This window comes from Pseudoalteromonas sp. 31A1 (assembly GCF_011378815.1).
Lineage (GTDB): Bacteria > Pseudomonadota > Gammaproteobacteria > Enterobacterales > Alteromonadaceae > Pseudoalteromonas > Pseudoalteromonas arctica.
This window is the reverse complement of sequence record NZ_WTKY01000001.1, coordinates 461,374-519,044: the sequence shown is the minus strand read 5'-3', so window position 1 is coordinate 519,044 and position 57,671 is coordinate 461,374. Positions and strand designations below refer to the sequence as shown.

The following is a 57,671-nucleotide window of genomic DNA, read 5'->3' as shown; positions in this document are numbered from 1 at the left end:
TGATGTAAAATCAGACATGCTTATTATTTTAAATGATAACGAAATGTCGATTTCTGAAAATGTTGGCGCATTAACAAATCACTTTGCCCGTATTTTATCGGGTAGCTTTTATACTAACATTCGTGAAGGTAGTAAAAAGTTACTCTCAGGTGTACCTCCTGTAAAGCAACTTGCCAGTAAAATGGAAGAGCACATTAAAGGCATGATGATCCCGGGTACCTTCTTTGAAGAATTAGGCCTAAATTATATTGGTCCAATTGATGGTCACGATGTAAACATGCTTGTTGATACGCTACGTAATATGCGTAATTTAAAAGGCCCACAGCTTCTACATATAAAAACACAAAAAGGTAAGGGCTATAAACCAGCTGAAGCCGATCCTATTGGCTACCATGGTGTACCAAAATTCGATCCGAGCACAACTAGTCTGCCTAAATCTAAACCTAGTGCTGCTACTTTTTCAAAAGTATTCGGTGATTGGTTATGCGATATGGCCGAGCAAGATAGCAAGTTAATGGCTATCACGCCTGCAATGCGCGAAGGCTCAGGCATGGTACGCTTTTCTAAAGAACATCCAGATCAATACTTTGATGTCGCCATTGCTGAGCAACATGCTGTTACTTTAGCTGCTGGTTTTGCCTGTGAAGGTTTAAAACCTGTTGTTGCTATTTACTCAAGCTTTTTACAACGTGCGTATGACCAATTAATACATGATGTTGCACTGCAAAACTTACCTGTATTATTTGCCATTGACCGCGCTGGTATTGTTGGAGCCGATGGTGAAACTCACCAAGGTGCGTACGATTTAAGCTTTATGCGCTGCATTCCAAATATGGTAATTATGGCACCAAGCGATACCAACGAATGCCGCCAAATGCTATACACCGGTTATAAAGCAAACTGCCCTGTTGCAGTTCGTTATCCTCGAGGTAGTGCAGGTACTGCAGACATTGAAAGCACTATGCAACTGCTTGAAATAGGTAAGGCAGATACAATTAAGAAAGGCAGTAAAATTGCCATTTTATCGTTCGGTACATTACTTGAAAATGCACAGCTTGCTGCAGATGAATTAGATGCAACGCTTGTTAATATGCGTTTTATTAAACCACTTGATACCGCACTTTTAAATGAGCTTGCAACTAGCCACGATGTAATTGTTACGCTTGAAGATAATGCGATTGCTGGCGGTGCCGGCTCTGCAGTTAACGAATTCTTAGCAACGCAAAAAGCTGATATTAATATCCTTAACTTAGGTATTCCTGATGAGTTTATTAAACACGGCACCCAAGATGAAATGCACGATGAAATGGGATTAGGCGAGCAAGGAATATTAACCGCTATTAAAGCGTTTATTAATTAACTTCCTATACATCTAAAGTTGAGCATATTAAAAAAGGAGCCTAGGCTCCTTTTTTAATATCAAATATTGCTGATCAGCGCATCCACACTTTAATATCAGCTAGGCCATTGCTTTGTAAAATACCTAATTGTTGATCAACGTTAGAATTTTGTTCAAACTCAAATGCATCAAGCTGATCATCAAACGTAATATTTGCAACACCATCACCACCGCGCTTTTTAACTTGGTGCAATGAAATATCAGCTAGGTTAATAGATGTTTCCCAGCTAATTACCTGCCCACCCAAAAGTGGTAATGGATAAAATGACCAACCAATTGATGCCGTGATATTAGTTGTTTTTCCATTTGGTAATTGGAATAAATTAGCCGCTATTACTTTACAAAGATCTGAAGCATAGCTGTCTATTTTATTGCATTTAAAATCACGTAATAATAGTAAAAACTCATCACCACTCCAACGTGCCACATAGTCAGAGCCCTGCGTACGCGAATTTAATAATGCAGCCATTTGCTGTAAGCAGCTATCACCTGCAATTGGGCCATAGGCATCATTGATACGGCTGAAATTATCAAAGTTAATAATTACCAGCACCAATGACTTGCCTTGTGCCTGCAGCGATTGCGAATTACGTTGAAAGTGTTCAATATCTTTTGGAAGTTGATCAAACAAAAAGCGGCGGCTACGCAGCCCCGTTAGCTCATCTGAGTGACTAACTAATTTAAGCTGTGAATTCACTTGCCCTAATTTATCATTAGCTTGACGAAGCTCTAAGGTACGCTCGGTGATCAAGCCCTCTAATGCTTCTTGTTTTCTACGCTCTTGCGCTCTAAATACCCAAAAAATGAGATAAAAAAGCAAAATAAAGCCACTGGTAATTAAAAGCCTAAAGTAAATAGTTTCGTCAAAGCGCTCAGGCACTACAAAACCGTATTCTACTTCTTGCGCTTTAGTCCAGTCTTCACCTTGGCGCTTCGCTTCTAATTGAAACAAAAACGAGCCTGGAGGCAAGTTAGTATAAATAGCTTCACGTCGCGTATTAGCATAGCGCCAGTCACTATCTAAGCCACTTAGTTTATATCTAAATTCAATACTGTTTGGTGCATAATAATCAATAGCTGTGTAAGTTAGCGTTATATCACGCTCGTCTGTTTCTAATGATGGTTTTTTACCAAGCGCAGCGGTGGTTAAATGACGAAGTGGTGTTGTTATTGTTTCTATTGTTGGCTTTAATGCAAGCACACCAAATAGCTCTACATTTTTAGGTATTTCAACAACACCTTGTAAGCTTGGGTACCAAATAGAATTACCGGTGTCTGCTACCGCATCATGCCCAAGTCCACTACAACATTGATTCGCTTTACCATCGAGTTGACGGTCAAAAGATGAAATTACTTCTTCAACTTTTAGGCTTTTTATCTCTGTCTTAAATTGCTCTACAGGCATTCTGTAAACACCTTTCATGGTGCTTACCCAAACATGCTTTAATTTTTCATCATATTCTAGGCTAAATATAGAACCATACGGTAAACCATTAGCTGCATCGAGTTGACGCCATTGCCCTTGCGTACTTCTGTAAAAAAGCCCGTCGTTAAGAGAGCCGATTAAAATACCCACACCATCTATATGGAGCACGCTAGTTACGTATGCGCTTTCAAGTGTTGTTTGGTCACCAATTTTTTCAATGCCACGGTCTGTAAAGTAATATGCGCCTTTACTAGTACCAATCACACCAAAGTTTGTTTTATCCAATACGTAGGTAATAAACTTACTACCTAAAAAAGCGTTATATGCAAAAGGCGTTAAACCAGCATAATTTAATCGATATAAACCGCGTCCGGTACCAATCCAAAAACCGCCTTTACTAGAGCGACTTATTGCAAATACCGGGTTATCGCGAAGCGCTCGACCAGGGACGGTATAAAGTGTCTTGTTTTCAAAAACAAATAAGCCGCGCCCCGTGGCTATATATAATCGCTCACCATCGAATTGTAGATCGTGTACTGACGCGTATCCATATTTACTACTTGGAACTAAATTAATAAAACTTTTATCTAAATCGAAATAACCAATGCCGCTTTTGTTAGCAACCCACAGTTTTCCATCTGGAGCTTGGCTAATAGCCATAACAGACTCGGTCATATCTGAAACTGCTGAATGCCTTTCTACCCGCCCTTCATGGGCAAGCCATAAGCCTTCACTAAAACTTGCTAACCAAACGTTATTTTTATCATCTCTAAAAATATCAGCAAACCATATGCTTTGATCAAGTTGGCTTGGTTCTACCCATTGCCACTCACCGGTTTTATCTCTAAATAATAAACGTCCATAAGTCGAAACCCATAAGCCACCATCGGTATCACTCATAAACTTATAAACGGCTGAGTTATTTGCATTTGGTAAAGGAAAAGGTCTTAGTTCGTCATCTAAATCTAAAAAGTATGCACCTAGCTCAGAGGCTATATACAAATTACCGTTTAAGAATGATAAATCGTGCACTATGGTTTGCGCTAAGCGCTCTGGTAACGATATTTTAGCGGTAAGCTCTAAACGTAGTTTAGAGAAATCTGATGAGTTTTTAGTAAGGCGTAATAAATGACGATCATTAACTAGCCAAATACCTTCTGGAGAGAGTGCCATTTGGCTAACAGAGCCAACAATTTGGGTAATTACGGTAGCATTAACAATAGGTAGGGGGCCATTTACTTGAGTGCGTAAATCAACTTGCCCTCTATCTACATAGTATAAACCATTAGCCGCAATCCATATGCTGCCTTTGGAGTCCTCAAGAATATCTCTTACTGGACCTTTAATATTAAACTCTTGTGCTGCAAATGTGGCAGGATTAATAACTACCAAGCCACTTTTAGTACCTACCCATAATAAGCCACTAGAATCGACTAAAAGTTTATTAATACCATTACTAGGCAAGAACGGGCTATTTTGCGTGTTGTAGTTTGTAAATGTTGTGCCATCAAAACGGCTTAAGCCAAACTGAGTACCAAGCCACATATAGCCTTGCTGGTCTTGTACTACGCTTTTAAGTGATTGCGAAGGTAGACCATCTTTTATATTCCATTGCTTAACTACGTAATCACTAATTGAAGCCCAACTTGGTGTCGCGCACAACATCAGTACACAAACCAGTAAAAATCGCATCATATTGCTGCCACCTAGTTAAACAAATCAAATATAAAAAATTAAAAGGGTAGTAAACCCACTTTTATTAGCGCCTGTAAGCATATAAGCGAAAAAACGCCCGCAAGTATATCATCGGCCATAATACCTAAACCACCATGTACTCGTTTGTCTAGCATACGGATTGGGCCAGGTTTTGCTATATCAAAAAAGCGAAATAACAAAAAACCAACGAGTAATGTTTGCCAGCTAAGTGCTGCACCAATCATTGTAATGTAATAACCTGCCACTTCATCCCATACAATAGCAGGATGGTCGTGCACGCCTAAATCATCAGCCGTTTTACCGCAGGCCCATATACCAAATATACTGATCACTACGGCAAACACAATTTGCAACCATAGCGGATAATACATAGTCATAAAAATGAATGGCAGTGCAGCAAAAGTGCCAAATGTACCAGGCGCTTTAGGCGCAAGCCCAGTACCAAAACCCAAACCAAAAAACTGATGTGGGCGCTTTAAATTAAACTTTCGGTTTTTGTTCAAACCAGCTCCTTTGCAAAATGCTCAAAACCTTGCTGCTTAAAATCAAACTTTTCACCGTTGTGTAAAAGTTCAATTTGACCATCGCCACTTTTAATTTGACCTATGCATGTTGCATCTACACCATACTGGCGTAGTTTTATATCTAGCATACTTTTATTACTATCAGGTACAGTAAAAATTAATTCGTAATCATCACCGTAACTAAGAATAAATGGAAGCTGCTGATTAAAATCAAGGCTTGCTTGCATTGCATCTGAAGTCGGAATACTTTCAATATTCACAACTGCATTTACTTGCGACATATCAAGTATATGGCTTAAATCAGCGATTAAACCATCAGACACATCAATAGCCGATGATGCAAGGCCTCGTAACACCTGCCCTGCAGCAACTCGTGGTGTTGGAAAGTCAAAGCGTTTATTTAAGTACTTTAAATGCTCTGGCTCAATACTTATATCTTGTTTTCGAGACTCAATTGCAAGTCCAGCGTCACCAAGCGGACCCGTAACATAAATCCAATCACCCACTTTTGCGCCACTACGACGAAGTGCAGTACCTTCGGGAACAGTCCCTTTTGCACAAATAGTGATGGTTAATGGACCCTGAGTAGTATCGCCACCTATAATCTGCACATTAAAGTATTCTGCAATTTCATGCATGCCTTCAGTAAACTCTTCAATCCACTGTGGGTCAATACTTGGCAAGGTTAACGCAACTGAAACCCATGTTGGCTCAGCGCCCATTGCCGCTAAATCACTTAAATTAACAGCAAGCGCTCTGTGACCTAATGCACGAGGGGAAATATCATCAAAAAAGTGTACGCCAGCAACAAGAGTGTCTGTTGTAACGGCAAGTTGGCAGTTTTGTGGAACAGTTACTAAAGCGCAATCATCCCCTATACCTAGGTTTACATCACGGCGGGTGATCCCGCGACCTTTAAAGTAGCGGTTAATTAATTCAAATTCCTTCATACACAAAAAAGCCGGCCTATGCCGGCTCCCCTCTTTAACGGTTACTTACTTGCGTAAATGCTTAACAGCTTTATCAAGTACACCGTTTACAAATTTATGGCTGTCTTCAGCGCCAAATATTTTGGCCAGCTCAATACCTTCGTTGATAGCAACTTTATAAGGTACATCGTCGCGGAACTTAAGTTCATAGCTGCTTAAACGTAAAATTGCGCGCTCAACCATATCTAAGTCATTAAACGGACGTGTTAAATGTGGCGATACAGCTTCATCTAGTTGCTTGTAATTTACAGCAACACCTGTCGCTAGGTCTTTAAAGTATTCAACATCAATTTTAGTAACGTCTGTTTCGATCAACATTTGTTGTTCGATATCGGCAATTAAATTGCCACTTATTTGCCAAGAATAAACGGCTTGGAGTGCTAAGATACGTGCTTTACGTCTTGCTGCTGGTTTCACAAAAATTCCTTAAACTTAAATTTTATCTAACACATTAACCATTTCAAGCGCGCCTAAAGCAGCTTCGCCGCCTTTATTGCCCATTTTGGTGCCAGCACGCTCAATTGCTTGTTCAATGCTTTCTGTGGTTAATACGCCAAATGCAACCGGGATATCATACTCAAGTGATACTTGCGCAAGACCTTTGTTTGATTCGCCAGCAACTAGGTCAAAGTGTGGTGTACCACCTCTGATCACTACGCCTAATGCGATGATTGCATCATACTCTTTTTTTGCCGCAACGCGTTTAGCCGCTAAAGGTAATTCTACCGCGCCTGGTACATAAATAACGGTAATGTCGTCATCAGATACGCCGCCAGTGCGTTTTAGCTCATCAACAGCACCTGCAAGGAGGCTGCTGCCAATAAAGTCATTAAAACGAGAAATGACAATGGCAAATTTCTTACCTGGAGCGTACTTATTACCTTCAATAATTTTCATTTGATAACCCTAAAAATAAGTTCAAGCGGTTGCGATTGCGCAAAAATTGCTGCGCATCATACCATAAAAATAAAATAATAGCCTAGTTTAAGCGTGATGCTTATTGTGGCTCAATGTAATCAACAACTTCTAAATGAAAGCCCGAAAGTGCATGATACTTTTTAGGACGACTCATTAAACGCATCTGTTTAATTCCCAGATCTGCAAGTATTTGCGAACCTACGCCAACAGTACGAGATGTACCTTTGAATTTACGTGGCGTAACGCTTTCGCCCGCATCAGCTGCTGCAAATGCTTTTACAGTTGCCTCTAACTCTTCAGTGCTTTCTTGCTTACCTAAAATAACTAAAGCACCTTCATTTTTAGCAATATAAGCCATTGCCTCAGAAAGGCCCCAGCTGCGGTCAGCACTTCTGTCTGAAAGTAGGATATCGTTAAAAGTGCTTTGCAAATGTACACGTACATTTGTCGGTTCTTGCTCTTTTATGTCGCCATTAAGCAATACGTAATGTAATTGGCCGTCAATTGTGTCTTTATAAGTCACTAAATCAAACTCACCGTGAACAGTAGGCAACTTACATTTTGCAACTTGCTCAATTGTCGTTTCATTTAAGTTACGGTATTCAATTAAATCAGCAATAGTACCAATTTTAATATCGTGCTCTTTCGCAAACACTTCTAAATCAGGGCGACGCGCCATGGTGCCGTCAGCATTGAGTATTTCAACAATAACTGATGATGCTTCAAGCCCAGCTAAACGTGCTAAATCACAGCCAGCTTCAGTGTGTCCTGCGCGAGTTAATACGCCGCCAGGTTGTGCCATGATAGGAAAAATATGACCAGGCTGAACAATATCAGTTGGCACTGCGCCTTTTGCTATAGCCGCTTGCACTGTGCGCGCTCTATCAGCAGCAGAAATACCGGTTGTAACACCTTTAGATGCTTCTATCGACATTGTAAAGTTAGTCGAAAATGCAGCACCATTGTTTTTAACCATTAACGGTAAATCAAGTTGCTCGCAACGATCTTGCGTCATAGTTAAACAAATTAAACCACGGCCATGAGTCGCCATGAAGTTAATCGCTTGTGCGCTAATATGCTCAGCAGCTATTATTAAATCGCCTTCATTTTCTCTATCTTCATCATCCATTAAAATAACCATTTTACCGGCTTTAATATCATCGATGATTTCTTGTGCGCTGTGTAAATTCATAAATTTGCTCGTGTAAGTTATCAGTTTCGTTATTTAATAAAACCCGCTTTTGCGAGTAAGCTCATCGAAATATCAGAGCCCGTTGGTTGCTCTGCACCTTTTATAAGGCGCTCTAAATAACGTGCAATTTGATCGACTTCTAAATTAACTTGAGTACCTACTTTAAAATGAGCAATTGTAGTCTGCTCACTCGTGTGTGGGACAATTGTTAATTTGAATTTATTGCCCTCTACAGCGTTTACTGTCAGGCTTATACCATCAATACATACCGAACCTTTGTACGGAATGTATTTCATTAAATTTTCGTCGGTTGTAAGCCAATATTCTGTTGCTCTAGCGTTTGCTGTAATACTTGTGATAGTCGCAATGCCATCAACATGGCCAGATACTAAATGACCGCCCAAACGCGAAACCGGTTGCATGGCTTTTTCAAGATTAACCGTTTGCCCTAAAGCATAGTGAGCAAAACCGGTTAAACCAATCGTCTCGTTAGATAAATCAGCACTAAAACCGTCAATATGTTTATCAACTACGGTTAAGCAAACGCCATTGGTTGCAATGCTGTCGCCTAGCTTTACATCTTTCATATCAAGATCAGCACTTTGAATGCGAATAGCTAAGTCGCCTTGTTTTTTTTGTAATAAAGCAATTTTGCCTGTGGCTTCTATTATTCCAGTAAACATAGCGCTACTCTTTTTTATTAAGTGGTTTTAATGAGCTTTTAACGCGGTGATACGTAAATCGTCACCAATGCGCGCACATTCATTAAATGTTAAATTAACGGTGTTTTGCATACTCGTCAATTCAGGAAAATTAACTAAACTTTTTGCATCATGGCCCATTAATTTAGGCGCCAAATAAAAAACAAACTCGTCAACTAAATCAAGCTCTGTCATTTTACCAGCAAGTGTTGCTCCGCTCTCAAGCCAAACATTATTAAACTGCAGTTGCCCAAGCTTTTCTAAAACAGCCTGTAAATCAACTTTACCGTTACTTTCACTTACTTCAATATGCTTTACAAAATGCGGCCATTGCAGGGATTTATCAACCTTAGTCGTAAATATAATTACATCACTTTGGATTTTAAATAAAGCAAGGTCAGGTGTTAAGCGATTTTGAGAGTCAATTATAACACGCACGGGCTGGCGAAGCGGTAAATCGGTAGGTAACGTGCAAGGCAACTCGCTTAGTCGCACATTAAGTTTAGCATCGTCTACTAACACGGTATCGGCACCGGTTAAAATAGCGCAGCTTTGCGCTCGGTATAACTGTACATCTTGGCGAGCTGCGGAACTTGTGATCCACTTACTTTGCCCATTTTTAAGCGCTGTTTTACCATCTATGCTTGCTGCCATTTTACAGGTCACATAAGGTAAGCCTTGTTCCATTCGCTTAAAAAAGCCAACGTTAAGTGCGCGAGCTTGTGATTCAAGTAATCCATAAGCAACGTCAATACCGGCGTCGCTCAGTATTTTAAGGCCTTTGCCTGCAACTTGTGGATTTGTATCAACCATAGCAGCAATTACTTTTACTACGCCTGCCTTTTTTAAGCCTTCAGCACACGGTGGCGTACGCCCATAATGACTACAAGGTTCGAGCGTTACATAAGCGGTAGCGCCTTGTGCACTGTTGCCCCCCATAGCTAACGCGTTTACTTCAGCGTGCCCTTGGCCTGCTAATTGATGAAAACCCTCACCAATTATTTGATTGTTTTTAACTAATACACAGCCAACATTAGGATTAGGCGTTGTAGTAAACCGCCCTTTTTTGGCAAGTTCTATGGCGCGTGCCATATACATTTCGTCTTGTTCGGTAAAAATAGTTTGGCTTTGCATTGTTACTCCCCTAAACGGGCAATTTCTTCGCCAAATTCGCGTATGTCTTCAAACGAGCGATAAACAGAAGCAAATCTTACGTACGCAACTTTATCGAGTTTTTTAAGTGCTTCCATAATACATTCGCCCACCAAATGGCTTGAAATTTCTCGCTCACCCGTTGCGCGTAGTTGTGATTTTATTATATTTACAACTTCATCTACTTGCTCTGTACTCACTGGGCGTTTTTCGAGTGCGCGATTTAAGCCATTTAAAAGCTTATCCTCGTTAAACGGTTCCCGGCTGCCATCTTGCTTAACAACGCGAGGCATAACCAGTTCAGCGCCTTCAAATGTAGTAAAGCGCTCGTGGCAATCATTACATTCACGACGTCTGCGAACTTGATGGCCTCCGCCTACAAGGCGTGAGTCAATTACTTTAGTATCTTTTGCGGTACAAAATGGACAATGCATAACTCGGTACTTCCGTTTTAAAACAAAAAAGACCGCTAAATAGCGGCCTTTTATCTTAGCAAAAAACTAAACAGTTGTGATCTAAATTACTACTGCTTATGCAATTAAGCGTATACAGGTAATTTTGCACAAATAGCTTTTACTTTTTCTTTAACTTGCGCCTGTACAGATTCATCAGTGATGTTATCTAGTACGTCACAAATCCAGCCAGCAAGCTCTTTTGACTCTACTTCTGTAAAACCACGACGAGTGATTGCAGGAGAACCAATACGCAAACCAGATGTTACAAATGGTGAGCGTGGATCGTTTGGCACTGAGTTTTTATTAACTGTGATGTTAGCGTTGCCTAGGGCAGCGTCCGCATCTTTACCAGTGATATCTTTATCGATTAAATCAAGTAAAAATAAGTGGTTTTCAGTTTTGTCAGAAACGATTTTGTAGCCACGTTCTTGCATAACTGCAACCATTGCTTTTGCGTTTTTAACAACTTGTGTTTGGTATACTTTAAACTCTGGTTGAAGTGCTTCTTTAAATGCCACTGCTTTTGCTGCAATAACATGACATAAAGGACCGCCTTGGCCACCAGGGAAAACAGCGCTATTAAGCTTTTTGTAAATAGCTTCGTCGCCACATGCAGAAATAATTAAACCACCACGAGGGCCTGCAAGTGTTTTATGCGTAGTTGTTGTTACAACGTGTGCATGAGGAACTGGGCTTGGGTAAACGCCTGCCGCAATTAAGCCGGCAACGTGAGCCATATCAACAAACAGGTAAGCACCTACTTTATCAGCAATTTCACGGAACTTAGCCCAATCAACAATACCTGAGTACGCTGAGAAACCACCAATAATCATTTTTGGTTTATGCTCAAGTGCTAGCGCTTCAACTTGTGCGTAATCAATTTCGCCCGTTGCTTCATCTAGTCCGTATTGAATTGCATTGTAAAGCTTACCAGAGAAGCTTACGTGAGAACCGTGAGTTAAGTGACCACCATGAGCTAAGCTCATACCTAATACAGTATCGCCTGCATCTAACAATGCTAGAAAAACAGCCGCATTTGCTTGCGAACCAGCATGTGGCTGTACGTTAGCATAGTCAGAACCAAATAATTCGTTAGCACGGTCAATTGCTAATTGCTCAACAACATCTACATGCTCACAACCGCCATAATAACGTTTGCCTGGGTAACCTTCTGCGTATTTGTTTGTAAGCTGTGAACCCTGCGCTTCTAGTACGCGTGGGCTACAGTAGTTTTCTGAAGCGATTAGTTCGATATGCTCTTCTTGGCGAGCAGTTTCTTTGGTTATCGCGTCAAATAACTCTGGATCAAAATCCGAAATATTCATGCTACGTTCTAACATTGGGGTCTCCTAGGGCAACGTGTATGGTGTTTTTTAGAGGCTTTATTGTACGCTTTAAACGACTCTTTGCCTACGCTCTTAAGTTGAGGATATTTAAACAGGGATTGAAACTATTTCACAGCTCTTTTAAGATGATATTTTTTTATAAAGCCATAATAATTTTAAATGAATTATATTCACTACATTTAATTAGTAAATATAACTAAGTGTATTCATCCGTATAAAGTTATAAAAAAAGCGGCTCAAGCCGCTTTTCCTTTTAATTTAACTTAGCCTAATTTAGCGAGCATTTCGGTACGTAACTCGTCGTAATCGGCGTTCATATCGCTTGCTAGGCATGGTTTTGCTAGTGCATCAGCAAGTGGTTTTGGCATACCTAATTCAATATTTAGAATACCCTCTACGCTTTCTTTAAACTTAGCAGGATGAGCTGTCGCTAAAAAGATACCCGCTGCACCAGGTGCCCGATTTTCAACAAGACCTTGGTAAGCAATAGCAGTATGAGGCTCCGCAACATAGCCAGTTTGTTGAATTTTTTTCATCACGGCTTGCGTGTCTTGCTCGTTTACGCTTGTTGAATAAAAATTATCGTAGCTAAACCAGTTATTATCTAACATTGTTTGTACACGCGGCCAATTGTTTGGCTTACTTACATCCATCGCATTTGAAAGCGACTCAAGCGTTGCGTTTGGCGTCCAGTTTTTATCAAGCATAAAGCGCGGCACAGTATCATTTTGATTTGTTGTTGCACTTAATTTGCCAACAGGTAAACCAATAACCGCACCAATCATTGCGGCACACACATTACCAAAGTTACCACTAGGTACTGATATATGTGCTGTTGCGCGTTTTTCTTTTGGTAGCTGTGCGATGGCTTCAAAGTAGTAACAAACCTGAGCAACTAAACGGCTAATATTAATTGAATTAGCTGAGTTAAGCCCAAGTGTTGATTTAACTTCTTCATCTAAAAAGGCATTTTTAACTAGCTCTTGGCAATCATCAAAGCTGCCCTCAACTGCGTAACAATGAATATTGTTACCTAGCGTAGTAAATAGCTTTTGCTGAGCAAGTGAAATTTTGCCTTTAGGGTATAAAATAACAACATCGATATTTGGTTTATTGTAAAAAGCATGCGCTACAGCTGCACCGGTATCGCCCGATGTTGCTGTTAAAATAGTTACTTTCTCGTCTTTGTTAAACTGCGTTAAACACTCTGCCATAAAGCGACCACCAAAGTCTTTAAACGCAAGTGTAGGACCATGAAACAACTCTAAGCAGTATGTATTCTCTTCAACTTCCACCAGCTTAACTGGAAAGTTAAATGCATTTTTAACCATTTGTGCCACAGTGTCGCTTGGCAGCTCATCACCAATTAGGTGAGATAATATTTTACCACTGCGTGTAACAAAGTCCATATCAAGCAATGCATCAACATCGGACAGTGGGGCAAGGGATTCAGGGAAAAACACACCTTGATTACGACCCAAACCTGTTTTTACGGCTTCAACGAACGACACTTTTTGTGAGCTATCTTTTAAATTATGTAATTGCATGACTACCTATCCTATAAAACTGTTAATTGACGCGTGCCGTCGTTATCTAATTTACAAATGTGGCAAAAGCCTTGCTCGTTAATGTAATTGGTTTCTAACCACTGCGCGCATTGCTGTGCAGCTTCAAGTGTTTTACACACACTAAATAAGGTTGGTCCTGCGCCCGAAATACTGACTATTTCAGCGCCCAGCGCTGGCAAGCTTGCTTTGGCTTCACTAAAGCCTTTTATAAGCGGTGCGCGGTAAGGTTCTGCTATTTCATCTTTCATTATGCTTAGCGCATCGTCAAAACGATTAGTTAACAGCAAGCTACTAAATGCCGACAAACGCTGAGCAAACTCAACACTTGCATGCATGCTCAACTCTTTTGGTAAAACAGAGCGCGCTTTTGCAGTGTTGAGTGAAAAACCAGGAAACGCAGCAACGTAGTACCAGTTTTCATCAACAGGCAGTGCAATCGATTTATCAGGAATTAAATCACCTGTTAACTGCAAGCCACCTAAATAACATGGCGTGATGTTGTCGTAATGACGACCGCCACTTACTACAGCTTCAAAGTCAGCCATCAGTTCAATAAGCTCAACCTGACTTAAATTAGTTTTTGCAAACTTATCAAGGGCAGCAAAAGTAGCCACGACCGAACATGCACTAGAGCCAAGCCCAGAGCCAATTGGTAAGTTCTTTTTAAGCTCGAGCTTTACGCTTGGCATAGTAGGCGCAACATGCGCTCTAAAATGCACTAAGCACTGGTACGCTAAATTTTCATTAGCATCACTTGGTAACTTGTGAGCGTACTCGCCTGTGCAAATAAATTCGTCGCTTGGTGCTGCGCTTACAACGGCTACATCACCTAACAAACTGCCATCAATTGGCGCAAGCGCTGCGCCAAGTGCATCAAAACCCACTGCAAAATTACCAATAGACGCCGGAGCATATACTTCAATCATAACGAGCTCCTAGCGCGATAACGTTTTTAAAATATCAGCAAATACACCCGCGGCTGTTACTTCCGAGCCGGCGCCATAACCACGAATTACAAACGGACGTGGCTGGTAGTATTGGCTTAAAATAGCCAGTGCGTTTTCACCATCACGAATGACACTAAGCGCATGCTTTGCATCTACCGCTTCAATACCTACTTTACAGTGGCCTTCTTTAATTGTGCCTACATAGCGAAGTACCCTACCCTCGCTCGCAGCGCTTTTGATACGGTCGTTAAAATCAGCATCTAAGCTTGGTAGTTTTGCCATAAACTCATCAACGCTATCACCTTGTGCAAAACCTGGTGGTAATACTGACTCAACTTCAATATCGCTTAGCTCTAATTTCATACCGGCTTCGCGAGCGATGATCAATAACTTACGTGCTACATCGGTACCCGATAAATCATCACGAGGATCTGGCTCAGTAAAGCCACTTTCTTTGGCTTTAATAGTTGCCTCAGAAAGTGATAAACCATCTTGAAGTGCGCCAAACATATACGAAAGTGAACCTGATAAAATACCGCTAAACTCTAATAACTCATCACCGGCACCAAATAATGACTGTAAGTTGTCGATTACTGGTAAGCCTGCACCAACGTTCGTTTCGTATAAAAATTTACGATTATTCTTTTGCGTTGCTGCAATTAAATCTTGGTAATACGTGTATGAGCTTGTTGTTGCTTTTTTATTGGCAGCAACCACATGAAAACCTGCATTTAAAAAGTCTACATACTGCGCAGCAAGTGCATCCGACGACGTACAGTCAACAAGCACAGGGTTTACTAAATGATTTTGCTTAACAAACTGCTCTACTAGTTTTAAATCAAACGCCTGCTCAGATGAGGCCAATTTTTGCTGCCAATCACCAAAAGCAATACCTTCACTATCAAGGTGTAATTGGCGAGAGTTAGCAACACCATACAAGTTGAGTTTAATATTACGTTTTTCAAGCCACGCTTGTTGGCGCTCAAGCTGATTAATAAGCTCTTGCCCTACTAAGCCACAACCTAGTAAAAACACATCAATTGACGGCACATGCGTGAAAAAGTTTTCATGGCATATTTTTACGGCGTCGTTACAAAGTTCGCCATCAATTACTGCTGAAATAGCACTTTCTGTAGAATCCTGTGCAATTGCCACAATATTTACTTGCGCTTGTGCAAGCGATGCAAAAAACTTAGCCGCTAAGCCACGGTGCGCGCGCATGTTGTCGCCCACTAAAGTAACAATGGCTAAATTGCGCTGTACTTGTACAGGCTCAATAAGCCCTGCTTGTAATTCAAGTTCAAATGCAGTTTGTAGCGCATCAAGTGCAAGTGCTAGGTCTGTTTCGTGTACACAAAAGCTAATGCTGAATTCGCATGATGACTGCGTGATCAATACAATTGATACGTTATCGTGAGCAAGCGCGTTAAATACCTTAGACGCCATACCTACTTTGCCTTTCATGCCTGGCCCTGAGACAGTTAGCATTGCAAGGTCTTGTAGGCTCGAAAGCGCTTTTACTGGCTCATCTGATGAATAATCGTTACCAATTAATGAGCCTTGTGCGTCTGGGTTATGCGTATTTTTAATTTCGCACGGCACGCCTGCTTTAGCACACGGTAAAATTGTTTTAGGGTGAAGTACTTTTGCACCAAAATAAGAAAGCTCCATCGCTTCTTTATAAGATAAAAAATCTACTTTAGTCGCTTTTTTAATATAACGAGGATCAGCACTGTATACACCATCAACGTCAGTCCAAATTTGGCAAATCTCAGCTTCTAAACATGCTGCTGCAATGGCTGCTGAGTAATCTGAGCCATTACGGCCAAGCGTTGTAAGCTCACCTTTATCATTACTCGCCGTAAAACCAGGCATGATATAGATAGTTGCAGGGCTTTCTTTAAGCACAGCTTGAAAGCGCGCTTTACTTGTTACTAAATCAGCCTCGGCGTCGATATAACCGCCAGTTGAAGCGATACAGCTTGTTGCTTCTAAGTATCTTGCATCGTGCGAGTTCAATAAAGCCTGCATTAAAGAAACACTAACGCGCTCTCCGAAGCTAATTACAAATGCGCGAACTTGATCAGGGCAACATTGTATAAGTGATACGCCATCTAGTTTATTTTTAAGCTCGCCTAAGTTTGGCCAACTTGTAACTACTACACCACTTTTTTCAACGTCAGCTTTCAAACCTTCACAGCGGCTAACTAATGCTTGCCATTGCTGCGAAAAGTCAGAGCCTTGTTCTGCAGCACTTGCAAGTGCAACTAGCGAATCGGTCATTCCACCTGGAGCAGAAAGTACCAAAAGCATTTCATCTTTTAATTGTGCTTTAACTAGCTGAGCTACCTGTTGTAAGCATGCATAGTCGGCAAGCGAAGACCCACCAAATTTTAAAACTCGCATTGTTTATGTTCCTCATCCCATAAAACGAAAAAAGGCCTGTGTTCTAAGTGAACACAGGCCTTTAAATTTGTTGCACCGACCTATGCCACTATCCAGTAAGAATGATGGTTGTAATAATAATGGTCAGTACGCGATTAATTGTTTTCATATGTTAAGACTGCCTTAACAAAGGCTATGCTGTCAACCCTAAATTAAAAGATAAAACAGCCTTTTTTAACATGAAAAAACCTAATGAATGCCAAATTTATGCAATATTTCGTTTAAGTTAGATTTGTTGATAGGTTTATCGATAAAGTCTATTGCGCCAAGTTGTGCGACTCGTTGCTTCATTTTTTCTTGTATATCGGCAGAAATAACTAAAACAAAGCACTCTATTTTTTCTATTTTTATAGTCTCGAGTACTTGTATACCATCAACTTCGGGCATGGTGAGATCTAAGCACAATAAATCAAAGCTTTGTGCTCGTAAAAGTTCTAGAGCGTGCGCTCCATTTGTAGCTTGTTGTATTTGAGCGTCTATACATTCATTTAAACACCGCACGACTTGTTTACGGGCAACTGCAGAATCGTCACAGACTAATATCGAAAATTTCATCATGTTTACTACTACACAACCATCAAAGTTATTAAAAGGTTATTAAACTAATGCCTTCCATTGCATTTTAGACACTTTAACACGCCTCCAAGCACTCAGCGCATTAATAATTTAATACAATGATAAATATAGAATAAATCCGTTTAAGATATAATTAACCAAAGCAAATACTAATTAAGCCTACAATACATAACAGATAACGAATTTATTAATTTATACCTTGGTTTAAATACTTTGATACTACACGCTCACTTTTTGGATTTATCTTATTAAATTTTAACTTTTTTATTTATTTTTAGAGGTTTATTGACTAACTTTTAAATTACTATCGTAACGTTACAAAAATAATAAAGGATGAACAAGTCACTCATGTTACAAAAAAGTCTTTCTAAGAAGCTACTGACTAGCGTTTTATCCGTCTATTTTTTGCTTACCTTTGTAGTGACCTGTGGACAAGTGCTTGCTGAATACGTCAATACTAAAGACTATATTCGCGATGAACTTAGTACCTTACAAAAAACCTTTAGTCGCAGCTTAACACGTGCAATTTGGGAGCTTAATACCAAGCAAACAATTACAACAGCAGAAGGTTTACTCGCCATCCCCATGATTGAAGGGATTATTGTTCGAGACGACAGCGGCGAAATTATTTCACAGCTAGGGCGCTCTCTTGATATACATAAGCTATATAACCAACAGTTAGTACAAGAAGAGGTTATTTTAGAAGACGCAAAATCGGGTTTATTTGGTTATACCTTTCCACTTATTTTTGAATTTTCAGGTCGTGCTACTCAAGTTGGTGACGTTACCTTATTCTCAAGTCGAGAAGTTGTTTTTAGCCGCATTATGGTATCAATCTACTTTTTGATTGGTAATGCGATGATTAAAACCACCTTTTTGATCATCTTATTTTTAATGGCATTTAGAAAACTTCTTACAGACCCTTTAGCAGAACTCACTGAGCAACTAGAAAATTTAGAACTAGACGAGCTAGAAGGTCAACATATAGAAATAGAAACAGAAGAACATAATGAACTAAAAGTGATGGAGCAGTCATTTAACAAACTAATAGATAAAGTGGTTCAGTATAGAAAAGAGCTTGAACACACCCAAAAAGAACTCATTATAAGTAACGAAAAGCTTGATCAACACAACATACAACTTGAACAAGACGTAGCCCGTAAAACATCCAACTTAAGCCAAGCAATGATGGATTTACAGCAGCAAAAATACGAACTCGAAAAGCAAAAAATTGTCCTCACCGAAGAAGTAGACTTACGCCGCAGCACAGAGCTAGAGTTAATTACAAAGCAAACTGAATCTCAGCGCTATATAGAAGAGTTAAGCCTTGCACAGGAACGTTTACTAGGCACAGAAAAAATGGCTGCGCTAGGCGGACTTGTAGCAGGTATTACACACGATATAAACACCCCTATTGGGATAGGTGTAACGGCAATATCATTTTTACAAGAACGCTTAAATAAACTCGAAAATGCTTATACCGAAAAAACACTTTCGCCAAAAGCACTAGAAGAATTTATTAACGAAGCAAAGCAAAGCACAAGCTTACTAACCACTAACTTAGATAGAGCTTCGGAGCTTATAGCTAGCTTTAAACAAATAGCGGTCGATCAAGCCAGTGAAGCAGTAAGAACCATTAACTTTAAAGATTACACTAACGAAGTAATACGCTCACTGCACCCAAAACTAAAAAAGACATCCCATACTATAAAATTAGAATGTCCTGATGATTTAGTTTTAAATCTCCCTGCAGGGGCTATAAGCCAAATTTTTACTAACCTAATTATGAACTCACTTATTCATGGCTTTGAAGGTAAAAGCAACGGTGTAATGGATATTAAAATAAGCGCTGATGACACTAACTTAACTATTGATTACAAAGATGACGGTAACGGTGTTACTAACGAGCAATTAAAAAAATTATTTGACCCATTTTTTACTACCAAACGCGATGAAGGCGGTAGCGGATTAGGCACCCATATAATGCTTAATTTGGTCAAGCAAACCCTTAGTGGCTCTATTGATGCAACGAGTGAACCGGGCAAAGGTCTGCGTTACTATATTCAATTTCCGAAGAACATGGCTAAGCCACTGCCTATTTTTGATAAATATGAATAAATAAAAGTATATGCATTAAATTTGTTCATATTCAACAGTAACAAATCAGTCATTTCGAGATACTGTTTTTATTGCTATGATTGTACAAATTTTTCAAATGGATCAATTCCCCTATGTGGTTTAGTAACCTTATTTGTTACCGCTTTAAGCAAGACGTTTCATATACTCAAGAAGACTTTGATAAAGCATTAGAGCAAGATTTATTTCGCCCATGTACTGGTCAAGAGCTTGCAACATTTGGTTGGACAAAAGCGTTTGGAAAACATGGCGATACGCTATCGCATTTTTCTCAGAAAAGTATTCTAGTTTGCGCTAAACGCGAAGAAAAAGTACTCCCTGCTTCTGTTATTAATGAACTAGTTGCTGAGAAAATTGATCTGATAGAAGCTGAAGAAAACCGCCCAGTTAAAAAGAAAGAAAAAGACGAATTAAAAGAAAACATTCTTCATACTCTTCTACCTCAAGCATTTAAAAAGTCGAGCTTACAATTTGCCTTTATTGACCAAGAAAACGGTTGGGTTGTTGTAAACAGTGGCAGCTTTAATAAAGCAGAAGAGCTACTAGCACTACTTCGTAAATCGTTAGGAACGCTTCCGGTTGTACCTGCGTTTGCTAACTACGACCTAGATGTATTTTTAACTGATTGGTTAACTAACTTTAGTACACCAGAAGGTTTTGCTATTGGCTCAGACGCTGAACTTGAAGAAGCAGACGACAGCGGCGCACAAGTAAAGCTTAAAGGTCATGATCTATCGTGTGATGAAGTTAAATCGCATTTAGAAAGTGGTAAACGCGTAACTAAACTTGCGCTTGACTGGCAAGAGCGTCTTAAGTTTATGCTGCAAAACGATGGCTCTATCAAACGTTTAAGCTACTCTGAAACTCTAAAAGAAGAAAACGCAGATATTCCTAAAGAAGATATGGCTTTAAAACTTGATGCTGACTTTATTTTAGCTTCTGAAGAAATAAAGCAATTACTTGAAGAGCTAACTGCAGGTTTAGGTGACGTTGAAGATTTAGAAAAAGCGTAAATACCATAGTGCCTACCTGCATAAATATTTAAGCAATTTAATGAATTAAATAACATATGTAAGCAGGTTGGTATAACAGATAAAAATCCGATAGCAGTTTACTGCTATCGGATTTTTTTATGAAATTTAGAAGCACTTATTTATATCTTAACCGCGAACAGTATTTAGCTAACGATCGACGTATTAAAACCTAAGATAATCATCTTTTAAGTAGGAGATTACAGCATGGTTCAAAGGTTCATCAAGGTAAGTTATGTAGAGTGATATGAGATTATCTATATACGCTTTAAGCTGGACTGCACAAAAGCTGAAGTTTTTGATTTTAATTAAAACCATTAACTTACTTTGTGCAGATAACTTATTTTAGCTTTTAGCGTCTTCAACTTTAGGTTGGCGATATATTTTTATAATGTGGTATAAATTTACAAGCGACAATAAGCCGTTGGTAAAAATAACAGGCACTGCGCCAATGGCAACACCGTATGCAGTAAATACAATACAACCAAACATGTTGTACCAACGCAGTTTTACTACATCTGTCATTGTTAACGATGCAACCAATAAAGCTGATGCAATATAACCTAAATATTCCCAACTCAATTGTTCTCTCCTAGCCTTTAGGTTAGCATTACATGTACTGCTATCTTATGGCACTTGTAAGTATTGCAAAGTTACAACAAAATAAAAAAGCTAACCTGCTTAAAAAACCTGAAAAAGTTTGCCGGAAAATACCAGCAAATTCTTAAATCATTACACGGGAAATGAAGGTAAAATAATACTCTTAGCAAAGCTAATAATATTAGTAGCAAGTTAGCGTAAATTCTTAGTGTCTTAATGCTATCGTCATTAAGATGTAATAAATAGGACAAATGTCCGAAGAGCACATTGATGTTTCAATACCATTTTTCTAGTTACCTTGTTGATCAGCTTTTAACCTTTGCCGGTAGTAGCTATCAACAATCAAAAAAAGAAGTTCTGATCCATCAAGATCAGCCTTTAAGCAAGCTTGTGCTTGTACGCAGTGGCACTGTGTCGTTTAGTTACGACGTAGGTAATGGACGACGCCTGCTGTTAGGACAATTGGATTGTAACAACACCCTTATTGGTGAAATAGAAGCGCTAAATAATAATCCGTGTATATATACGGTAACGTGCTTTAGCGATGTCACTTATAACCTTATTGAATTAAGGCATTGGCGTGCTCTACTGCTTGAAAAACCAGAACTAAGCTTATACACCGCACAAACTATTGCGGCTAAGTTTCAGGAAAACCAAAAAATCAATTTAGATAAGTTATTACTACCACTTAGCTATAACATAGCTAAAGATTGCTTACTAAGGGCCGAGAACAACAACCCTACGCTACTTAGAGCCTACCCAACTGTAAATGCTGAAGCCGAACGTTTTGCTACCACTGAGCGAGCTTACAGACGTGTTGTTACAGAACTCGTAGAAAAAGGCTTGGTACTTAGAAGTAACGATGGCTTGCAAGCCGTCGATATACCAAAACTAAGTGAATACGTAGATAGCTTTGCTCAGCTTTAAAATAAAAAAAGGCCTTAACGGCCTTTTTTTATTTATGCAAATTACTAATTACTTCTCTAGCAAAATGTCATGAATTTTCGCAAGATCAGATTTACCAGCAATAATTTCATCCGGTGTTAAACCCGATAGTTCATGCGGGAACACTAACCACTCTTCAGATTCATGAATATAATAATCTGGAACAGTGTCTACTTTTGAGTTTTTTGGCTTGTAGTACGGGCATGCAATACGAATATCACGTGGCAAGTTTAAGCGCATAAGCTCTGAAAGCTTTTCTTTTAATGCAACAATACTACGACCTGAGTCAAATACATCATCAACAATTAATAATGAATCACCTGCATTTGCGTTCTCTACAATGTAATGTAATCCGTGTACTTTAATTTCTTTCGACTGTTTACCAATACCGTAATAAGACGATGTACGTACTGCAATGTGGTCAGTCTCAATGCCTTTGTAATCGTAATATTCTTGAACAGCAATACCGATCGGTGCACCACCTCGCCAAATACCAATAATAAAATCAGGACGAAAGCCATCTTGGTATACTTGTGCCGCTACGCGGAACGAATCTTCAAGCAGCTGTTGAGCTGTGATGTAGCACTTATCTGACATAATTAGAAACCCCAGTGGTGGATATAAGATTTGAGCGCAGCTTAGAGTTAAGCAAAAATTAAACTCAAACAGGTATTGGCGACTGATTTTACCGTAAATGAAATAAAATTGCTTGCCTGTAAATTAAAAAATAGGCACCCAAGGGTGCCTATTTTTAGCGTAAAAAGCGTAATTTAGTAAATATTATGCTTTTTCTTGTAAAGTACGAGCAACTGTACGCATACCTTGAGTTGTTGCACCCGCTGCCCATTGACTTGTACTGCCCATGTTAAATGCAGCCGCTAAATCGATGTGTACCCAGCCTTTGCCATCGTTTGGCACAAAGCGCGATAAAAAGCCTGCAGCATTCGATGCACCGCCATAACCGCCACCTTTTTGCGCACGGCTATTTGCCGTATCAGCATAAGGAGATGGGCAGTTTTGTTGATGCCATTTTTCAAGAGGAAGTGGCCAAGCAGCTTCCATTTCTTGAGATGCAAAACTCTCAACTTCACGTACAAGTTCTTTATCAAGTGCAAATAATGCATTGTACTCTTGACCAACAGCAACAAGCGCTGCGCCAGTTAGTGTTGCTGCATCAATAATAAGTGGAGCGCCAGTCTCACCTGCGGCCATTAGGCCATCTGCAAGTACTAAGCGACCTTCAGCATCGGTGTTTACAATTTCAACTGTCGTGCCATTTTTATAAGTAAGAATATCACCTAATTTGTATGCATGACCCGAAATTAAGTTCTCAGCACAACATAAAAACAGTTTAATACGTTTTTCAATACCACGGTTAATAGCCAATGCTAAACCTGCAGTTACTGTTGCAGCGCCGCCCATGTCGCACTTCATACCAAGCATACCTTCGCTTGATTTGATTGAGTAACCACCTGAGTCAAACGTAATACCTTTACCTACAAGCGCTGCACTTACTGGTGCATTTTCGTCGCCTGTTGGGTTGTAATCAAGCTCAAGCAATACTGGCGGGCGAACACTACCGCGACCAACAGCATGAATACCAATCCACTGTTGTTCTAGTAACGCATCACCTTTAATAATTTGGTAACTTACATGCTCAGGCGCTAATGATTGAATAAATTCAGCCGCTTTTTCAGCAAGGCTTTCTGGGTAAATGTCATCGGCAGTCCCGTTAACCATTTCACGTGCCCAAATTGCTGACGTTTTTAAGTGAGCAAGTTCTTTAATATCTGATTGTGCGTTATCAACAAACTCAACACCATTTAACGATTTTGGTGTTACGAAGCCTTGATAAAAAGCCCACTGGCTTTCTGTACACCAAGCATCGCCTGCTAATTCAACGTTTTTAATACCTTGGATTGCAATAGTACGACCAGCTTTTTGAACATTTTTCAATGTTTCTTGCTCAGACAAATGAACAGTTGCACCGCGCTCATTAAAAGACAATGACGCATTATCGCCCCAATGACTCGCTGCTGCTTGTTCGCTTAGTTGAACAACAAATTTTTCACTCATGTTAGAATACCCTTGCACTTAAATGTGCCACCGAGTTTACTATAGAGCGCTTAAGTTCCCAACAGCTTGAGATAAATAACATAAACCACACTGCTGTGCAGTATTTACGCTTTGGAAGTTATCATGAAGTACACGCCAACTCTGCAACCTGCCACCTTATTAAAACGCTACAAACGCTTTTTAGCTGATTTACAATTAAGTGATGGCAGTGAATTTACCGCCCACTGTGCTAATACAGGTAAAATGACGGGATGCGCAGAGCCGGGTTTTGCTGCTTTTTATTCAACAAGCGATAACGCAAAACGAAAATACCCGCATTCATTAGAGCTTACGCAAAATAACTTATCTCAGCTTATTTGTGTAAATACAGCAGTGGCTAATAAAGTAGTAGAAGAAGCAATAAACAATAATGTAATAAGCGAGCTACTCGACTACAGTCAATTGCAAAGCGAAGTAAAGTACGGCAGCGAAAACAGCAGAATCGACTTTTTACTCACAGACGAAAATAAGCCTGATTGCTACGTAGAAGTTAAATCAGTCACATTATTAAGCGAGGATGCACCACAAAGCGGGCAAGGCTACTTTCCTGATGCGCAAACACTGCGCGGACAAAAACATATTCGCGAACTAATAGAAATGATCGAACAAGGCCACCGAGCAGTATTACTGTTCGCTGTTTTGCATGAAGGAATAAATACAGTAAGTGCAGCTGCGCATATTGATAAAAAATACGCCACGCTATTAAGCCAAGCAATAATAGCCGGCGTTGAAGTATTAGCATACAAGGCCACAATTTCTGCTAATGAAGTTTTACTTCATAAAAAAATAGTATTTGCACAATAGTGTATTAAACCAAGGGATTGAACTAAGCGTAATTTACAAAATAAGCAAAGTACTCAAATTAAATAAAGTTATACAAAGTGAATTATAAAAATTAACTTGTTTTTAAAGCTTTTGCCCATATAACAAGGCAAGTTTTAGAAAGCGAATATGTGAATTAATTAAAAGTGTAAATAAACTATTAATACACTTTTTACTCAGTAAGCATGGTTGAAGCTAATTCGATTAATTAAAAATAAATTTGCCTAGGGTATAAGATTCTGTTATTTATACCGCCGGCTAATGCTGAGGCATTAAATTAAGGATTTAGGAGAGAGTTATGCCAGACCAAAAGAAACATGGTTTATTGGCTCAAGCCGGTTTAGAACCATACCAAGAAAAACCAGGCGAAGAGTACATGAATGATGCACAACGTGCTCATTTTAGAGCGATTTTAGAAACTTGGCGTAATGATTTACGTAACGAAGTTGATCGTACTAAATCACACATGCAAGACGAAGCTGCTAACTTTCCTGACCCAGTTGACCGCGCTGCACAAGAAGAAGAGTTCTCTTTAGAACTTCGTACTCGTGACCGCGAACGTAAATTAATCAAAAAAATTGAAAAAACAATTAATTTGATTAAAGAAGATGATTTTGGCTTTTGTGAGTCTTGTGGCATCGAAATTGGCATACGTCGCTTAGAAGCACGTCCTACTGCCGATTTATGCGTAGACTGCAAAACACTTGCAGAAATCAAAGAAAAGCAATCTGGACGCGGCTAATTAATACTTATTAATTAGTTATGTCTCCTACAGCCGTTACTGCGCCTATGCGTAAATATCGCGGTCGTTTTGCACCGTCTCCTTCTGGGCCATTACATTTTGGCTCACTTGTAGCGGCTGTGGGTAGTTATCTAGATGCAAAAGCTAACCAAGGAGATTGGTTAGTTCGTATAGAAGACATTGACACTACGCGCGTGGTTAAAAACGCCGACTCCGATATTCTTAATACCTTACATGCCTACGCCCTTCACTGGGACGAACCTGTTGTATATCAAACGCAGCGTCTGCCTTTATACCAAGATATTACCCACTCACTTTTAAAACAAAAACTTGTTTATGGTTGCACCTGTACTCGCAAACAAATAAAAGCCATTGGCGGTATTTATCAGGGGGATTGCCAAGCACTTAATCATAATACTCAATCCGGTGCGCTTCGCTTAGTTCAGCAACATCCAACGACTCAATTTAATGATTTAATTCAAGGTGATATAACGGTAAATAGCGCCCTTTCCCATGAAGATTACTTAATTAAACGCAGCGATGACTTATTTGCATATCAACTTGTTGTGGTCGTTGATGATATTGATCAAGGGATTAATCGAATTGTAAGAGGTGCTGATTTAATTGAGCCAACCGCTCGGCAAATTAGTTTATTTAAACAACTCGATAGCCCTGTGCCTGAATTTGCTCATTTACCTTTAGCGGTTGCCAAGCCTGGTTTCAAATTGTCTAAACAAAATTATGCTCCTGCCATTAGCAAACAAAATCCAAAGCCTGCTTTAATTAGTGCATTTGAATTTTTAGGATTGCCTGTTATAGCTGATTTAATCGATTTAAATATTGAACAATTAATCGCTTGGGGAATTAAAAACTTTAGCTTAAAACAGGTACCACAAGTATCCGAAATACAAATTTCTCAGCATCCACGTAGTCAGAAAGTCCAATTTACACATTTAAGTAAATAAAATAGCTAAAAACGGCTTAATTTCAACACATCAACTTAATTTTTAAACCCTGCTGGTATATGATAGCCGCCTAAATATATGCTAATTACGTCAAACAGCTTGTACTGGGCTATAACCGCCCCATTTGCTGTAACTTTTGATTGCGATGCAGAGTCAATCACACCTTCTAGGAGACAGACTATTATTTCCAAGCTTTTTCAATTTTGCCGACAAATAATCGGCCCGAATACAAGTGCACAAAGCGCTTCTGTAAGCAGTGAACCTATTGTTGTCACTCGTGGTGAGCATGGTATTTCTCGCAAACAATTTAGCCCAAATGCAATCAAAGTATTATACCGCTTAAAAGACGGTGGCTACGATGCCTACCTTGTTGGTGGTTGTATTCGCGATATATTGTTAGGCCAACAGCCAAAAGATTTTGACGTAGTTACTAATGCCACGCCAGATCAAGTAAAAAAACTATTTAGAAACTGTCGCCTTATTGGTCGCCGCTTTCGTTTAGCACATATTGTATTTGGCCGTGAAATTATTGAAGTGGCGACTATGCGTGGCCACCACGAAGCGCAAGAAGACAAAAATCAAATAAGCCAATCAAGCGATGAAGGCCAATTACTACGTGACAACGTATTTGGCAGTATTGAAGAAGATGCAGAACGCCGCGACTTTTCAATCAATGCACTTTATTACTCAATCAAAGATTTTAGTATTCACGATTACGCCAACGGCTTAGCGGCAATTAAAGCTAAACAAATTGAGCTAATCGGCGACCCTGAAACGCGTTACCGCGAAGACCCTGTTCGTATGTTACGTGCAGTTCGCTTTGCTACTAAACTTGATATGAGCATTGCGCCTAAAAGTGAAAAGCCAATTAGCGAGCTTGCAAGTTTGCTTGATAACATTCCGCCGGCACGTTTATTTGAAGAAATTCTTAAGCTGTTTTTAAATGGCAAGGCCGAAGCTAACTTTTTAATGCTGCGTAAGTACGGCTTATTCCGCTCACTGTTTCCTGAGCTTGATAAAATCTTAGATAAAAACCCAAGTGGCTTAGAACACACGCTTATTCAGCAAATGTTTCAAAATACCGACAAACGTATTAATGCCGATAAAAAAGTAACACCAGCGTTTATTTTTGCCGCACTACTTTGGTTCCCGCTGCTTGAACGTACTAAAAAGATTCAAAGCCAAGAGCAACTTGCAGAATACGATGCTTTCGCACAAGCAATGAATAAAGTACTAAGCGATAACTCACAACACATTGCGGTTCCTAAACGCTTTACTTTAGGTGCTCGCGATATTTGGCATATTCAGCATCGTTTGGATAAACGCGCAGGCCAACGTGCTTACAGACTAACGCAGCAACCTCGCTTTAAAGCCGCCTACGACTTTTTACTCTTACGCGTAGACGCGGGCGAAACACAGCATACTGAGCTTGCCCAGTGGTGGACACAATACTTAAGCCAAGATATAAACGGCCAAAAAGAGATGGTTAAAAACTTAGGCCACCAAGGTGGTCCTAAGCCGCGAAAGCGCCGTCGACCTACTAAAAAGCCAGCTGAGTAATAACATGTACTGTGTTTATTTGGGTTTAGGTGCCAACCTAAACTCACCAAAAGAGCAGCTTGATAACGCGGTAATCGCGCTTAAAAAGCTGCCTAATTGTGAATTTATAAACGTATCGCATTACTATGCAAGTAAGCCTATGGGCCCACAAGATCAACCAGACTATATCAATGCAGTAGCGTGCATTAAAACGACCCTTGAGCCAGAGCAATTACTTGATTTAACGCAACGTATTGAACTTGAGCATGGTCGAGTAAGAAAGGCTGAGCGTTGGGGTCCACGCACACTTGATATCGATACTCTATTATTTGATGATCAAATTATAAATACGGTGCGCTTAACTGTGCCTCATTATGGTTTGAATAATCGCGAGTTTGTGGTTTATCCACTATTAGAGCTTGCACCTGAACTTATTTTACCTAGCGGCATTGCATTAAAAACCATTGCAAATAATTTACCGCTCAACGACTTACAACAATTACCTCTGTAATTAACCTAGGCTTTTGCCTGCGAGGATATTATGTCTAAAATAACCGTTTCTACTTTAAATAAAATGAAAGCAGAAAATAACAAAATTACTGCATTAACAGCCTACGACGCTAGTTTTGCAAAGTTATTTCATGATAACGGCGTTGAAGTTATTTTAGTGGGCGACTCTTTGGGCATGGTACTACAAGGCGGCGATGACACCCTTGGCGTAACCAATCAAGATATTGCATATCATACCCGCTGTGTACGCGCTGGTAGCCGCGAATTATTTGTAATTGCTGACTTACCTTTTATGACCTACTCAAGCGTAAGTGATACTTGTAAAAATGCAGCTGAGCTTATGCGCGCTGGCGCAAACATGATTAAGCTTGAAGGCGGAGAATGGCTTTACGAGAGCATTAAAACGCTTACTCAACAAGGTATTCCAGTTTGCGGGCATTTAGGCCTTACACCACAGTCAGTACATGTATTTGGTGGCTTTAAAATACAAGGTCGCGAAGAAGACAAAGCACAAAAAATGATTGATGACGCAAAAGCACTAGAAGCTGCTGGCGCGCAATTATTAGTACTTGAGTGTATTCCAAGTGCATTGGCAAAACGCATTACAGACGCCCTGAGCATCCCAACTATTGGTATTGGTGCGGGCAGTTTAACTGACGGCCAAATACTGGTAATGCATGACCTTGTTGGTATTTCAGCAGGTTACATTCCTAAATTTTCTAAAAACTTTTTGCTCGAAACAGGCAATATGCCTGCAGCCGTTCAAAAGTATTGTACAGACGTTAAAAATGGCGCGTTTCCAAGCGCTGAACACGAGTTTAAATAATGCAGTCAATTACTGAAATCAGATCGTTACGTAGTCAAATTAAAGCGTGGCGCCAAGCGGGTCTTAGCGTGGCACTCGTGCCAACAATGGGCAACTTGCATCGTGGGCATTTTTCGCTAGTAGAAAAAGCAAAAAACTTAGCCGATAAAGTCGTTGTGAGTATTTTTGTTAACCCAATGCAATTTGGTGCTAACGAAGATTTAGATAACTATCCTCGTACACTAAACGAAGATAAACAAGGCCTTGCAGAACTAGGCACTGATATTGTATTTACCCCAAGTGTAGAGACAATTTATCCAAATGGACTTGGCGCACAGAGCTTTGTAGATGTGCCTGATATTTCATTAGGTTACTGTGGTGGCTCACGCCCTGGTCACTTTAGAGGTGTTGCCACGGTAGTTACAAAATTATTTAATCTTGTACAACCCGATTACGCCTGCTTTGGTGAAAAGGATTTTCAGCAACTGCAAGTAATTAAAACCATGGCGCGCGACCTATCAATTCCGGTCGAAGTTATTGGTGTACCTACAATGCGAGAAGTTTCTGGCCTTGCTATGAGCTCGCGTAATGGTTACTTATCTGATGAGCAAAAAGCGACTGCAACCGTATTATTTAAAGCACTTAATACATGCGCTGAGCAACTTAAAAGCGGCGAAAAAGACTTCGTAAAACTTGAAAGCTTAGCTAAACAGAGCTTAGAGCAAGCTGGCCTAAAGCCAGACTATTTTGAGATTGCTCAACGAGATACATTAAAAACTGCTACAATCGAAGATACTCAATTTGTTATTTTAGCCGCAGCCTATTTTGGTGGTGTTAGATTGATCGACAATATTCAAGTCGAAATTTAATATTATTGCGACTCCATTTTAAGGATAAGAAGCATGCACACTTTAATAAAAACAAGCGTAGTCGCCCTTACTTTTGCACTATTAGTAGGTTGCCAAAACCAAGTTGAAAACCCTGAAATGAATCAGTGTGCTCAACAAAATTACCAATGCGAAAGTACATGTGAACAGCAAACAACTGCTGAGGGCTTAAAGCAGCAAGTATGCTCTGGTAAATGTGTTGAGAGCTATAATCAATGTAAAGCACAAGCCGAAAAATTAGGTAATATTTAATTCCTTAAAGTTTTTAGTTTTAGGCATAAAAAAACCGCTCAGTGAGCGGTTTTTTATTGCCTATGGTTTATCATACCAATTTTATTAAAAACATGACCATTCTAGTGTATTAAATAACTCACTAACTACGTTAAAAATTATTTATATAGAACAACTATGTATCATAATTTTAGCCTTGTTATTGCGCTATTTTCTTATCGCTATAATAACTCACTAATTTAATGCAATTGGTATTAGTTCAAACCCAGCTTTTTAAGTTCTGTTTTTACTAGCTTTGCAGAAAGTGGTACATAACCATCTTTTTCTACAATTTGCTGACCATCTTTTGAAAGTACCATTCTTAAAAATTGTTCTTCCATAGGTGATAGTGGCTTATTCGGGTGTTTATTCACATAAACATATAAAAAGCGCGATAGCGGGTATTTACCTTGCGCAACGTTATCAAGTGTTGCATCAACAAAGTTATCGCCTTTTTTAGCAAGCGGTACTGTACGTACGCCAGATGTTTTATAGCCGATACCAGAGTAACCAATTGCATTTAATGAAGATGAAATTGACTGTACTACCGATGCAGAACCCGGTTGCTCATTTACGTTATTACGGAAATCACCTTTACACAGTGCTTTCTTTTTAAAGTAGCCATAAGTACCTGACACTGAGTTACGTCCATAAAGCTGAACGTCTTTAGCAGCCCAATCGCCTGTTAGGCCGACATCGCTCCAACGATTAACTTGCTCTGGTGCGCCACATTTACGAGTAGATGAAAAAATAGCATCTACTTGGTCAATACGAAGACCTTCAATTGGGTTATCTTTATGTACAAATACAGCAAGTGCATCAATAGCTACGCGAACTTCTGTTGGCTTATAACCGTAACGTTTTTCGAACGCTTCGATTTCTTTAGATTTCATTTTACGGCTCATTGGACCTAGGTTAGCTGTACCTTCGGTAAGTGCCGGTGGCGCAGTAGAAGAACCTGCCGCTTGAATTTGAATATTTACATTTGGGTAAATACGTTTGTACTCTTCAGCCCAGAACGTCATCATGTTGGCTAAAGTGTCAGAACCTACTGATGAGAAGTTACCTGAAACACCACTAATTTTTTGATACTCAGGAATATCTTGATCTAAAGCAACTGCTTGTGCAGATACGAAAGTTGTAACAGCCACACCCATTGCGGCAACTAAGTTTTTAAATTTCATGTAGGGTTCTCCGGTTTGTTCGTCCCATTTTCTAACTGCTGCCCACTCTAAAGTGAGTACATGACAGTTACATTACTCTTAAATGACACTTTTATGACTTTGCTTTTCAGCCTAATTACTTAGCTAGCGAAACTGTCTTATCTATTGAAAATTCGAAAGAAAAACACGAACCTTTGTTAACTTCACTGCTAATATTTAATTTACTATCGTGGCGCGTTAGTACATGTTTTGTAATCGCGAGCCCTAAGCCTGAGCCACCTGTTGTTCTGCTGCGGGCTTTATCAACACGATAAAAACGCTCAGTTAAACGGTTAATATGCTCTGGCGCAATACCATCACCATTATCGGTAACACTAAAACACGCTTTATTGTTTTTGCGCTGCCAACAGACTTCCACTTTGCCACCGGGTTTAGTGTAATGAATGGCGTTAAATACTAAATTAGAAAACGCACTACGCAGTTCATCCTCAGAGCCTTTAATATCGAGGGTTTTATCAATATTAAAAATAAGCTCATGGCCTTTGTCTTGATTAATTGAGTTTGCCTCAGTGTGAATATAACCAAGTAATTGCGGTACGTTTATGGCTTTATCATTGTCTTGGCGACGAGCACCTTCAATACGCGAAAGCGATAGTAATTGGCTGACTAAGCTATCCATGCGCTTGCATTGTTCAAGCATAGTATTTTGCGCTTTGTTCCACATTGCTGGCGGCGGCATCATGTCGCCATCCATCATCTCAAGATACCCAGTAACCACTGTAAGCGGTGTACGTAGTTCGTGTGACACATTGGCTACAAAGTCTTTACGCATCTGTTCTAGCTGTTTTAAGCGCGTTACATCACGCACAACAACCATAAGTTGCGTGCTTGCATAAGGCATTACCCTAAATTCTAGTACTTGCTCAATGCTATGGCCGTTATCCAGCTCAAGCGCGTCGTCAAATTCACCTTTGTGCATGTATTTAGCAAACTTAGGTTCGCGAATTAAATTATCAAGACGCTGACCATGATCGGTTGGCCACTGCAAACCAAGCACTTTAAGGGCTAATTGATTACACCACACAATACTTAAATCGTTTTGTAATACCACTACCGCATCAGGTACTGCTTCAGCCCCATCGCGAAAGCGACGAATTAAATCAGCAAGCTCATTACGTTTTTTACGATTACGATGCTGTAGATGATAAATACCTTCGAACACTTGCTCCCATGCACCCTCGCCCTCAGGTGGATTAAAGCTACGTTGATTAAGTAGCCAATCGCTCAAACGATAAAGTTGATGGTAGTGCCAAATAAGGAGGGAAAAAGATCCTAAAAATAAAAGCAAAAATGGCGCGCCAACCAGCACACCAATTAATAGTAAGGGTAAAAAATAGATAAACAGGCGCTTTACTAACGCCTGCTTATTAACAACTCGATACATACACTCACTTTACCTTAGAGTAGTAATACATGCGTATTTCATACATTAGCTAAGCTTTAAGCTGATCACAGCTTACTTGAAAAACGATATCCAGCACCACGTACAGTTTGCACCAAACGGTCATGTCCAAGTGGGCCAATTGCTTTACGCAGACGACGAATGTGCACATCAACCGTGCGATCTTCTACGTAAACATTAGTTCCCCATACATGATCAAGCAGTTGTTCACGGCTATAAACACGCTCTGGGTGAGTCATAAAAAAGTGCAGTAATCTAAATTCGGTTGGCCCCATATCAAGCTCGTTACCTTCTGAGGTAACACGATGCGAAATAGGGTCTAAACGCAGGCCATGTACTTCAATAGCTTCTTCTAATGAGGTTGGCGATACACGGCGAATAACCGCTTTAATACGCGCCATAAGCTCTTTAGGAGAAAACGGCTTAGTTACGTAATCGTCAGCACCTACTTCAAGACCGCGTACTTTGTCTTCTTCTTCGCCACGGGCTGTAAGCATAATAATTGGGATTTGACGGGTGTGTTCGTTTTGCTTAAACTTTTTAGCAATTTGAATACCGCTTCCACCTGGTAACATCCAATCAAGTAAAACCATATCTGGGTAAGGTTCAACCATAGCTGCAATAGCAGAGTCGTAATCTTCTGCTTCAATTGCTTGAAATCCATTTTGCTCTAAAACAAAAACCAACATCTCCCTGATAGGAGCTTCGTCATCTACGACTAGTACTTTACGTGACATTCCAATTTATCTCTTACGCTATCGAATTAGTTTTCATTATTATGACTAAGTATGACATTTTTATGAAAGTGTAACGTGTAAATTAAAATGGTGGTAAAAAAAACACAAATTAGTGACAAAAAACCTCATTAACGTCATATTTTTAAAACCTTTTTAATATTTAACGTAATAAAAAGAGATTTACGATAAATTTATAAAATAGCTAATTTTTGAAATTATCTACTTTTTGTCGCTAATTAAATCATTAAATAATACAAAATCAGCTGGGATCATTGTTTTACTAACCAAGACATTTTTACAGATCGATCGTTTAAAAGTAGCTTTAAAGCTATTTTAAAATTAACAAACCCGCCTGTGTAACAATCAATACGTTTAAAAATAGATCTAAATTTTACTAAGCCCAAAATAAAGGATCAGATTTTTACCAAGCCGATCCACTCTCAGATCAGAGTTGTACCTAGTCAAAGCCATAAGTTGTTGATTGTTTATACAAATAAATAACGATCAAATTATCTCAGAGCCTAAAATAGCGAAAAAGTGTATTTGGCTTAGTAAAGTAATGATCCGAAAAGGCTATGTTAGTAAATGCGTGATCCCAAAGTACGGCGTTGATAGTACAGCGATCTGATCAATAGAAGCCGTAACCTGCAATATAAAAAGGGCTGACATTAAAAAAGCCAGCAACAAAGTTACTGGCTTAGGGCCTGTTGACCTTTCAGGATTAAAATTTGTTCAATCTAGGGGCGATTTAATCGCGGCGTGAGGTTTGTAACCTAGCGGGCTAAGTAAAAACCGAGCAACAAAGAGTAAATTGCCCCTAGGCAGAACCCTTCGGGCAGCGCATGTTTGGCATTTATTCCACGTTATCGCCTATTTATGGGGAATAACCACACTGCATAGGCTCTGCCTTGCCTAAATACCAAACATACTGCTGCAAATTTAACCTCGAAAGATAAACAGGCCCTAATAATGATCAATTATAAATTGATCTATTATCTAATTTTAGGGTCTAGTTCGCCGCTTAAGTATTTAAGGTGCATTTCATCAAGTGAAATTGGCTTAATTTTACTAGCCTGACCAGAAGTACCAAACGAGTTATAGCGCGCAACACAAATCTCTGTCATTGCTTTTGTAGCTTCAGCTAGGTATTTACGTGGATCGAAGTTAGATGGGTTAAGCGCCATATGACGGCGAATAGCACCGGTAGATGCTAAACGTAAATCGGTATCAATATTTACCTTACGAACACCAAACTTAATGCCTTCAACAATCTGTTCAACTGGCACACCATAAGTTTCTGGAATTTCGCCACCATACTGATTAATAATTTCTAACCATTCTTGAGGAACTGAAGATGAACCATGCATCACTAAATGCGTGTTAGGAATACGTGCATGAATCGCTTTAATGCGGTCAATCGCTAAAATGTCATCTGTTGGTGGGCGAGTAAATTTATAAGCTCCATGCGAAGTACCACATGCAATTGCAAGTGCATCAACATGTGTTTTATTTACAAAGTCAGCCGCTTCTTCAGGGTCTGTTAGCATTTGCTCAGTGGTTAGTATACCTTCTGCGCCAACACCATCTTCTTCGCCAGCTTCACCTGTTTCAAGTGAACCAAGTACACCTAGCTCGCCTTCAACCGATACGCCACAAGCATGCGCCATAGCAACAGTTTCGCGCGTTACTTCTACATTGTATTCGTAGCTTGAAGGAGTTTTGCCGTCGCTCATTAACGAGCCATCCATCATTACTGATGAAAAACCAAGCTGAATTGAACGCTGACATACACCTGGCGATGTGCCGTGATCTTGGTGCATAACAACGGGAATATGTGGCCATTCTTCAACGGCTGCTAAAATCATATGACGAATAAATGGAGCACCAGCATAAGCACGTGCGCCAGCTGATCCCTGAACGATTACTGGGCTGTTTGTTTTGTCAGCCGCTTCCATTATTGCGCGCATTTGCTCTTGATTGTTAACGTTAAAAGCAGGTACGCCGTAACCATGCTCTGCTGCATGATCTAAAAGTTGTCGCATACTGATTAAAGCCATTGGGTATTCTCCAATTTATCGACAGTAGTTCCCTACCATCTAGTTTGAACGGATGTGTTAGTTTGGCGTTATAACAACGCCACGAAAAACCACTGCTTTGCAGTAATATTCCGTCTAAATTAACTATTAAATTAGGGTGAGAGGTATTTAATAATTAATTGTCGGTGAGGGCTATTACCCCCTCACCTTACGCTACTAAAATTACTTAGCGCGCGACTCTAGCATTTCAACTGCTGGAAGTTTTTTGCCTTCTAAAAACTCTAAGAACGCACCACCACCAGTAGAAATATAAGAAACTTTATCGGCAATGCCGTATTTATCAATTGCGGCTAAGGTATCACCACCACCAGCAATTGAAAACGCATTTGAGTTAGCAATTGCTTGTGCAATAGCACGTGTGCCATTACCAAATTGGTCAAACTCGAACACGCCAACAGGGCCATTCCATACAACAGTGCCCGCATTTGCAATAATTTTTGCAAGCTTGCTCGCTGTATCAGGACCAATATCAAAAATCATATCGTCGCTTGTTACTTCGCTTACATCTTTAAGCGTAGCTACAGCAGATTCAGAAAACTCATTACCAACAACTACGTCAGTCGGTACCGGAATTTCACCATTATTAGCAATCGCTGCTGCACATAAGCGGTTAGCTTCATCCATTAAATCTGGTTCGTAAAGCGATTTACCAACTGGGCTACCTGATGCAGCAATAAAGGTATTTGCAATACCGCCACCGGTAACTAATTGGTCAACAATTTTAGAAAGTGAATCTAAAACGGTTAGCTTAGTTGAAACTTTAGAACCACCAACAATCGCCACTAATGGACGAGCTGGGTTATCAAGTGCTTTGCCTAACGCTTCTAGTTCAGCTGATAACAATGGACCTGCACATGCCACATCAGCAAATAAGCCAACGCCATGCGTAGATGCTTGCGCACGGTGAGCCGTACCAAATGCATCCATTACATATACATCACACAGTGCTGCAAGTTGCTTAGATAACGCTTCGTCGTTTTTCTTCTCGCCTTTGTTAAAGCGCACATTTTCAAAAACAACCACTTCGTTATCAGCAATATCAACACCGTTTAGATAATCTTTTTCTAAACGTACAGTTTGCTCAAGGGCATCGTTTAAGTAATCAGCGACAGGTGCTAGCGAAAACGCTTCATCATATTCCCCTTCCGTAGGACGGCCAATGTGTGACATAACCATTACTTTAGCACCCATCTCAAGCGCTAATTTAATAGTAGGTAGTGCTGCACGAATACGCGCATCTGACGTCACTTTACCTGCTTTAACTGGTACATTTAAATCTTCACGAATTAATACGCGTTTGCCGTTTAAATCTAAATCTGCCATTTTTATGACCGACATGAACATCTCCTTAGTTAACGATACTGAACCTGAAAAATACGTTTAAAATTATTATATTAATAAATTACTTATTCACTGCCATCATAGCACGCGCTGTGTCGAGCATACGATTAGCAAAACCCCATTCGTTATCACACCATACTAATAACTTTATCAGTCGTTTGTGACTAACACGTGTTTGTGTGCCATCAATAATACAAGAATGTGGGTCGTGATTAAAATCAACCGACACAAGCGGCTCTTCGGTATAACTTAAAATACCTTCTAAGCGGTCTTTTGCTTGTGCTTTAAGTGCGTTATTTACTGCGTTTAAATCTACATCGGTATTAACCGTTACACTTAAATCCATTGCCGTGACATTTATAGTCGGTACACGTACGGCGATGGCTTCAAAACGGCCTTTAAATTTAGGTAAAATACGGTCTATACCACGGGCGAGCTTTGTATCAACTGGAATAATTGATTGGCTTGCAGCGCGAGTACGGCGTAAATCATGATGATAACCATCAATCACTTGTTGATCGTTCATCGACGCATGAATTGTTGTAATAGCGCCCGACTCAATACCAAATGCATCATCTAATACTTTAATAACCGGCACAACACAGTTAGTTGTGCACGAGCCGTTAGACACAATTGTGTGCTCGTTTTTAAGCTCATCGTCGTTAATGCCATACACAATCGTAGCATCAACATCGTTATCGGCCGGATGCGAAAACAACACCTTTTTAGCGCCTGCGGTAATATGTAACTGCGCATGTTCACGTGAGTGATAAACACCTGTACATTCAAGTACAACGTCTACATCGAGCGTTTGCCAAGGTAATTCAACTGGGTTTTCTTCACAAAAAAGTGCAATGGTATCGCCTGCAACACTAATGGTGTCTTCACCAAGTTTTACAGGAAAAGAAAAACGACCGTGGGATGTGTCGTATTTTAATAAATGAGCAATAGCTTCAGGATCAGCAAGTTCGTTAATCGCAACAATTTTTATATCGTCGCTCAAACCAGACTCGTATAACGCGCGGACAATATTTCGACCAATACGACCAAAACCATTAATTGCAAGTTTGATTGCCATGAAATATAAAATCCACTCTTTTAGCGTGCAGATAAAGGCAATACGCCTTTTAGATGGCTGTATTGTAATCGACCTTGAGCATTATTATAAGAGGGTAGCATTAGAAACTTTAAATTAAGGTTAAAGAGCTTACGCATTGCAAGCTCTTCGATGGTTCTGACTTTTTAAATTAAGTTTTTTATACTAAATTTTTCAATGCGTTAATTATATCTTCTGGCTCAGAACGAGTACGATAATCAACATCAACATAACGCCAAGTCACTTTACCTTGTTTATCTAAAACAAAGGTGGCAGGGATCGGTAAAACACTACTATTGCCATTGTTAACCGACTCTAAATCTAGGCCTCGGTCTACTCGCATATGCTCTAGTAAAAATGTGGGTACTTGCCATGCTACGCCGTAGCTTGCTGCTACATCGGCATTTTGATCACTCAGCACTAAAAAATCCATTTTACTTATTTCATCATCACTAAGTGAGCCATCGGGTACTTGCGGGCTAATAGCCACCAATTGTGCGCCTAATGCGTGAATTTCAGGTAAACGTGCTTGAAGCGCTTTGAGCTGTAAATTGCAGTACGGACACCAACTTCCACGATAAAAAGTAACAACCACAGGTCCTTTAGCAAGTAACTCGGTTAACTGCACCGATTGACCATGTTGATTTGGTAACTCAAAACTTGGTGCGCTTTGGTTTAAATCAAGTGCATTAGCACCTTGCTGAAACGCTTTTGCTTGTGCAATCGTTTCATCAACACCTTTCATGAAATCAGGATTACCTTTTCGCCCTGCGGCTATTTTTGCCTCAGTTTGTGCTTTTAACGTGTTATTTTCATCGCTCATAATATGGCTACCTTCAAATTAATCAAAAACTTAAAGCCAGCTTACATTATGAAAATGTATTTGAAATGAAAATTTTAACTTATTCATTTACTTCTAAATCAAACACCACGTTTATTGATGATTTAAATGTAATAGTTTCTTGCAGGTATCTACCTTGCTCAAATGGATTTCTAGTAACTTTAGAACCGGTTACAACTATTCTCTCAAAATTATCTGCGCCATAACCATAACTTGAACGGTTATAATTTGAATTAATGCTGTAAATTTTTCCAAGCTCTGCGCCAAATGCTTTAGCAAGCTTACCCCCTTTAACTATAGCGTTATCTATTGCGCCTTGTGTTGCTTCAGCTTCTAACTGCGCGGCTTTTGAAGACATAAGCTCAATATTCGTCAGTTCATTAATTTTTACACTTAATGCAAAATCGATAAAATCATTCAACTTTTCAATATTTCTTAATGTTACTTTAAGTGTTCTTGTTGCTACATATCCTGCATTAATTGCTGTACCGCTCTCGACATTAAACTTGTCGTCATCATTGTAAGTTAACAGGCTTGTAGCAGAAACATCCGTCTCCTTAACACCGTACTTGCTTAATCCTTTAAGTAACAAATTTACTCGATCATCAACATCACGTTTAGCATCAAGTGATTTGTCTTTAAAGCTTATTACTTCAAAAGAAATCTTAGCCATATCGGGCTTTGCTAATACCTCTGCAGTACCCTGCACTGCAATATGGCGATTAGCAGGCAAGCTTGAATTAGCAAAAGTGATAAGTGGGAATAAGGTTAAGAAAATAGTAGTGATGAGTTTCATGTTCGTTCCTTGAAGTAATTAGTAAATAATGATTACGTAACTGTACCTATAGTTATACGGATAACAATAAAAGTAAACTGCTCTTTATTGTAGGCGGGAGTTTATCTCGCGCGGCATAAAGCCCCGCCTACAGCCAACCTACGTCAACTCGCCTACTTTTAACTCTTTGCCTCGGCTTATTTGATGGCACTGGGCTAGCAGTAACTCGGCGGTGGCTTGTGCATCGGTCAGTGCATGATGGCAATGATAGCTTGGTAACTCATAACGTGTGCGGCAAGCATTAAGGGTTAAATCATCTTGTTTTATTTCAGTTGAATGATGCAGTAAGCGCTTTTGTTCAATATGGAGTGTGTCGATTATGAGTTTAGGACGTATAGTTATATTGGCATTTTTAAGCGCTATTTTTAAAAACCCCCAATCGAGCATGGCATTATGAAACACTAAAATACAGTCGCTAAAATGGCAGCTCAATTGCGTTAATATACTGCACAAGCTCTGTCCTTTTGTTATAGCATCATCGCTAATCCCATGAAAAACAGGACTTTGCTCAAGGCTTTTTACGTCTTTATTTATAAGGTGCTGCGACTCGCTCATTTTTATACATTGGTTATCTATTATCACCCACGCTACCGATACAATTTCGTGCTGTTTTGCATCAAGCCCAGTGAGCTCTAAATCAATCACCAAATAACGTTGTTGTAAGGCATTTTTACCGAGTAATTTACGGCGCTTTAAATACCGAGTGAGCAGCTTTTTTACCATGTTAGTAATCCATCGTTATAAACTGCCGCGAGCAAACTTAAACGCGGCGGCTTGCTGCGCTTGTTTAACAAGGTAAAACGCTTCTTTTAGTTGATGGCGCTCTAGTGAGTTTAATTTATTAGGATTAATACAATTACTCGGTAAGCCCTCTTCGTTTATTTGTGTACTCAAGCGAAGCTGCGTTAAGAACCGCCAGCAGTCTTTTAGGTTGTATATATCTTCTTTGCTGATCAGTTTATGTTTTAGTAGTGCGTCCAACCGCTCTTGCGTGTTGGCGCGCCTAATACCCGCTTTTAAAGCGTATAACCGCACTATGTCATTTATAATTACGACGCCGCGTTTTTTTAAATCTATGTATTTATTATTTTGATCTGTTTTTTCGGTTTTAAATTTATTAAATAAACCAATTGGCACGCTGTTGCTGCTTATGTCGGTTGCCATTGCGGCATAGAATAAGTCGTTACGCGATATACGAATTAGTTGCTCGCAAAAAGCCGTGTATAAAGCGTTTGAACCTTCAATAAATCGCAGGTCAAAAAATATCTTACAGTTAAGCATTGCATTGGGTGTGGGGCTTTTTATCCATTTAAAAAAGCGCTCGCTCCAGTCGTTTACGCTCATACGGCACTCATCGCTGCTTGCCATAATATTACCTGGGCAACGCCTAATGCCGCACTCAACTAAGTTTTCACATACAAACTCTCCCATGCTTTTAAAGTAAGCGTGTTGCTCGGTGGTTAAGTCGTTAGGGAGTAATAAGCCGTTGTCTTGATCTGAATGCAGGGTTTGTTCTTCGCGTGCTTGCGAGCCAAAGCAAATAAAACTAAAGCTGGTTGGCGCTGCGCCATGCTCTTCTTGAAATAAGTGAATAAGGCGCGATGTAAGCGCATCGGTTAAACCACTGAGTAATTTACCAATTAGCGATATGTCGTCAATGTTGTACGAAAAACCACGCAAAAGTTCGGGAATTTCTTTAGCGTAGCGTTTTAAATCAGTAACAGTATGCGCTTTATATATGCGCCCAATAAGCTGTACGGGGTCGCTTTTTTGTTGGCGCAGTAAATCGGTGCTGGTTATCATCCCTATAGGGTTATGGTTTTCGTCAAGCACGGGCAAATGATGAATATTGTATTTAAGCATTAAGTGCAGCGCCGAAAACACCCTGTTATTTTCAAATATAAACTTAGGTTTGGCGGTCATAATACTGCTTACTGCGTCTTGTGGATCTACCTCGTCGGCAAGTACTCGGTTTCGTAAATCGCGGTCGGTTACCACCCCGACTAAGTGCGCGTGCTGCGTTATCATTATTGACGATACGCCATGCTCTTTCATTTTTTTAGCGCTTTGCCTAATACTTGCATCGGGCGAAAGCGTAATGGCGGTGCGGGTCATCAGCTCTGATATTTTACGTTCAGACCAACTATCGTTTTTACTTTTATAATGCGATGACAGCAACCGGTTAGCATGAGCGCGTACAAAGTATTGCTCAAACGATTTATATTCTCTGCGTAAAAAATCAAAGTGCGTTTGAGAGAGCATATACACTATGCCCTCTTTTTGTACTTCCAACCTATTTTGAATTGCCTCACCGGTTAACAGCGACGGAAAACCAAAATAGTCACCTTGCGCTAAGCGTGTAACAACATCACCCTTACCATCAACTAGGTCATACAAACCAGAGCGAATTAAAAACAGTTTAGGGTTTTCACTTTGTAACCACTGAGTTTGGTTTTCGCGGGTGAGGTAAATAATATCAAGATGATTTACAAAATATTCGCATGCGCTGCTATCAAGCATAGTAAAAGGCGCTTGCAAACAAACGTATTGGGCTATTTCTTGTTGTTCTACACTCATTGTATTCGCTCTTTAAATGGTGATGTACCAATCTAATGTACTTATTTATTAAACAAATAAAAAGCCCGACTAAAGTCGGGCTTTTGGTGCTTTATGTTTTCTAAACTATATCTATAAATTATAGCCTAGTGGTCGTGTGCTTCTGCAGACCCTTTTGGGTTACGAATGCTTTCAACCATTTCTTGAATTTCAACCGGTGTAGGTTTAGTAAACTTAAGAACAATTGCAGCAACTGCAAAGTTAATAATCATACCAATTAAGCCAATACCTTCAGGCGAAATACCTAAGAACCAGTTTTCAGGGCTGTTTAGCTCTGGGCTAACAAACTTGAAGAAGATGATATACGCAGCGGTAAAGCCAATACCCGTTACCATGCCTGCAATGGCGCCTTCGCGGTTCATTGTTTTAGAGAATATACCCATAATAATTGCTGGGAAGAAACTCGCTGCCGCCAAGCCGAATGCAAATGCCACTACCGATGCCACAAACCCAGGCGGGTTAATACCAAAGTACGCGGAGATAACAATAGCGACCATGGCTGCCAACCTCGCTGCAAGTAACTCTTGCTTGTCGGTAATATCGGGCTTGAGAGTTCGCTTGAGTAAATCGTGCGAAACGGAGGTCGAAATAACCAGTAGTAAACCTGCTGTTGTAGAAAGTGCAGCGGCAATACCACCAGCAGCTACAAGTGCGATTACCCATGCTGGTAAGTTAGCAATCTCTGGATTTGCTAATACCATAATGTCGCGGTCTACGTTTACTTCGTTAGCACTGTTCGGATCGGTGATTTTACCCGCCGTGTAGAACATTTTGCCATCGCCGTTTTTATCATCAAATGTAATTAAACCTGTGCGTTCCCAGTTTTTAATCCATCCAGGTGCTTCTGCGTAAGCTGTACCGCTACCGTCTTTACCATTAATAGTATCAACCATGTTTACTCGAGCAAAGGCTGCAACCGCAGGTGCTGTAGTATAAACAATCGCGATGAACACAAGTGTCCATGCTGCAGAAATACGCGTGTCTTTTACGCGAGGTACAGTGAAAAAGCGAACAATTACATGTGGTAAACCAGCAGTACCTACCATTAACGCGCCAGTAATAGCGAACACGTCAATCATGCTCTTAGAGCCTTCGGTATATTGCGCAAAACCAAGTTCAGCGCTTAAGCCGTCTAGTTTATCAAGTACGTACACGCCATCGCTGCCAATTAATGTGGCACCAAAACCGGTTTGTGGGAAGAAATGACCCGTCATCATCATCGAGATAAAAATGGCTGGTACAAGGTAGGCAAATACAAGTACACAATACTGCGCTACTTGTGTGTAGGTAATGCCTTTCATGCCGCCAAGTACCGCATAAAAGAATACAATCACCATACCAATGTAAACACCGGTTTCAATTTCTACTTCTAAAAAGCGTGAAAATACGACGCCTACGCCACGCATTTGCCCTGCAATGTAAGTAAAACAAATGAATATGGCACATACAATTGCCACTAAACGCGCGGTGCGTGAGTAGTAACGGTCGCCAATAAAGTCTGGCACAGTAAACTTGCCGAATTTACGTAAGTAAGGCGCTAAACACATGGCTAATAGTACATAACCACCTGTCCACCCCATTAAGTAAACGCTGCCATCGTAACCTGCAAACGAAATAATACCCGCCATTGAAATAAACGACGCGGCGCTCATCCAATCGGCAGCCGTTGCCATACCATTAGCAAGAGGAGGTACGCCGCCGCCTGCTACATAAAACTCTTTAGTTGAACCCGCACGGGCCCAAATTGCTATGCCGATATAAAGCGCAAAGCTTAAACCAACAATTATAAACGTGAGTGTTTGAACATCCATTGCTTAGCTCCTATTCGTCTACGCCGTATTTTTTATCTAACGTATTCATTTTGAAAACGTACACAAAAATCAAAGCAACAAAGGTATAAATCGCGCCTTGCTGGGCGAACCAGAAGCCAAGTTTAAACCCAAAAAAACGCACTTCATTAAGTACATCAACCAGTAATATGCCAAAGCCGAAAGACACGATAAACCACACTGCTAATAGTTTAAATAACAGCGAAATGTTTTCTGCCCAATAAGCTTTTGCTTGTTCTTCATCTTTAAAAGCCATTTTTGTTTTCCCCTTTAAGCACCGCAATATCGCGATGAGTGGTTTTTTATCTTCGCTTACCAATTTAGCAACGCTGGTTACATATTGAATTGAGACCATAGTCGTAACAGCTTGTTAACGTTTACGTAAACTGTATTTATCATTCAAACGTATTTTATACATTTTCATTTTATTTCAATTGGTTAGCTTAATTTTTTGAATTGGCTTTACTATTAAATTGGTAAGTTGTTTATTAATGCGACATTAGTCTAATGCTTGAGATGATTTTATTTTTGTTATTAATATTCAATAAGATAGAAATAAAATGAAAGTTTTATTTTAAATTCAAGCCTCACACTTAACCTCAGTTCTGGTATTGTGTTAATCCCTCATAGGGTTGAGGGACTATTTAAAATAATAAGGTTTAATAACAACATGACTGCCGTACTCATTATTGTTGCTTTAAGTTATATAGGTGTGCTGTTTTGGCTCGCCAATTGGGGCGATAAAACAACCCCTTTGGCGAAGCGTATTAGCCATCACCCTTTTGTGTATTCACTCTCACTTGGGATTTACTGTACCTCTTGGACTTACTACGGCTCAGTGGGTACAGCCGCCACCAGCAGCTGGAGTTATTTGCCAATATTATTGGGCCCTGCGCTGCTGTTTTTATTCGGCCAAGGGTTTTTACGTAAGCTGGTACTGGTAAGCAAAAAACAAAACATAACGACTATTGCTGACTTTATTTCAGCTCGTTACGGCAAACGCCAAACTACCGCTATTATGGTTACTGTAATCGCCTTACTGGCGACTATTCCCTACATTGCACTGCAATTAAAAGCGCTTAGTACCAGCTTTTTACTTTTGCAAAACAGTAATAAAATATCAGGCGATATGCTCGCGCTTTCTGCCACATTAATTATGGCCTTATTTGCAATATTTTTTGGTACCCGCAAAGTTGACGTAACAGAGTATCGCTCTGGGTTAATGCTTGCTGTCGCGTTTGAATCGATGATTAAACTTATTGCACTTATTGCTGTAGCAGGCCTTGCTGTTTACACCTTATTTAATATGCCAGAGCCTACTTCAAATAAAGTAACCGAGTCGATTTGGGCCCATTGGAGCGACTTTAACTTCTTTAGCTTTAACTTTATTGGCCAGTCTTTAATGGCTGCGGCCGCTATTATATGTTTACCACGCCAGTTTCATGTAACCGTGGTCGACAATCAAAACAAACGCCACTTACTTACCGCTCGCTGGGCTTTCCCGCTGTATTTACTATTAACTGCCGCAATGATTTTACCTATTGCGACTGCGGCAATTCATCCTGAAATTGGCAGCGGCTATTCACCCGACAGCTTTGTACTTGCCCTACCGTTAATTAACGACAACGCCTTTTTAACTACCTTTGTATTTATAGGTGGTTTATCGGCCGCCACCGCAATGATAGTGGTAGCAACGCTTACATTAAGCACGATGATTTCAAACGATGTGGTATTACCCCTAATGCTACGTCGTAAATTTAAACGCAACTTAATTACTACCAGTTATAAGTCTCGAATTTTACTTGTAAGGCGCTTTGCTATTGCAGGCATATTAATTTTGGCCTATTTCTATCAACAATGGTTTGGCCATAGCAGCGCGCTGGCAAGTATGGGCTTAGTTGCTTTTTCACTTGTTACTCAATTATTACCCGCTATTGTGGGCGGTTTATACTGGCGAAAAGGCCATGCTTATGGGGTTTATGCAGGTTTAGTAGCGGGCTTTATTTGCTGGGTACTATTTTTAATGCTGCCAATACTCGATGCCGGAGCAACGCTTGATAGCGAGCTACAACAAACGCTTATAACGCGTGGAACCTTGATAGCTTTGTTTGCCAATATTGGGTGTTATATTAGTTTTTCACTTGGGGCTGAGGAGCGCTTAATTGATAAGATTCAGGCAGCTGCTTTTGTTAACCCTAAAGATCAGGCTATTTTATCAAGGCGCTTAAATAAAGACGTAAAAGCCACTGTTTACGACTTTAAAATACTACTACAAACCTTTTTAGGTATTCAGCGCAGCCAACAAGTATTGGCGCATTACGCACTCGCCCATCACTTAAGCGATAACAACGCACACCCAGAGCCTGAATTTATAGCCTACTGCGAACGCGCGTTAACAGGCGTGCTGGGCGCATCTTCCGCACAAGCATTAATACATACGGTATCGTCGGGTAAGCGTATGGCGTTTGAAGAAGTTGTAAACTTTTTTGACGAAACCACACAAGCGTTGCAATTTAATCAAAATCTGTTATTTACCTCACTCGAAAATTTAAGCCATGGTATTTCAGTTGTCGATAAAGATTTAAAGCTAGTAGCTTGGAATAAACGCTACAGCGAAATGTTTGGCTATCCTGAAGGATTTTTAGAAGTAGGCCAACCCATAGAAGATATTATTAGATACAACGCTAACCGTGGTGAATGTGGCCCTGGCGAAATAGAACGCCAAGTAGAAAAACGTGTGCAGCATTTAAAATACGGCAGCTCGCATCACTTTATTCGCCACCGTCGTAATGGCCAAGTATACGAAATGATTGGTAATCCGCTGCCCGATGGTGGATTTGTTACCAGCTTTTCGGATATTACCAATCACATAAGTACGCAAAATGCGCTTGAAGAAGTAAACATGGATCTTGAAAACCGCATAGAAGCGCGAACTCAAGAAGTGCAAACCATTAATAGAGACTTACAAGCTCAAATAGATAGCCGTGTACAAACCGAGCAAGCACTTACTTTAGCCAAACGAGAAGCAGAGCAAGCCAACGACAGTAAAACGCGCTTTCTAGCACTGGCGAGCCACGACATTTTACAGCCGTTAAACGCAGCACGTTTATACCTTGCTGCCATTGACGAAAAGCAACTCGACAGCACTAACCAAAACAGCTTTGAAAAATTAGGCGACAGTCTCGATTCAACCGTGCATTTAATGTCGGCACTACTTGAAATAGCCAAGCTAGAACAAGGCGCTATGACCCCAACCCCTCGCCACTTTTATATTGAAGATATTTTAGCGCCATTGCAAAGTGAGTACGCTATTTTATCAAGTGATAAAGGCCTTAAGCTTAGTGTGCGTTCACACCAGCAAATTGTGCACAGCGATATAACCTATTTGCGCCGAATTATTCAAAACTTGGTCTCTAATGCAGTTAAATACACCGATAATGGCCGTGTATTAATTGCCTGTAGGAACCGAAAGCACAATTTACGAATAGAAGTATGGGATACAGGCCCTGGTATTAGCGAAGTAGAGCAAGCAAAAATATTTAACGACTTTTACCGTGTTGAGTCGGGCGATAACAAAGGCGTAGGCTTAGGCTTAGGTGTTGTAAAACGTATGGCTGATTTATTAAGTTTGCCGCTTGATGTGCATTCTGAGCCTAATAAAGGTAGCCGTTTTAGTATTGAAGTACCTTATGGAGACGAGCAGTTTGTACAACAAAAAAGTACGACAAACAGCTTAATAGAAAACCGTGCAGCAATTAATATTGTTGCTGTAGACGACGACCCTGAAAACCTAGCTGCAATGGCAAGCTTACTTAAAAAGTGGCAAGCTAATTACACACTGTTTGATAATGTAAATAATGTACTGGCGCACGCTAAAGAAAACGGTGCACCCGATGTTATTTTAATGGACTATCAATTAGGTAGTGACTGCGATGGCATAACGCTAATTAAAACCCTGCGCGAAATTTGGCAAAGCCAAGTACCCGCTATTTTAATTACCGCAGTACGCGACACCGAGCTTAAACAAGAAACCAAAGCCGCTAATATTCATTATTTAAGTAAACCAATTAAACCGGGCAAACTAAAGGCACTGCTTAATCACAGTACATAGTCATCTAGTTAAAAGTATTCTAGTAAAAAGTGCTCTAGTTAAAAGCTATCAAGTAATAGCGTAAAACAAAAAGCCCAGTACCTTCACTGGGCTTTGCTTTATAAAGTATTCATAAAGTTAAACTGGATTTACTCGGCTTCTAAGCTTTTGGAACAACCAACTTAACCCCACCAACGAAAGCCCTAATCCAATAAACGAAAGCGCTTTAAGTAAGCCCTCCAAGTTAGCCATATCAATTAAAAACACTTTAACAATAACTGCAGCTAGTAAGCCTAAGCCTACTTTTTGTATTAATAATTGATTTTTTAAATGACCAAAAATAACAGTACCCGCACCCAATACTAACCAAATAATAGAGTAGCTATAGAGCTCTGCATTGCTCGCCCCTTTTGATAAGTAAATATAAGGCCCTTGCCAGTATTGGCGAATAAAGCTGTTTATTGCCAATAATATAAACCCACCTGCAACGGCCAATATAAATGGCGTAGCTTTAGCGTTTATTGGTTTTACAAGCTTGGCCAGCCAAAGCGTTAATCCTGCAGGTACTAACCACAATAGTAATAACCAGTTAAATATTGGCAGCTCACCTATGTAAAGTGATTCAAATAATGGGTTGTCGTCAAGCAGTGTTTTAATAGCAAAAAGCCCTGCTAACCCTACAAGTGCAAAGCCCGCCACTTGGTATAACTTAGCTAAAGTACCGGCAAGTTTTGCTCTGTGTAAATACACACACCCTAATGCCAGCCAGTTACAGGTAAGGAGTATTTGTTCGTAAAAGTTAAGTGAATCAAATTGCGGATAATGCCCTACTAACTGATAACTTGTTTCGGTTGTAATAAAAAGCGCTAAACAATGAAGGGCTGCACCTTCCAGCCATATTTTAAGTTTTGATGAGTCAAAGCACTTAGCTGCGGCAAAAAATAACGCGATACATAACGGATAAACCACAATACTCCAATGCAAACCAAATACCGTAAGTGCATCGTAACTTGGCGTCCAAGGTGAAAGCGTTAAGCGCAGTAATAACACAGCAACCAAGGCTTTTATAGGCCAATGCGGCATAGGCACGTTATAGCGCTTAATAAGTACGCTTATAAGTAACACTTGCACAGCAAGAGCAATGGTTAAGCCGCTGTCACTTAGTAGCATGGTAATTGCTAACGTAATATTGGCATTAGCCCCTACCCAGTAGGTAAAACGCTGAAAAAGCGTTGTATTATGCTGCGCACACTTTATTAAAATAGCCGCCACTACAAACAATACAACGGCCCAAAGTGGATATGCAGTACTTAACGCAGAATTAGGAATAAGCGTATATAAAGTCGCTATCATTACAAATAAACTAAATGCCCCCGTAATATGAAACGCTAAACGCTTAATCTGTTTTTTACCGTAATAAAGCCCAAAAGTGGTAAGTAACAATCCGAGTAATAAACCCAAACCGTATTCATTTTTGAATATAAAGAGCGCATCATCAAATAGGTTTGGCGAAAGGTGCGTGCGCTCAGCACTTATAACCAATAGCGCTGCACTTGCTAATGCTACTGCTTGCCAAATATCCCAGCGGCTATTTTTAAGGACTAAAAATAATATTAGTACAATACTCAACACACCGATTGTTTGCCACTGCATATCAAAGTGACTTATTAGCATGGTAAATAATAAGGGCGCTATAAAGGCGAGTAATAATGCATGATCTGGTAGCACTTTAATTAAACGTTTTAAACTGTGCGGGCGATGTTCAATAACATTCAGTTTTAGACCTAAGCGCGGTATAGCAATTAACCCAATAATACTCAGTAGAGCAAACGTTCCCATTAACCAAACGGTATTAACTTTAAGTAGCGTAAAACCAACTAAATACCAGCCAATGTGCCCAGCCCATAGTAAATACCATAGCCAAATACGTTGTACTTTATGTGCAACTAACGCGGCTGACAAACTTACAAAGCCAACATACATAAATAATGCAAACAAGTTACCACTGCCAGTGCTAACCCATATTGGTACACTATAAGCGCCAATAATACCTAGTACAGCCAATAATGGGCCGAGCCTAAGCGCCATTGCACTTGCGCTAATTGCAATAGCTGCCAGTGCAAAAAATGCCACGGTAGAGCTAAGCATATCGTAGCTACTGTAAGCTAAAAGCGTTAAAGCAAAACAGGTAATAAACCCGCCGCTTGCAAGCGCTGCGGGTATGTAATTATTAAAGCCTTCAAATACAATGCGTTTATGGTGTAAATAAGCCGCGGCTGCAATTAGGCCAAGCCCAAATAAGCCGCCTAAACTCAGCCTCATTACAGGCGATAGTAACCCCGCTTCTAGGCTATATTTAGCTAAAAATATGCCCCCAAACGCAAGCGCTATTGCGCCTATCCAGGTCATCCAGTTCTCTTCAAACCCTGCACGTAATTTATTAAATAGTAATTCTATGGCTGATGCTTCAGCTGGTTTGGCTTTTTTAGGAGGCGCTGATGGCTGATTTATTACAGGTGGCGACAAGTTTTGGGACGTTAAGTTTGGCTGTGCTTTATGAGCAATAGGCTCTGATCTTGAAAGCGCTGCCTGAGCCGTAGATGCTTCACTTTGAGGTTCTCTTTGCGATATCGATTTATGTGTTTGTAGATGTGTTATTTTGGCTCTTAAAACAGCCACTTCTTGTTTTAATCCATTTAACTGCACTAGCGCTATTAAGCCGCAAATAGCACCGGCAACTACAACCAGTATTACTATGACGGCTAACCCAACTAAATCATCCATGGCACACTCTTATTAATTATTATGCCCTGAGTGTACCTAATTATTAATGAGTAGGTAAATTTTGTTCAATAAAAAAGCCTAAGTACTTAAAGTGCTTAGGCTTTATGCTACTTAATATGTTTAGATTTACTCAACACTATCGGTAATAGTGCGCTCTAGGGTCATTTTATAACCTGAGCTTGTTGTTTCATCATGCTCTAAAATCAATATGTAGTTACCCTCTTGTGTAAAGTCCATATCGCTTTGCTGAATAAGCACAATTTGCTGGCCATTATCTTCATATACAACATAAACCGTGTAAATTTCGTTATCTACAACCTGCTCTTCTTGGTCATACTTATCTAGGCCATCGACTACGTTACTGGTGTCGTCTACCGTTTCGCCGTTAAGTGTAAAGTACACATCTACATCTGAAACCGATTGCCCTGCGTAGCTTTCAATTAGGTTTACAACCGATACCGTATGGCTGTAACTACTTGGTGTTAGGTTTTCTTCAACGCTCAACATACGTAAACCGTTATCAACGTCGTTATAAAAAATACCCACCGCACTTTGCTCACGCTCTAGCGTCATTAAAAAGTTATCAGCTAGTTTTGTACCTTCTTCGTCGTACATCGCTACGCTGTAACTATTAGGCGAAAGTTCAACATAATCGGTATAAGAGTCACTAGCGACTATATTTGTTGTGTTTACAGTTGTACCGCGTGTAGCAGAAAAGCTCACTGGCGAGTAGTCATCAACCGTATTTATAAAACGTAATTGCCCCAGGGCAGATTGATGTTTAAGCTCAGTAACGTAGTTGTTATCGGTTACTACATCAAGCGTAATACCGCCTTCTTCTGTAGCGTAACTTGGGCGGATCATTGCTACATAGCTTGCTTCGTCGTATAAATAAACAGATGACGACTCGTACACAACATCACTGCTGCCCGCTTCGGTTATGTAAATAGTGTAATAACCTTCATCAACGCTTTGCAGATCTAACTCACTTAAATATTGAGCCGATGAAAAAAGTGTCGCGCTTTCAAATACGCCATCATCAGTTGCTAAGTAAATATCGTAGTTAGTATCCTCCCCTGCAATATTATAAAACCCTAAGTTAAACTCACCCGTATCGCTTGTAATAGGTACGCTAAGCTCTGTAAATGTAGGCTCATCAAAATTGCCGCTCATTACTACTAACTGTGTTTTGTCACCTTTAATAGAAATTTCTTGGTCGCTAATTGTTATATAGCTGTCGTTAGCATCTAGGTACTCAAAACTTACATCATAAGTGCCTGTGCTGTAGTTATGGCGAGTAGTTACATCGGCAAAATCAGCGCCTGAACGTTCTGTTTCTTCAACAAATAGACGTGTGTATGGGCTGTTATACGAGCCATTATACATTTGAATGTAGCCTGTTGAGCTTGAGCTATCATCAGAGCCACAGCCCGACAAAACAGTAATTAGAGTTAAGGGTAATGCAGCTTTTAAAAGGGAGTTGGTCATTAAGGTTATTCCTTATTATTAATATCCCCATTATGACCCAAACATTCTATTTTAATTTCATGATTTACAAAGCATTACCCTCACTGACATTTCCTTACGAAAACGTTAAAAAGTGTAGTAAATGTGCAAACAATAAGGACGTGTTTTTATATAATTAAAAACGCTTACGGGGCAACTTCAAAACGATCTCGACCATTCTTTTTAGCTAAATATAAAGCTTGGTCGGCGCGTTTCATTACTTTATCTAAAGGCTCATTAGGCATTTGCATTGCAACACCTATACTCACTGTTAAGTGGCGAATATTTTGAATATTAATAGTATGCGCAATGGTAATTAATTGCTGTGAAAAATCACAAGCTTGCAACATGTTGCTTATAGGTAAGTAGCCACCAAACTCCTCACCACCTAAGCGAGAAAATTTATTATTATGTACAAAAGCATTGTCATATTTGGTTGCTAATTCTTTAAGTACTAAATCACCGACATCGTGACCAAATTCGTCATTAATAGCTTTAAAGTGGTCTATATCGATAATTAAAATAACGTAAGGCGAGTTCTGAGCATCTTTAGCGTGCTGATAAAAATAACGTCTGTTATGTACCTTGGTTAAATCATCAATAATTAGCTCACGCGCTAATCGATTATTAATACTTTGTACAAAGCGCATCGTTTTAAATAAACCATAGGAAGTTAAAAGCATGCCGCTGGTTCTGCATAAATCTTCAAAATAAATACTTACCCAGTAAGGCTGTCTCACTATCTCATCGATTAAATCAGCTGTATTACCCATGGACCAAAGCATTAATCCGAGAGTCGAAAATGTATATGCAAGCTTTGAAAGTTTGGAGCACTGAACCATCCAAAATAAAAAAATAAGAACAATTAAATTAATAAAATCGGTAGTAAAACCGTAAACATTATTTTGAACTTGTAAAGGAGGAAAGTTAGTTAGGGAGTAGGCTGAAAAAATAACAATATAAGCTAATAAAAATAGGCTTACAGTTTTATTTTTCCAGCTCATTTTAAAAAAATTAGAAAGCCTGATAGTGAGTTTTACAGTTTCAATCATATTAACCCTAAGCTTTCCGATACTATATTAAAAAACTATAGCACATTACCAAAAAGGCTTATTAGAATAAGCTGGTTAATAACCTTTAATAATGAGCTTAAATCACCAAACTTAATCCCCAAACTCCTAACACAAGTAAGGTTATTAAAACCATTGCCTTAGTTTTATGTTTACTAATGATTCGCTCAGCTTCATTACCTGCATAATAAACAATAATAGCCAGACCAAAGTAACGAATAGAACGCGCAATACCCGAGGCCAACAAAAACAGCCAAATAGAGTACTTAGTCGCGCCAGCTGCAAGCATCGCTATTTGAAACGGAATAGGCACTATGCCTAGTGTTATTACAAACCAAAAACCTTGATCTTGCATTTGCTGTTTAACGTTTTCAAATTGCTCAGGGCTCGAAAAAGTATTAATAATCCAATCGCCAACCGCATCAAATAAATAATAACCCAACGCATAACCAAACAATGCGCCCACTATGCAGCCTAAAGTAGCCATTAGCGCAATAAGCCATAGCTTTTCACGACGAGCTTGCATTAGTGGTACTAATACAGCTTCGAGTGGAATAGGAACTATGGTTGACTCTAAAAATGATGCCACAGTAATACCGCTAAGCATATGCTTAGAGTCAATAAAATTACGCGTTTTTTCTTTTAGCTTTTTTTGAATGGCCATAGTAAATCCTTTTCACTTATCAGTAAGAACAAGAGTATTCAATGAGCTAATAATTACATATTTAGGTTAATACACGCTGAAAACACAGTACTAAATTTATCACGCCCTACTGCATTAACAAATTAGTAATATCCATAAGAATATTTTATTATGTGCCCATGCAGTTAGATTCCCTATCACAGTAGTTATTAATTTATGCAAAGTGCGCGTTTTATTCCCTTTAGAAAGCAAGATATTGTTGATATGTGTAGCGAAGAGCTTAAAAGCAGTACACAAAAAACATCGTTTAAACAATTTTGCGATTTACTAGCAAGCCTTATTCATTACGATTATCACTCAACACTTGAGTCACTTAAAAACAACTACGCCCCTTTTGATCCCAACAGTGACACGCGATCGTTAGCGCCAGTATCGGCGGATCAAAAAGCGCAGTGCCAACATGAGTTTGCTAAAGATTTTGCTAAGGTGCTTAATGCCGCTAATTTTGAAGTGATCACCAATGAAGACTTACAAGATGCATTAAACGAAGAGTCACTATTTAAGGTGCGCCTTGAAGTTGAATTTGACGACTTTGAAGAAGTGGTTTTTTATCGCCGTGGCGAGTCGCAACTCACTGAAACCATTACCAGCTTTTGGGGCCTTCGTAAAAAACCGCTGCACTTTACTAATTACGACCGTGTTGCCGTGTTTATTCGCTTTAAAGACAGCGCTTATTTTGAAGCTAAAAATAAAACGCCAATGGGATTTGAGCCAAGCTCAACCATAGTAAAGCTGTTTCAAAATGTGCCAAAGGCCGATCTCGAAATGCTATTTCCTAATAGCGAAGTACGCATGCGCCCTATTGATAAAGCAATTATTGGCTCATCGGCTTTAGTTGGCGGTGCAGTGGTACTTATAACTAAACTTGGCGCATCAATCGTATTATTGCTTGCTTTGTTTGCTTTTTGGGGTGGTTTTAGAAGTGAAGCTGTAGAAATGACCCAACAACATTTTATTACCTTTGCTATTGGCATGGGAGTATTTGGCAGCTTTATTTTTAAAGAATGGAGTAAGTTTAAAAACCGTAAAATTAAATTTATGAAAGCGCTTAGCGATAACCTCTACTTTAAAAACCTTGATAATAACGCGGGTGTTTTTCACACGCTTATTGACGCTGCCGAAGAAGAAGACATAAAAGAAGCCCTGCTTGCGTATACCTTTTTACTAAAATCAGAAAGCGGCTTAACCGCCCAAACGCTTGATGAACAAATAGAGCATTGGTTTAAAAGCAAATACCAGTGCGATCTTGATTTTGAAATTAGCGACGCACTTGAAAAGCTGGTACGTATGCGTTTGGTAACGTGCACTAGTGATGTGTATAGCGCAATAAATTTAGAACACGCAAAAACGATATTAGATGAGCGTTGGGATAATCTGTTTCAATATAATTAATGTAGTATTTTTGCTAAATAATACCCAAATAAAAAAGCAGCTGTAAGTACAGCTGCTTTTTTTATTACATTATCAATAGCTAGTATTTAAACTAATTCAGCTTCTGCTTTTTTAGTAAATTTAGAATGTACTAACTTATAAAGCGCGGGCAAAATTAACAGTGTTAGTAGAGTTGATGAAATAATCCCGCCAACCACTACTGTCGCGAGAGGTTTTTGCATTTCAGAACCCGTTCCCGAATTAAGCGCCATAGGTATAAAGCCTAAACTTGCCACCAGCGCAGTCATCAATACTGGGCGCAGGCGCTGTAATGCACCGCTGTGAATTGCATCAAACAAGCTTAAACCATCGCTTCGTAATTGCTTAATAAACGACAGCATAACCACGCCGTTTAATACCGCGACACCGCTTAGGGCAATAAAGCCGACACCCGCTGATATTGAAAGCGGCATATCGCGCAGCAATAACGCAAGCACACCACCCGTTAATGCCAGTGGCACACCACTAAATATAATCAATGAATCACGAAGCGATCCAAAGGCGCTATACAGTAAGCCAAATATAAGCAGTAAAGTGACCGGCACAACCAACGACAATCGCTTACTTGCCGATTGTAGCTGCTCAAACGTGCCGCCGTATTCAAGCCAATAGCCACTTGGTAAATTAAGTGATTCATTCATGCTCGCTTGCGCATCACTTACAAAGCTTGCTAAATCGCGCCCCTCCACATTGGCAGTTACCACTACGTTACGTTTACCGCTTTCGCGGTTTATTTGATTAGGCCCTTTTTCAATGCTAATTGTTGCCACTTCGCCAAGCGGTACAAACGCAAGTTCTGGGTTACTATCTTTAGGTAAAGCAACTGGCAAACGAGCAAGTGCTGATACATCGCTAGACCAACGTTTATCAAGGCGTACTAATAACGAAAAACGTTTATCGCCTTCGTAAATTAGTCCGGTTTGCACACCACCAACAGCGGCGGCAAGTGTCTGTTGAATATCGTTTACGCTTAAACCCAATAACGCCATATGGTCGCGCATTGGTGTTACCGAAAGTGTTGGCAATCCTTCCATTTGCTCCAAACGTACATCGGTAGCACCTGCAATATTACGCATTAGCCCTGTGGCTTTTTCGCCAAACTCTTTAAGTACGCTTAAGTCGTCACCATAAATACGCAGTGCCACATCGGCGCGCACGCCAGCAATTAACTCATTAAAGCGCATTTCTATTGGTTGTGTAAATTCGTAATTATTACCAGGGACATCGTTAACACGGGTACGAATTTGCTGAACCAATTCTGCTTTAGTAAGTGCTGGATTAGGCCACTCATCTTGCGGTTTGAGTATTAAAAAAGTATCGGCAACATTGGGCGGCATAGGATCGCTTGCT

At 39.8% G+C, this 57,671-nt stretch carries 48 protein-coding genes (2 of these 48 only partly in view); 14 read left to right on the top strand and 34 right to left on the bottom strand.

The annotated features are described in order from the left end of the window. On the top strand, positions 1–1,360 hold the 3' portion of the coding sequence (gene dxs / locus GQR52_RS02395; RefSeq protein ID WP_007587116.1) for a 1-deoxy-D-xylulose-5-phosphate synthase. Its footprint begins 503 nt before the window's first position; only the last 1,360 of its 1,863 coding nucleotides appear in the window; its start codon lies beyond the left edge, outside the window; its stop codon occupies positions 1,358–1,360. Positions 1,361–1,433: 73 nt separating this feature from the next. Here dxs and GQR52_RS02390 read toward each other — a convergent pair whose 3' ends face one another. The 14 genes from GQR52_RS02390 to GQR52_RS02325 all read right to left on the bottom strand — a co-directional run bounded on the left by GQR52_RS02390 (position 1,434) and on the right by GQR52_RS02325 (position 17,336). Further along, complete coding sequence (locus tag GQR52_RS02390; RefSeq protein ID WP_024589765.1) at positions 1,434–4,520, bottom strand: ligand-binding sensor domain-containing diguanylate cyclase; 3,087 nt, start codon at positions 4,518–4,520, stop codon at positions 1,434–1,436. 38 nt (positions 4,521–4,558) lie between these two features. Then, positions 4,559–5,044 carry a phosphatidylglycerophosphatase A gene (locus tag GQR52_RS02385; protein WP_007587120.1) on the bottom strand — a complete coding sequence of 162 codons (486 nt, stop codon included), beginning with the start codon at positions 5,042–5,044 and terminating at the stop codon, positions 4,559–4,561. Further along, positions 5,041–6,015: a thiamine-phosphate kinase gene (gene thiL / locus GQR52_RS02380; RefSeq protein ID WP_165727310.1), complete on the bottom strand. Its 975-nt coding sequence runs from the start codon at positions 6,013–6,015 to the stop codon at positions 5,041–5,043. Before thiL ends, GQR52_RS02385 begins: the two co-directional genes overlap by 4 nt. A gap of 45 nt (positions 6,016–6,060) precedes the next feature. Beyond that, positions 6,061–6,471, bottom strand: coding sequence for a transcription antitermination factor NusB (gene nusB / locus GQR52_RS02375; protein WP_024599862.1), 411 nt, complete (start codon positions 6,469–6,471; stop codon positions 6,061–6,063). 15 nt (positions 6,472–6,486) lie between these two features. After that, positions 6,487–6,951: a 6,7-dimethyl-8-ribityllumazine synthase gene (gene ribE / locus GQR52_RS02370; RefSeq protein WP_002961753.1), complete on the bottom strand. Its 465-nt coding sequence runs from the start codon at positions 6,949–6,951 to the stop codon at positions 6,487–6,489. Between the two features lie 100 nt (positions 6,952–7,051). Continuing rightward, complete coding sequence (gene ribBA, locus GQR52_RS02365) at positions 7,052–8,164, bottom strand: bifunctional 3,4-dihydroxy-2-butanone-4-phosphate synthase/GTP cyclohydrolase II (RefSeq protein WP_165727309.1); 1,113 nt, start codon at positions 8,162–8,164, stop codon at positions 7,052–7,054. 29 nt (positions 8,165–8,193) lie between these two features. Next, positions 8,194–8,847, bottom strand: coding sequence for a riboflavin synthase (locus GQR52_RS02360; RefSeq protein ID WP_165727308.1), 654 nt, complete (start codon positions 8,845–8,847; stop codon positions 8,194–8,196). Between the two features lie 27 nt (positions 8,848–8,874). Beyond that, on the bottom strand, positions 8,875–9,999 hold the full coding sequence (gene ribD, locus GQR52_RS02355; protein WP_165727307.1) for a bifunctional diaminohydroxyphosphoribosylaminopyrimidine deaminase/5-amino-6-(5-phosphoribosylamino)uracil reductase RibD: 1,125 nt from the start codon (positions 9,997–9,999) through the stop codon (positions 8,875–8,877). Between the two features lie 2 nt (positions 10,000–10,001). Then, entirely contained in the window at positions 10,002–10,451 is a 450-nt protein-coding gene (nrdR, locus tag GQR52_RS02350; protein ID WP_006794272.1) for a transcriptional regulator NrdR, read from the bottom strand. A gap of 104 nt (positions 10,452–10,555) precedes the next feature. Further along, positions 10,556–11,812, bottom strand: a complete 1,257-nt coding sequence (glyA, locus tag GQR52_RS02345) for a serine hydroxymethyltransferase (protein ID WP_165727306.1) — start codon at positions 11,810–11,812, stop codon at positions 10,556–10,558. A gap of 269 nt (positions 11,813–12,081) precedes the next feature. Next, the gene (thrC, locus tag GQR52_RS02340) at positions 12,082–13,365 is read right to left on the bottom strand and encodes a threonine synthase (protein WP_165727305.1); all 1,284 of its coding nucleotides are present in this window, start codon (positions 13,363–13,365) and stop codon (positions 12,082–12,084) included. Positions 13,366–13,376: 11 nt separating this feature from the next. Further along, a complete protein-coding gene (gene thrB, locus GQR52_RS02335; RefSeq protein WP_165725716.1) occupies positions 13,377–14,312 on the bottom strand; it encodes a homoserine kinase in 936 nt (311 codons plus the stop codon). Positions 14,313–14,321: 9 nt separating this feature from the next. Continuing rightward, positions 14,322–16,739 carry a bifunctional aspartate kinase/homoserine dehydrogenase I gene (gene thrA / locus GQR52_RS02330; protein ID WP_165722047.1) on the bottom strand — a complete coding sequence of 806 codons (2,418 nt, stop codon included), beginning with the start codon at positions 16,737–16,739 and terminating at the stop codon, positions 14,322–14,324. Positions 16,740–16,967: 228 nt separating this feature from the next. Beyond that, entirely contained in the window at positions 16,968–17,336 is a 369-nt protein-coding gene (locus GQR52_RS02325) for a response regulator (RefSeq protein ID WP_024589756.1), read from the bottom strand. A gap of 366 nt (positions 17,337–17,702) precedes the next feature. Here GQR52_RS02325 and GQR52_RS02320 point away from each other — a divergent pair, with 366 nt between their 5' ends. Together GQR52_RS02320 and rdgC are read left to right on the top strand one after the other, a co-directional pair. After that, on the top strand, positions 17,703–19,472 hold the full coding sequence (locus tag GQR52_RS02320) for an ATP-binding protein (RefSeq protein ID WP_024593692.1): 1,770 nt from the start codon (positions 17,703–17,705) through the stop codon (positions 19,470–19,472). Positions 19,473–19,585: 113 nt separating this feature from the next. Then, the gene (rdgC, locus tag GQR52_RS02315; protein WP_024589755.1) at positions 19,586–20,503 is read left to right on the top strand and encodes a recombination-associated protein RdgC; all 918 of its coding nucleotides are present in this window, start codon (positions 19,586–19,588) and stop codon (positions 20,501–20,503) included. 363 nt (positions 20,504–20,866) lie between these two features. Here rdgC and GQR52_RS02310 read toward each other — a convergent pair whose 3' ends face one another. Further along, positions 20,867–21,103: a YgjV family protein gene (locus GQR52_RS02310; protein ID WP_002962663.1), complete on the bottom strand. Its 237-nt coding sequence runs from the start codon at positions 21,101–21,103 to the stop codon at positions 20,867–20,869. 288 nt (positions 21,104–21,391) lie between these two features. Between GQR52_RS02310 and GQR52_RS02305 the strand changes: the two genes are divergently transcribed. Next, on the top strand, positions 21,392–22,048 hold the full coding sequence (locus GQR52_RS02305; RefSeq protein ID WP_002962665.1) for a Crp/Fnr family transcriptional regulator: 657 nt from the start codon (positions 21,392–21,394) through the stop codon (positions 22,046–22,048). 48 nt (positions 22,049–22,096) lie between these two features. Here GQR52_RS02305 and GQR52_RS02300 read toward each other — a convergent pair whose 3' ends face one another. Both GQR52_RS02300 and pepB read right to left on the bottom strand, forming a co-directional pair. Beyond that, complete coding sequence (locus tag GQR52_RS02300; protein ID WP_007377478.1) at positions 22,097–22,663, bottom strand: phosphoribosyltransferase family protein; 567 nt, start codon at positions 22,661–22,663, stop codon at positions 22,097–22,099. A 183-nt stretch (positions 22,664–22,846) separates the two neighbouring features. Continuing rightward, on the bottom strand, positions 22,847–24,142 hold the full coding sequence (pepB, locus tag GQR52_RS02295; protein ID WP_024589754.1) for an aminopeptidase PepB: 1,296 nt from the start codon (positions 24,140–24,142) through the stop codon (positions 22,847–22,849). Positions 24,143–24,265: 123 nt separating this feature from the next. Here pepB and sfsA point away from each other — a divergent pair, with 123 nt between their 5' ends. The 8 genes from sfsA (at position 24,266) to GQR52_RS02255 (ending at position 30,703) form a co-directional block, all read left to right on the top strand. Continuing rightward, complete coding sequence (sfsA, locus tag GQR52_RS02290) at positions 24,266–24,985, top strand: DNA/RNA nuclease SfsA (RefSeq protein ID WP_007587160.1); 720 nt, start codon at positions 24,266–24,268, stop codon at positions 24,983–24,985. A 316-nt stretch (positions 24,986–25,301) separates the two neighbouring features. Beyond that, positions 25,302–25,745 (top strand): RNA polymerase-binding protein DksA, encoded by a 444-nt coding sequence (dksA, locus tag GQR52_RS02285; RefSeq protein ID WP_002962671.1) that lies wholly within the window; start codon positions 25,302–25,304, stop codon positions 25,743–25,745. A 20-nt stretch (positions 25,746–25,765) separates the two neighbouring features. Continuing rightward, on the top strand, positions 25,766–26,710 hold the full coding sequence (gene gluQRS / locus GQR52_RS02280; protein WP_165727304.1) for a tRNA glutamyl-Q(34) synthetase GluQRS: 945 nt from the start codon (positions 25,766–25,768) through the stop codon (positions 26,708–26,710). Positions 26,711–26,788: 78 nt separating this feature from the next. Beyond that, positions 26,789–28,270: a polynucleotide adenylyltransferase PcnB gene (pcnB, locus tag GQR52_RS02275; RefSeq protein ID WP_206007896.1), complete on the top strand. Its 1,482-nt coding sequence runs from the start codon at positions 26,789–26,791 to the stop codon at positions 28,268–28,270. A 4-nt stretch (positions 28,271–28,274) separates the two neighbouring features. Beyond that, complete coding sequence (gene folK / locus GQR52_RS02270; protein WP_024593696.1) at positions 28,275–28,760, top strand: 2-amino-4-hydroxy-6-hydroxymethyldihydropteridine diphosphokinase; 486 nt, start codon at positions 28,275–28,277, stop codon at positions 28,758–28,760. 30 nt (positions 28,761–28,790) lie between these two features. Next, on the top strand, positions 28,791–29,585 hold the full coding sequence (gene panB, locus GQR52_RS02265; RefSeq protein ID WP_007587166.1) for a 3-methyl-2-oxobutanoate hydroxymethyltransferase: 795 nt from the start codon (positions 28,791–28,793) through the stop codon (positions 29,583–29,585). Further along, positions 29,585–30,433: a pantoate--beta-alanine ligase gene (panC, locus tag GQR52_RS02260; protein ID WP_007587167.1), complete on the top strand. Its 849-nt coding sequence runs from the start codon at positions 29,585–29,587 to the stop codon at positions 30,431–30,433. Before panB ends, panC begins: the two co-directional genes overlap by 1 nt. 33 nt (positions 30,434–30,466) lie before the next feature. Continuing rightward, positions 30,467–30,703, top strand: a complete 237-nt coding sequence (locus GQR52_RS02255) for a hypothetical protein (RefSeq protein WP_007587168.1) — start codon at positions 30,467–30,469, stop codon at positions 30,701–30,703. 233 nt (positions 30,704–30,936) lie between these two features. On the opposite strand, the gene GQR52_RS02250 is transcribed toward GQR52_RS02255, so the two are convergent. The 12 genes from GQR52_RS02250 to GQR52_RS02195 all read right to left on the bottom strand — a co-directional run bounded on the left by GQR52_RS02250 (position 30,937) and on the right by GQR52_RS02195 (position 44,993). After that, on the bottom strand, positions 30,937–31,905 hold the full coding sequence (locus GQR52_RS02250; protein ID WP_010554592.1) for a phosphate ABC transporter substrate-binding protein PstS family protein: 969 nt from the start codon (positions 31,903–31,905) through the stop codon (positions 30,937–30,939). Positions 31,906–32,020: 115 nt separating this feature from the next. Next, positions 32,021–33,328, bottom strand: coding sequence for a phosphate regulon sensor histidine kinase PhoR (gene phoR, locus GQR52_RS02245; protein WP_024608321.1), 1,308 nt, complete (start codon positions 33,326–33,328; stop codon positions 32,021–32,023). 65 nt (positions 33,329–33,393) lie between these two features. After that, on the bottom strand, positions 33,394–34,083 hold the full coding sequence (gene phoB / locus GQR52_RS02240; RefSeq protein WP_006791869.1) for a phosphate regulon transcriptional regulator PhoB: 690 nt from the start codon (positions 34,081–34,083) through the stop codon (positions 33,394–33,396). A 992-nt stretch (positions 34,084–35,075) separates the two neighbouring features. Continuing rightward, the gene (gene fba / locus GQR52_RS02235; protein WP_007377491.1) at positions 35,076–36,140 is read right to left on the bottom strand and encodes a class II fructose-bisphosphate aldolase; all 1,065 of its coding nucleotides are present in this window, start codon (positions 36,138–36,140) and stop codon (positions 35,076–35,078) included. A 201-nt stretch (positions 36,141–36,341) separates the two neighbouring features. Next, positions 36,342–37,517: a phosphoglycerate kinase gene (locus tag GQR52_RS02230; protein WP_165727303.1), complete on the bottom strand. Its 1,176-nt coding sequence runs from the start codon at positions 37,515–37,517 to the stop codon at positions 36,342–36,344. 64 nt (positions 37,518–37,581) lie between these two features. Continuing rightward, a complete protein-coding gene (epd, locus tag GQR52_RS02225) occupies positions 37,582–38,598 on the bottom strand; it encodes an erythrose-4-phosphate dehydrogenase (RefSeq protein WP_165727302.1) in 1,017 nt (338 codons plus the stop codon). A 178-nt stretch (positions 38,599–38,776) separates the two neighbouring features. Next, positions 38,777–39,439, bottom strand: coding sequence for a peroxiredoxin-like family protein (locus tag GQR52_RS02220; RefSeq protein WP_024589750.1), 663 nt, complete (start codon positions 39,437–39,439; stop codon positions 38,777–38,779). Between the two features lie 79 nt (positions 39,440–39,518). Beyond that, entirely contained in the window at positions 39,519–40,253 is a 735-nt protein-coding gene (locus GQR52_RS02215) for an SIMPL domain-containing protein (RefSeq protein ID WP_165727301.1), read from the bottom strand. A gap of 138 nt (positions 40,254–40,391) precedes the next feature. Beyond that, the gene (locus GQR52_RS02210) at positions 40,392–41,015 is read right to left on the bottom strand and encodes a 3'-5' exonuclease (protein ID WP_165727300.1); all 624 of its coding nucleotides are present in this window, start codon (positions 41,013–41,015) and stop codon (positions 40,392–40,394) included. A gap of 15 nt (positions 41,016–41,030) precedes the next feature. Then, on the bottom strand, positions 41,031–42,869 hold the full coding sequence (locus GQR52_RS02205) for a DUF294 nucleotidyltransferase-like domain-containing protein (protein WP_165727299.1): 1,839 nt from the start codon (positions 42,867–42,869) through the stop codon (positions 41,031–41,033). Between the two features lie 125 nt (positions 42,870–42,994). Further along, positions 42,995–44,719, bottom strand: coding sequence for a sodium:solute symporter family protein (locus GQR52_RS02200; RefSeq protein WP_007587184.1), 1,725 nt, complete (start codon positions 44,717–44,719; stop codon positions 42,995–42,997). 10 nt (positions 44,720–44,729) lie between these two features. Further along, entirely contained in the window at positions 44,730–44,993 is a 264-nt protein-coding gene (locus GQR52_RS02195) for a DUF4212 domain-containing protein (RefSeq protein WP_007377498.1), read from the bottom strand. Between the two features lie 414 nt (positions 44,994–45,407). Here GQR52_RS02195 and GQR52_RS02190 point away from each other — a divergent pair, with 414 nt between their 5' ends. After that, positions 45,408–48,848: a PAS-domain containing protein gene (locus GQR52_RS02190; RefSeq protein ID WP_165727298.1), complete on the top strand. Its 3,441-nt coding sequence runs from the start codon at positions 45,408–45,410 to the stop codon at positions 48,846–48,848. A gap of 117 nt (positions 48,849–48,965) precedes the next feature. Here the strand turns inward: GQR52_RS02190 and GQR52_RS02185 are convergent, their stop codons facing one another. From GQR52_RS02185 to GQR52_RS02170, 4 genes are all read right to left on the bottom strand, one after another. Then, positions 48,966–51,611, bottom strand: coding sequence for a DUF2339 domain-containing protein (locus tag GQR52_RS02185; protein ID WP_165727297.1), 2,646 nt, complete (start codon positions 51,609–51,611; stop codon positions 48,966–48,968). A gap of 126 nt (positions 51,612–51,737) precedes the next feature. Continuing rightward, positions 51,738–53,099 (bottom strand): hypothetical protein, encoded by a 1,362-nt coding sequence (locus GQR52_RS02180; RefSeq protein ID WP_165727296.1) that lies wholly within the window; start codon positions 53,097–53,099, stop codon positions 51,738–51,740. Positions 53,100–53,263: 164 nt separating this feature from the next. Then, complete coding sequence (locus tag GQR52_RS02175; RefSeq protein ID WP_197142074.1) at positions 53,264–54,169, bottom strand: GGDEF domain-containing protein; 906 nt, start codon at positions 54,167–54,169, stop codon at positions 53,264–53,266. A gap of 97 nt (positions 54,170–54,266) precedes the next feature. Beyond that, positions 54,267–54,851, bottom strand: coding sequence for a VTT domain-containing protein (locus tag GQR52_RS02170; RefSeq protein WP_010554604.1), 585 nt, complete (start codon positions 54,849–54,851; stop codon positions 54,267–54,269). A gap of 195 nt (positions 54,852–55,046) precedes the next feature. Here GQR52_RS02170 and GQR52_RS02165 point away from each other — a divergent pair, with 195 nt between their 5' ends. Further along, a complete protein-coding gene (locus GQR52_RS02165) occupies positions 55,047–56,282 on the top strand; it encodes a TMEM143 family protein (RefSeq protein ID WP_010554605.1) in 1,236 nt (411 codons plus the stop codon). An 86-nt stretch (positions 56,283–56,368) separates the two neighbouring features. Here the strand turns inward: GQR52_RS02165 and GQR52_RS02160 are convergent, their stop codons facing one another. Then, on the bottom strand, positions 56,369–57,671 hold the final stretch of the coding sequence (locus tag GQR52_RS02160; protein WP_165727295.1) for a CusA/CzcA family heavy metal efflux RND transporter. The gene runs 1,844 nt beyond the window's last position; 1,303 of the gene's 3,147 nt are visible here — the last part of the coding sequence; its start codon lies beyond the right edge, outside the window; it ends in the stop codon at positions 56,369–56,371.

Excerpts from the sequence above, each read along its gene's own strand:
- GQR52_RS02215 (WP_165727301.1), bottom strand. The coding sequence starts at position 40,253 with ATGAAACTCATCACTACTATTTTCTTAACCTTATTCCCACTTATCACT.
- sfsA (WP_007587160.1), top strand. The coding sequence starts at position 24,266 with ATGAAGTACACGCCAACTCTGCAACCTGCCACCTTATTAAAACGCTAC.
- GQR52_RS02320 (WP_024593692.1), top strand. The coding sequence starts at position 17,703 with ATGTTACAAAAAAGTCTTTCTAAGAAGCTACTGACTAGCGTTTTATCC.
- ribE (WP_002961753.1), bottom strand. The coding sequence starts at position 6,951 with ATGAAAATTATTGAAGGTAATAAGTACGCTCCAGGTAAGAAATTTGCC.
- GQR52_RS02325 (WP_024589756.1), bottom strand. The coding sequence starts at position 17,336 with ATGATGAAATTTTCGATATTAGTCTGTGACGATTCTGCAGTTGCCCGT.
- GQR52_RS02185 (WP_165727297.1), bottom strand. The coding sequence starts at position 51,611 with ATGGATGATTTAGTTGGGTTAGCCGTCATAGTAATACTGGTTGTAGTT.
- GQR52_RS02195 (WP_007377498.1), bottom strand. The coding sequence starts at position 44,993 with ATGGCTTTTAAAGATGAAGAACAAGCAAAAGCTTATTGGGCAGAAAAC.
- pepB (WP_024589754.1), bottom strand. The coding sequence starts at position 24,142 with ATGAGTGAAAAATTTGTTGTTCAACTAAGCGAACAAGCAGCAGCGAGT.
- GQR52_RS02210 (WP_165727300.1), bottom strand. The coding sequence starts at position 41,015 with ATGGTAAAAAAGCTGCTCACTCGGTATTTAAAGCGCCGTAAATTACTC.
- GQR52_RS02255 (WP_007587168.1), top strand. The coding sequence starts at position 30,467 with ATGCACACTTTAATAAAAACAAGCGTAGTCGCCCTTACTTTTGCACTA.
- GQR52_RS02230 (WP_165727303.1), bottom strand. The coding sequence starts at position 37,517 with ATGTCGGTCATAAAAATGGCAGATTTAGATTTAAACGGCAAACGCGTA.
- panC (WP_007587167.1), top strand. The coding sequence starts at position 29,585 with ATGCAGTCAATTACTGAAATCAGATCGTTACGTAGTCAAATTAAAGCG.
- pcnB (WP_206007896.1), top strand. The coding sequence starts at position 26,789 with ATGCTAATTACGTCAAACAGCTTGTACTGGGCTATAACCGCCCCATTT.
- dksA (WP_002962671.1), top strand. The coding sequence starts at position 25,302 with ATGCCAGACCAAAAGAAACATGGTTTATTGGCTCAAGCCGGTTTAGAA.
- nrdR (WP_006794272.1), bottom strand. The coding sequence starts at position 10,451 with ATGCATTGTCCATTTTGTACCGCAAAAGATACTAAAGTAATTGACTCA.
- phoB (WP_006791869.1), bottom strand. The coding sequence starts at position 34,083 with ATGTCACGTAAAGTACTAGTCGTAGATGACGAAGCTCCTATCAGGGAG.
- GQR52_RS02360 (WP_165727308.1), bottom strand. The coding sequence starts at position 8,847 with ATGTTTACTGGAATAATAGAAGCCACAGGCAAAATTGCTTTATTACAA.
- GQR52_RS02220 (WP_024589750.1), bottom strand. The coding sequence starts at position 39,439 with ATGAGCGATGAAAATAACACGTTAAAAGCACAAACTGAGGCAAAAATA.
- GQR52_RS02180 (WP_165727296.1), bottom strand. The coding sequence starts at position 53,099 with ATGACCAACTCCCTTTTAAAAGCTGCATTACCCTTAACTCTAATTACT.
- thrC (WP_165727305.1), bottom strand. The coding sequence starts at position 13,365 with ATGCAATTACATAATTTAAAAGATAGCTCACAAAAAGTGTCGTTCGTT.
- thiL (WP_165727310.1), bottom strand. The coding sequence starts at position 6,015 with ATGAAGGAATTTGAATTAATTAACCGCTACTTTAAAGGTCGCGGGATC.
- GQR52_RS02300 (WP_007377478.1), bottom strand. The coding sequence starts at position 22,663 with ATGTCAGATAAGTGCTACATCACAGCTCAACAGCTGCTTGAAGATTCG.
- thrA (WP_165722047.1), bottom strand. The coding sequence starts at position 16,739 with ATGCGAGTTTTAAAATTTGGTGGGTCTTCGCTTGCCGACTATGCATGC.
- folK (WP_024593696.1), top strand. The coding sequence starts at position 28,275 with ATGTACTGTGTTTATTTGGGTTTAGGTGCCAACCTAAACTCACCAAAA.
- fba (WP_007377491.1), bottom strand. The coding sequence starts at position 36,140 with ATGGCTTTAATCAGTATGCGACAACTTTTAGATCATGCAGCAGAGCAT.
- GQR52_RS02200 (WP_007587184.1), bottom strand. The coding sequence starts at position 44,719 with ATGGATGTTCAAACACTCACGTTTATAATTGTTGGTTTAAGCTTTGCG.
- glyA (WP_165727306.1), bottom strand. The coding sequence starts at position 11,812 with ATGTTAGAACGTAGCATGAATATTTCGGATTTTGATCCAGAGTTATTT.
- GQR52_RS02305 (WP_002962665.1), top strand. The coding sequence starts at position 21,392 with ATGTTTCAATACCATTTTTCTAGTTACCTTGTTGATCAGCTTTTAACC.
- rdgC (WP_024589755.1), top strand. The coding sequence starts at position 19,586 with ATGTGGTTTAGTAACCTTATTTGTTACCGCTTTAAGCAAGACGTTTCA.
- ribD (WP_165727307.1), bottom strand. The coding sequence starts at position 9,999 with ATGCAAAGCCAAACTATTTTTACCGAACAAGACGAAATGTATATGGCA.
- thrB (WP_165725716.1), bottom strand. The coding sequence starts at position 14,312 with ATGATTGAAGTATATGCTCCGGCGTCTATTGGTAATTTTGCAGTGGGT.
- GQR52_RS02165 (WP_010554605.1), top strand. The coding sequence starts at position 55,047 with ATGCAAAGTGCGCGTTTTATTCCCTTTAGAAAGCAAGATATTGTTGAT.
- GQR52_RS02170 (WP_010554604.1), bottom strand. The coding sequence starts at position 54,851 with ATGGCCATTCAAAAAAAGCTAAAAGAAAAAACGCGTAATTTTATTGAC.
- GQR52_RS02390 (WP_024589765.1), bottom strand. The coding sequence starts at position 4,520 with ATGATGCGATTTTTACTGGTTTGTGTACTGATGTTGTGCGCGACACCA.
- GQR52_RS02190 (WP_165727298.1), top strand. The coding sequence starts at position 45,408 with ATGACTGCCGTACTCATTATTGTTGCTTTAAGTTATATAGGTGTGCTG.
- ribBA (WP_165727309.1), bottom strand. The coding sequence starts at position 8,164 with ATGAATTTACACAGCGCACAAGAAATCATCGATGATATTAAAGCCGGT.
- epd (WP_165727302.1), bottom strand. The coding sequence starts at position 38,598 with ATGGCAATCAAACTTGCAATTAATGGTTTTGGTCGTATTGGTCGAAAT.
- panB (WP_007587166.1), top strand. The coding sequence starts at position 28,791 with ATGTCTAAAATAACCGTTTCTACTTTAAATAAAATGAAAGCAGAAAAT.
- phoR (WP_024608321.1), bottom strand. The coding sequence starts at position 33,328 with ATGTATCGAGTTGTTAATAAGCAGGCGTTAGTAAAGCGCCTGTTTATC.
- GQR52_RS02175 (WP_197142074.1), bottom strand. The coding sequence starts at position 54,169 with ATGATTGAAACTGTAAAACTCACTATCAGGCTTTCTAATTTTTTTAAA.
- GQR52_RS02250 (WP_010554592.1), bottom strand. The coding sequence starts at position 31,905 with ATGAAATTTAAAAACTTAGTTGCCGCAATGGGTGTGGCTGTTACAACT.
- gluQRS (WP_165727304.1), top strand. The coding sequence starts at position 25,766 with ATGTCTCCTACAGCCGTTACTGCGCCTATGCGTAAATATCGCGGTCGT.
- GQR52_RS02205 (WP_165727299.1), bottom strand. The coding sequence starts at position 42,869 with ATGAGTGTAGAACAACAAGAAATAGCCCAATACGTTTGTTTGCAAGCG.